56 protein-coding genes and 2 pseudogenes (2 of these 58 cut by a window edge) are annotated in these 55600 nt (G+C 71.5%); 24 read left to right on the forward strand and 34 right to left on the reverse strand.

Annotation, left to right across the window (positions count from 1 at the left end):
• Window positions 1-378, forward strand: partial view of a GntR family transcriptional regulator gene (locus tag AB0M93_RS09100; RefSeq protein ID WP_364270046.1) — the 3' portion only. Its footprint begins 351 nt before the window's first position; the window shows 378 of its 729 coding nt (coding positions 352-729); the start codon falls outside the window, past its left edge; the stop codon is at window positions 376-378.
• Window position 379: 1 nt separating this feature from the next.
• Here the strand turns inward: AB0M93_RS09100 and AB0M93_RS09105 are convergent, their stop codons facing one another.
• Genes AB0M93_RS09105 through AB0M93_RS09115 form a run of 3 tightly spaced genes read right to left on the reverse strand, consistent with a single transcriptional unit; the run spans window position 380 to window position 5129 of the window.
• Window positions 380-2434, reverse strand: a complete 2055-nt coding sequence (locus AB0M93_RS09105) for a hydantoinase/oxoprolinase family protein (RefSeq protein ID WP_364270048.1) — start codon at window positions 2432-2434, stop codon at window positions 380-382.
• Window positions 2431-4038 carry a hydantoinase B/oxoprolinase family protein gene (locus AB0M93_RS09110; protein ID WP_364270050.1) on the reverse strand — a complete coding sequence of 536 codons (1608 nt, stop codon included), beginning with the start codon at window positions 4036-4038 and terminating at the stop codon, window positions 2431-2433. Before AB0M93_RS09110 ends, AB0M93_RS09105 begins: the two co-directional genes overlap by 4 nt.
• Window positions 4035-5129, reverse strand: a complete 1095-nt coding sequence (locus AB0M93_RS09115; protein ID WP_364270052.1) for a tartrate dehydrogenase — start codon at window positions 5127-5129, stop codon at window positions 4035-4037. Before AB0M93_RS09115 ends, AB0M93_RS09110 begins: the two co-directional genes overlap by 4 nt.
• Before the next feature lie 95 nt (window positions 5130-5224).
• Between AB0M93_RS09115 and AB0M93_RS09120 the strand changes: the two genes are divergently transcribed.
• Window positions 5225-6169: a LysR family transcriptional regulator gene (locus tag AB0M93_RS09120; protein ID WP_364270054.1), complete on the forward strand. Its 945-nt coding sequence runs from the start codon at window positions 5225-5227 to the stop codon at window positions 6167-6169.
• 14 nt (window positions 6170-6183) lie between these two features.
• Here AB0M93_RS09120 and AB0M93_RS09125 read toward each other — a convergent pair whose 3' ends face one another.
• Both AB0M93_RS09125 and AB0M93_RS09130 read right to left on the reverse strand, forming a co-directional pair.
• Window positions 6184-8577 carry a tetratricopeptide repeat protein gene (locus AB0M93_RS09125; RefSeq protein ID WP_364270056.1) on the reverse strand — a complete coding sequence of 798 codons (2394 nt, stop codon included), beginning with the start codon at window positions 8575-8577 and terminating at the stop codon, window positions 6184-6186.
• 98 nt (window positions 8578-8675) lie between these two features.
• Entirely contained in the window at window positions 8676-10979 is a 2304-nt protein-coding gene (locus AB0M93_RS09130) for an Orn/Lys/Arg decarboxylase N-terminal domain-containing protein (protein ID WP_364270058.1), read from the reverse strand.
• 249 nt (window positions 10980-11228) lie between these two features.
• On the opposite strand from AB0M93_RS09130, the gene AB0M93_RS09135 reads away from it, so the two are divergent.
• Window positions 11229-12413, forward strand: a complete 1185-nt coding sequence (locus AB0M93_RS09135) for an oxygenase MpaB family protein (RefSeq protein WP_364270060.1) — start codon at window positions 11229-11231, stop codon at window positions 12411-12413.
• Window positions 12414-12606: 193 nt separating this feature from the next.
• Here the strand turns inward: AB0M93_RS09135 and AB0M93_RS09140 are convergent, their stop codons facing one another.
• From AB0M93_RS09140 to AB0M93_RS09170, 7 genes are all read right to left on the reverse strand, one after another.
• A complete protein-coding gene (locus tag AB0M93_RS09140) occupies window positions 12607-13098 on the reverse strand; it encodes a MarR family winged helix-turn-helix transcriptional regulator (RefSeq protein ID WP_364270062.1) in 492 nt (163 codons plus the stop codon).
• Window positions 13095-14270: an alpha/beta hydrolase fold domain-containing protein gene (locus AB0M93_RS09145; protein ID WP_364270064.1), complete on the reverse strand. Its 1176-nt coding sequence runs from the start codon at window positions 14268-14270 to the stop codon at window positions 13095-13097. Before AB0M93_RS09145 ends, AB0M93_RS09140 begins: the two co-directional genes overlap by 4 nt.
• 100 nt (window positions 14271-14370) lie before the next feature.
• Window positions 14371-15294, reverse strand: a complete 924-nt coding sequence (locus tag AB0M93_RS09150; protein ID WP_364270066.1) for an NADP-dependent oxidoreductase — start codon at window positions 15292-15294, stop codon at window positions 14371-14373.
• A 104-nt stretch (window positions 15295-15398) separates the two neighbouring features.
• Window positions 15399-15788, reverse strand: a complete 390-nt coding sequence (locus tag AB0M93_RS09155; protein WP_364270068.1) for a MerR family transcriptional regulator — start codon at window positions 15786-15788, stop codon at window positions 15399-15401.
• A gap of 53 nt (window positions 15789-15841) precedes the next feature.
• Complete coding sequence (locus AB0M93_RS09160; RefSeq protein ID WP_364270070.1) at window positions 15842-16660, reverse strand: STAS domain-containing protein; 819 nt, start codon at window positions 16658-16660, stop codon at window positions 15842-15844.
• 270 nt (window positions 16661-16930) lie between these two features.
• A complete protein-coding gene (locus AB0M93_RS09165) occupies window positions 16931-17659 on the reverse strand; it encodes an alpha/beta fold hydrolase (RefSeq protein WP_364270072.1) in 729 nt (242 codons plus the stop codon).
• Window positions 17659-17856 (reverse strand): hypothetical protein, encoded by a 198-nt coding sequence (locus AB0M93_RS09170; protein ID WP_364270074.1) that lies wholly within the window; start codon window positions 17854-17856, stop codon window positions 17659-17661. Before AB0M93_RS09170 ends, AB0M93_RS09165 begins: the two co-directional genes overlap by 1 nt.
• A gap of 79 nt (window positions 17857-17935) precedes the next feature.
• On the opposite strand from AB0M93_RS09170, the gene AB0M93_RS09175 reads away from it, so the two are divergent.
• The 3 genes from AB0M93_RS09175 to AB0M93_RS09185 all read left to right on the forward strand — a co-directional run bounded on the left by AB0M93_RS09175 (window position 17936) and on the right by AB0M93_RS09185 (window position 20002).
• On the forward strand, window positions 17936-18526 hold the full coding sequence (locus tag AB0M93_RS09175) for a TetR/AcrR family transcriptional regulator (protein ID WP_364270076.1): 591 nt from the start codon (window positions 17936-17938) through the stop codon (window positions 18524-18526).
• 182 nt (window positions 18527-18708) lie between these two features.
• The gene (locus tag AB0M93_RS09180) at window positions 18709-19068 is read left to right on the forward strand and encodes a peptidase inhibitor family I36 protein (protein WP_364270078.1); all 360 of its coding nucleotides are present in this window, start codon (window positions 18709-18711) and stop codon (window positions 19066-19068) included.
• An 85-nt stretch (window positions 19069-19153) separates the two neighbouring features.
• A complete protein-coding gene (locus AB0M93_RS09185; RefSeq protein WP_364270080.1) occupies window positions 19154-20002 on the forward strand; it encodes a hypothetical protein in 849 nt (282 codons plus the stop codon).
• A 151-nt stretch (window positions 20003-20153) separates the two neighbouring features.
• Here AB0M93_RS09185 and AB0M93_RS09190 read toward each other — a convergent pair whose 3' ends face one another.
• Window positions 20154-20891: an SDR family oxidoreductase gene (locus tag AB0M93_RS09190; RefSeq protein ID WP_364270082.1), complete on the reverse strand. Its 738-nt coding sequence runs from the start codon at window positions 20889-20891 to the stop codon at window positions 20154-20156.
• 82 nt (window positions 20892-20973) lie between these two features.
• On the opposite strand from AB0M93_RS09190, the gene AB0M93_RS09195 reads away from it, so the two are divergent.
• Window positions 20974-21531: a TetR/AcrR family transcriptional regulator gene (locus AB0M93_RS09195; RefSeq protein WP_364270084.1), complete on the forward strand. Its 558-nt coding sequence runs from the start codon at window positions 20974-20976 to the stop codon at window positions 21529-21531.
• 154 nt (window positions 21532-21685) lie between these two features.
• Here AB0M93_RS09195 and AB0M93_RS09200 read toward each other — a convergent pair whose 3' ends face one another.
• From AB0M93_RS09200 to AB0M93_RS09210, 3 genes are all read right to left on the reverse strand, one after another.
• The gene (locus AB0M93_RS09200) at window positions 21686-21997 is read right to left on the reverse strand and encodes an RGCVC family protein (protein WP_364270086.1); all 312 of its coding nucleotides are present in this window, start codon (window positions 21995-21997) and stop codon (window positions 21686-21688) included.
• On the reverse strand, window positions 21958-22161 hold the full coding sequence (locus AB0M93_RS09205; protein ID WP_364270088.1) for a hypothetical protein: 204 nt from the start codon (window positions 22159-22161) through the stop codon (window positions 21958-21960). The genes AB0M93_RS09200 and AB0M93_RS09205 overlap by 40 nt, the downstream gene beginning before the upstream one ends.
• Window positions 22162-22228: 67 nt before the next feature.
• Window positions 22229-22648 carry a DUF5994 family protein gene (locus AB0M93_RS09210; protein WP_364270090.1) on the reverse strand — a complete coding sequence of 140 codons (420 nt, stop codon included), beginning with the start codon at window positions 22646-22648 and terminating at the stop codon, window positions 22229-22231.
• Between the two features lie 246 nt (window positions 22649-22894).
• Here AB0M93_RS09210 and AB0M93_RS09215 point away from each other — a divergent pair, with 246 nt between their 5' ends.
• The 6 genes from AB0M93_RS09215 (at window position 22895) to AB0M93_RS09240 (ending at window position 28446) form a co-directional block, all read left to right on the forward strand.
• Window positions 22895-23317: a DUF6292 family protein gene (locus AB0M93_RS09215; RefSeq protein ID WP_364270092.1), complete on the forward strand. Its 423-nt coding sequence runs from the start codon at window positions 22895-22897 to the stop codon at window positions 23315-23317.
• A 470-nt stretch (window positions 23318-23787) separates the two neighbouring features.
• Entirely contained in the window at window positions 23788-24651 is an 864-nt protein-coding gene (locus AB0M93_RS09220) for a helix-turn-helix transcriptional regulator (RefSeq protein ID WP_364270094.1), read from the forward strand.
• Between the two features lie 110 nt (window positions 24652-24761).
• Window positions 24762-25478 carry a class I SAM-dependent methyltransferase gene (locus AB0M93_RS09225; protein ID WP_364270096.1) on the forward strand — a complete coding sequence of 239 codons (717 nt, stop codon included), beginning with the start codon at window positions 24762-24764 and terminating at the stop codon, window positions 25476-25478.
• 83 nt (window positions 25479-25561) lie between these two features.
• The gene (locus tag AB0M93_RS09230) at window positions 25562-25696 is read left to right on the forward strand and encodes a hypothetical protein (protein WP_364270098.1); all 135 of its coding nucleotides are present in this window, start codon (window positions 25562-25564) and stop codon (window positions 25694-25696) included.
• 106 nt (window positions 25697-25802) lie between these two features.
• Window positions 25803-26999 (forward strand): YcaO-like family protein, encoded by a 1197-nt coding sequence (locus AB0M93_RS09235; RefSeq protein ID WP_364270100.1) that lies wholly within the window; start codon window positions 25803-25805, stop codon window positions 26997-26999.
• A gap of 43 nt (window positions 27000-27042) precedes the next feature.
• Window positions 27043-28446: a TfuA-like protein gene (locus AB0M93_RS09240; RefSeq protein WP_364270102.1), complete on the forward strand. Its 1404-nt coding sequence runs from the start codon at window positions 27043-27045 to the stop codon at window positions 28444-28446.
• A gap of 14 nt (window positions 28447-28460) precedes the next feature.
• Here AB0M93_RS09240 and AB0M93_RS09245 read toward each other — a convergent pair whose 3' ends face one another.
• The 4 genes and pseudogenes from AB0M93_RS09245 to AB0M93_RS09260 form a co-directional block, all read right to left on the reverse strand.
• On the reverse strand, window positions 28461-30104 hold the full coding sequence (locus tag AB0M93_RS09245; RefSeq protein WP_364270104.1) for an MFS transporter: 1644 nt from the start codon (window positions 30102-30104) through the stop codon (window positions 28461-28463).
• Window positions 30105-30211: 107 nt separating this feature from the next.
• The gene (locus AB0M93_RS09250) at window positions 30212-30733 is read right to left on the reverse strand and encodes a MarR family winged helix-turn-helix transcriptional regulator (RefSeq protein WP_364270105.1); all 522 of its coding nucleotides are present in this window, start codon (window positions 30731-30733) and stop codon (window positions 30212-30214) included.
• The gene (locus AB0M93_RS09255) at window positions 30723-31688 is read right to left on the reverse strand and encodes an alpha/beta hydrolase (RefSeq protein WP_364270107.1); all 966 of its coding nucleotides are present in this window, start codon (window positions 31686-31688) and stop codon (window positions 30723-30725) included. Before AB0M93_RS09255 ends, AB0M93_RS09250 begins: the two co-directional genes overlap by 11 nt.
• A 96-nt stretch (window positions 31689-31784) precedes the next feature.
• A pseudogene (locus AB0M93_RS09260) lies at window positions 31785-32105 on the reverse strand (alpha/beta fold hydrolase); the annotation flags it as partial.
• 126 nt (window positions 32106-32231) lie between these two features.
• Here AB0M93_RS09260 and AB0M93_RS09265 point away from each other — a divergent pair.
• On the forward strand, window positions 32232-33149 hold the full coding sequence (locus AB0M93_RS09265) for an alpha/beta hydrolase (protein ID WP_364270109.1): 918 nt from the start codon (window positions 32232-32234) through the stop codon (window positions 33147-33149).
• A 25-nt stretch (window positions 33150-33174) separates the two neighbouring features.
• On the opposite strand, the gene AB0M93_RS09270 is transcribed toward AB0M93_RS09265, so the two are convergent.
• From AB0M93_RS09270 to AB0M93_RS09290, 5 genes are all read right to left on the reverse strand, one after another.
• The gene (locus AB0M93_RS09270) at window positions 33175-33579 is read right to left on the reverse strand and encodes a ribonuclease domain-containing protein (RefSeq protein ID WP_364270111.1); all 405 of its coding nucleotides are present in this window, start codon (window positions 33577-33579) and stop codon (window positions 33175-33177) included.
• Window positions 33580-33690: 111 nt separating this feature from the next.
• Window positions 33691-35085: an aspartate ammonia-lyase gene (locus tag AB0M93_RS09275; RefSeq protein ID WP_364270113.1), complete on the reverse strand. Its 1395-nt coding sequence runs from the start codon at window positions 35083-35085 to the stop codon at window positions 33691-33693.
• Window positions 35082-36677, reverse strand: coding sequence for an APC family permease (locus AB0M93_RS09280; RefSeq protein ID WP_364270115.1), 1596 nt, complete (start codon window positions 36675-36677; stop codon window positions 35082-35084). The genes AB0M93_RS09275 and AB0M93_RS09280 overlap by 4 nt, the downstream gene beginning before the upstream one ends.
• A gap of 20 nt (window positions 36678-36697) precedes the next feature.
• Window positions 36698-38155, reverse strand: coding sequence for an aldehyde dehydrogenase family protein (locus AB0M93_RS09285; RefSeq protein WP_364270117.1), 1458 nt, complete (start codon window positions 38153-38155; stop codon window positions 36698-36700).
• Window positions 38155-39327 (reverse strand): aminotransferase class I/II-fold pyridoxal phosphate-dependent enzyme, encoded by a 1173-nt coding sequence (locus tag AB0M93_RS09290; protein ID WP_364270119.1) that lies wholly within the window; start codon window positions 39325-39327, stop codon window positions 38155-38157. The genes AB0M93_RS09285 and AB0M93_RS09290 overlap by 1 nt, the downstream gene beginning before the upstream one ends.
• 125 nt (window positions 39328-39452) lie before the next feature.
• Between AB0M93_RS09290 and AB0M93_RS09295 the strand changes: the two genes are divergently transcribed.
• The 4 genes from AB0M93_RS09295 (at window position 39453) to AB0M93_RS09310 (ending at window position 41850) form a co-directional block, all read left to right on the forward strand.
• Window positions 39453-40862, forward strand: coding sequence for a PLP-dependent aminotransferase family protein (locus AB0M93_RS09295; protein ID WP_364270121.1), 1410 nt, complete (start codon window positions 39453-39455; stop codon window positions 40860-40862).
• Between the two features lie 3 nt (window positions 40863-40865).
• Window positions 40866-41234, forward strand: coding sequence for a DUF202 domain-containing protein (locus AB0M93_RS09300; RefSeq protein ID WP_364270123.1), 369 nt, complete (start codon window positions 40866-40868; stop codon window positions 41232-41234).
• Complete coding sequence (locus AB0M93_RS09305; protein ID WP_364270125.1) at window positions 41231-41509, forward strand: DUF202 domain-containing protein; 279 nt, start codon at window positions 41231-41233, stop codon at window positions 41507-41509. Before AB0M93_RS09300 ends, AB0M93_RS09305 begins: the two co-directional genes overlap by 4 nt.
• Window positions 41510-41586: 77 nt before the next feature.
• Window positions 41587-41850 carry a DUF1905 domain-containing protein gene (locus AB0M93_RS09310; protein WP_364270127.1) on the forward strand — a complete coding sequence of 88 codons (264 nt, stop codon included), beginning with the start codon at window positions 41587-41589 and terminating at the stop codon, window positions 41848-41850.
• A gap of 31 nt (window positions 41851-41881) precedes the next feature.
• On the opposite strand, the gene AB0M93_RS09315 is transcribed toward AB0M93_RS09310, so the two are convergent.
• Window positions 41882-42490, reverse strand: coding sequence for an Lrp/AsnC family transcriptional regulator (locus AB0M93_RS09315; RefSeq protein ID WP_364270129.1), 609 nt, complete (start codon window positions 42488-42490; stop codon window positions 41882-41884).
• Window positions 42415-42873: an AsnC family transcriptional regulator gene (locus tag AB0M93_RS09320; RefSeq protein WP_364270131.1), complete on the reverse strand. Its 459-nt coding sequence runs from the start codon at window positions 42871-42873 to the stop codon at window positions 42415-42417. The genes AB0M93_RS09315 and AB0M93_RS09320 overlap by 76 nt, the downstream gene beginning before the upstream one ends.
• A 122-nt stretch (window positions 42874-42995) precedes the next feature.
• On the opposite strand from AB0M93_RS09320, the pseudogene AB0M93_RS09325 reads away from it, so the two are divergent.
• Window positions 42996-44236, forward strand: a pseudogene (locus tag AB0M93_RS09325) (DUF6640 family protein).
• 20 nt (window positions 44237-44256) lie between these two features.
• On the opposite strand, the gene AB0M93_RS09330 reads toward AB0M93_RS09325, so the two are convergent.
• Window positions 44257-44883 (reverse strand): hypothetical protein, encoded by a 627-nt coding sequence (locus AB0M93_RS09330; protein WP_364270133.1) that lies wholly within the window; start codon window positions 44881-44883, stop codon window positions 44257-44259.
• A gap of 89 nt (window positions 44884-44972) precedes the next feature.
• The gene (locus AB0M93_RS09335) at window positions 44973-45374 is read right to left on the reverse strand and encodes a hypothetical protein (RefSeq protein WP_364270135.1); all 402 of its coding nucleotides are present in this window, start codon (window positions 45372-45374) and stop codon (window positions 44973-44975) included.
• 163 nt (window positions 45375-45537) lie between these two features.
• Here AB0M93_RS09335 and AB0M93_RS09340 point away from each other — a divergent pair, with 163 nt between their 5' ends.
• Together AB0M93_RS09340 and AB0M93_RS09345 are read left to right on the forward strand one after the other, a co-directional pair.
• On the forward strand, window positions 45538-46080 hold the full coding sequence (locus AB0M93_RS09340; protein ID WP_364270137.1) for an SRPBCC family protein: 543 nt from the start codon (window positions 45538-45540) through the stop codon (window positions 46078-46080).
• Window positions 46077-47252: a zinc-dependent alcohol dehydrogenase gene (locus tag AB0M93_RS09345; RefSeq protein WP_364270139.1), complete on the forward strand. Its 1176-nt coding sequence runs from the start codon at window positions 46077-46079 to the stop codon at window positions 47250-47252. The genes AB0M93_RS09340 and AB0M93_RS09345 overlap by 4 nt, the downstream gene beginning before the upstream one ends.
• A gap of 64 nt (window positions 47253-47316) precedes the next feature.
• Here the strand turns inward: AB0M93_RS09345 and AB0M93_RS09350 are convergent, their stop codons facing one another.
• The gene (locus AB0M93_RS09350; protein WP_364270141.1) at window positions 47317-48435 is read right to left on the reverse strand and encodes a hypothetical protein; all 1119 of its coding nucleotides are present in this window, start codon (window positions 48433-48435) and stop codon (window positions 47317-47319) included.
• A gap of 116 nt (window positions 48436-48551) precedes the next feature.
• On the opposite strand from AB0M93_RS09350, the gene AB0M93_RS09355 reads away from it, so the two are divergent.
• The 3 genes from AB0M93_RS09355 to AB0M93_RS09365 all read left to right on the forward strand — a co-directional run bounded on the left by AB0M93_RS09355 (window position 48552) and on the right by AB0M93_RS09365 (window position 51439).
• Window positions 48552-48839, forward strand: coding sequence for a hypothetical protein (locus AB0M93_RS09355; RefSeq protein WP_364270143.1), 288 nt, complete (start codon window positions 48552-48554; stop codon window positions 48837-48839).
• A gap of 93 nt (window positions 48840-48932) precedes the next feature.
• The gene (locus AB0M93_RS09360) at window positions 48933-50234 is read left to right on the forward strand and encodes a DUF1800 domain-containing protein (RefSeq protein ID WP_364270145.1); all 1302 of its coding nucleotides are present in this window, start codon (window positions 48933-48935) and stop codon (window positions 50232-50234) included.
• Window positions 50231-51439, forward strand: a complete 1209-nt coding sequence (locus AB0M93_RS09365) for a DUF1501 domain-containing protein (RefSeq protein WP_364270147.1) — start codon at window positions 50231-50233, stop codon at window positions 51437-51439. The genes AB0M93_RS09360 and AB0M93_RS09365 overlap by 4 nt, the downstream gene beginning before the upstream one ends.
• A gap of 3 nt (window positions 51440-51442) precedes the next feature.
• Here the strand turns inward: AB0M93_RS09365 and AB0M93_RS09370 are convergent, their stop codons facing one another.
• The 4 genes from AB0M93_RS09370 to AB0M93_RS09385 all read right to left on the reverse strand — a co-directional run.
• A complete protein-coding gene (locus AB0M93_RS09370) occupies window positions 51443-52747 on the reverse strand; it encodes a HAMP domain-containing sensor histidine kinase (protein ID WP_364270149.1) in 1305 nt (434 codons plus the stop codon).
• Window positions 52744-53424 (reverse strand): response regulator transcription factor, encoded by a 681-nt coding sequence (locus AB0M93_RS09375; RefSeq protein WP_364270151.1) that lies wholly within the window; start codon window positions 53422-53424, stop codon window positions 52744-52746. The genes AB0M93_RS09370 and AB0M93_RS09375 overlap by 4 nt, the downstream gene beginning before the upstream one ends.
• 34 nt (window positions 53425-53458) lie before the next feature.
• Complete coding sequence (locus AB0M93_RS09380; protein WP_364270153.1) at window positions 53459-54268, reverse strand: hypothetical protein; 810 nt, start codon at window positions 54266-54268, stop codon at window positions 53459-53461.
• A gap of 131 nt (window positions 54269-54399) precedes the next feature.
• Window positions 54400-55600, reverse strand: partial view of a hypothetical protein gene (locus AB0M93_RS09385; protein ID WP_364270155.1) — the 3' portion only. It continues 137 nt past the right edge of the window; 1201 of the gene's 1338 nt are visible here — the last part of the coding sequence; its start codon lies beyond the right edge, outside the window — the gene reads right to left on this strand; its stop codon occupies window positions 54400-54402.

Here is a 55600-nt window from a genome sequence, read left to right on the forward strand (position 1 = left end):
CTCGACGAAGCCGACGACCTGCTGATCGTCATCGAGCAACGGCAGCAGGCGGGGCAGGACATCTCCCGGCACCTGGACCGGCTGCTGGACGCCATGCAGCGCTTCAACGAGGGCGTCGAGTCGTGCGCCCACAACCCGGTCCTGGTGCGCCTGCTCGGCCAGACGCGGGTGTTCTCCTGGCCGGAACGGCGGGCCCGGCTGATCGAACGCATCGCCGAGAACGACCGGTTCGGCCTCGATCGCTACGGCAGCCACCGCGCGCTCGTCCGGGCGTTGCGGGCCGGCGACCCCGCGGTGGCCGAGGCGCTCGTCATCGAGGACGCCCGGGGCGGGCTGGGAGACCTGCTCGCCGCGCCGGCCGCCGTCGCCCCGGCTTGAGTCACGGCCCGACGTCGACGAGGAGCGTCAGGTCACGGTCGACGCGGATCCGGCACTCCGGTCCGAACGCGCACGAGGACTCGCGTTCTTCGAACACCGCCGGGCCCGTGAGCTCCGTTTCGGGTCGCAACCGGGAGCGGTCCCATACCGTGGCCTCGAGCCGGCCGTGGCCGGGGAACCGGACGTCGCGGACCCCGCGGCGCGGATCGCCGTCGGCGGGCTCGCACCCCAGCGGGATGTCGTGGCCGGGCAGGTGGGCCGAGAGCCGCCAGTTGACGACCTCCGCAGGTCCGTCGAGGGAGCGCCCGAACGTCACGCGGTACGCCTCTTCGAAGGCGCCCTGAAGCACGTCGGCGTCCGCCGCGTCGGGGAGTTCGACCTCGATCGCGGCGCCCTGGCCCTGGTAGCGCAGGTCGGCCGACTGTCGCATCCGCACCTCCTCCGTGCCAGCCGGAGCCAAGACCGCGGTGGCGCGTGCGGCCATCTCGTCGTAGAGGGCGGTGACGCGCTCCCAGTCGACCTCGGTGAGCGCCGACGGCAGGCTGCGCACCTGGTCCACCGTCGGCGGGGCGACGAGAAACCCGTATGCGGACAGGACACCGGCGCGCATCGGCACGATGATCCGGGTGATCTTCAGCTGCTTCGCCAGGCCGTAGGCGTGCACCGGGCCCGCGCCGCCGAACGCCACGAGCGCGAAGCCGGCGGGATCCCGGCCCTGCTCGGACAGGTGCATCCGAGCCGCGGCTGCCATGCCCGCCGTCGCGACCTCGACGATGCCCGCGGCTGCACCGTCCGGGTCGAGGCCGAGCGGCTCGGCCACCTCCCGGTTCAGCGCCTTGCGGGCCTCGGCCGTCCGCAGCCGCATCTCTCCGCCGAGGAAGCCGGCCGGGTCGAGGTGACCGAGCACGAGGTCCGCGTCCGTGACGGTCGGCCGCTCCCCGCCGCGGCCGTAGGCGACGGGCCCCGGGACGGAGCCGGCGCTGCGCGGGCCGACCTTGAGCAGTCCCAGCGAGTCCGGGGCGGCGATCGACCCGCCGCCGGAGCCGATCTCGATCATGTCGACGACCGTCAGCCGGACCGGCAGCCCCGAACCCGGCTTGAACTTGTCGACGCGGCCCGCCTCGAAGTCGTGCCGTCGACGCGGACCGCCCGCGCTCACCACGGCGATCTTGGCCGTGGTGCCGCCCATGTCGAACGAAAGGACGTCCGGTTCGCCCAGCCGCCGGGCCACGGCGGCCGCGGCGATCGTTCCCGCCGCCGGGCCCGATTCGAGCAGCCGGAAGGGAAACTCCTTCGCGTCGGCCGAGGTCGTGATCCCGCCCCCGGAGAGCATGACGTGCAGGGGCGCCTCGATGCCCATGGCGAGCAGGTCGTCGCGCAGGCTGTCGAGGTAGCGCGTCATCGACGGCTGCACGTAGGCGTTGAGGCAGGCCGTGCTCGCCCGCTCGTACTCGCCGACGACGGGCGCGACCTCGCTGGAGAGGGTGACCGGCAGCCCGGGGCAGGCCTGCGCGAGCAGCTCCCGCACCCGCCGTTCGTGCCGGTCGTCGCGGTAGGCGTGCAGCAGGGCCACCGCCACCGCCTCGACGCCCTGTTCCACCAGGTAGGCCGCCTGCGCGAGCACGCCGGTCTCGTCCAGCGGCGCCAGCTCGGTGCCGTCGGCGGCGATGCGGCCCCGCACGCCGCGGCACAGGTGCCGGGGAACCAGCGGGCGCGCCGGCCGGGCCAGCAGGTCGGTCGTGTCGAACCTGATCTCCCGCGCCATCTCCAGGACGTCGCGGAACCCCTCCGTGGTGAGCAGCCCCACCACCGCGCCGGTGCGCTCCAGCAGCGTGTTGGTCACCAGCGTCGTGCCGTGCACGACCCCGGCGACGTCACGGGCCGGGGTGGCGGTCTCCGCCAGCAGCCGCGCGATGCCCGCGGTGATGGCCTCGTGGGGGGCGTGCGGCGTGGTGGGCAGTTTGCCCGGCCGGGTCAGGCCGCGGACCGGGTCGTGGAGCAGCAGATCGGTGAACGTGCCGCCGACGTCCACGCCGATCCGGACGGTGCGGCTCATCGGACGTACCCGCCGAGTTCGTCGGCCAGGACCAGGTCCGGCTCACGGTCCTCCGGTGCGCCGAACCCGCCCCCGCCGGGGAACGAGATGACGATCGACGCACCGGGCGCCAGCTGCGAAACCGACTTCAGCGGCACGCTTTTCCCGGTGTCGAGCACCGCCCGCGCCGCGGCCCCCGGCTCCCCTCCGGCGAGCCCGAGCGCCGGGTGGCGTTCGCGGTCGCCGAGCACCACCAGCTGGACCGGGCGGCGGGTCGGGTTGTGCACCTCGACGTCCTGCCCCAGCCCGCCGCGGCGCCGGCCTCGGCCACCGGAGCCCGGCCGGAGTTCCTTGCGCACGAACCGGAGCGGGGACGCGACCTCGAAGGCCTCGATGCTGCCGCTGCCGGAGTTCGTCGGGAAAGCGGTCGTGGACAAGCCGTCCTTCTCCCGGGACGCGCCCATTCCGGCGTTGGCGAAGAGCATCTGCGCGAAGGGACGGCCGGCCTCGTCGACGCCGGCGAACCGGACCCGCAGCGCCGGCGCTCCCCCGCTGTCGGCGATGACCCGGCCGGGCAGCACCGGCGCGAGCGCCCGGTAGATCGCGCACGACAGCAGGTGCCCGGTCAGGTGCCGCGCGACTACGGGCGCGGGGAACACCGGGTTGACGATCGTGCCCTCCGGCGCCGTCACGCTGATCGCCCGGTAGGAACCCCAGTTCGTCCGCGTGGCCGGGTCGAGCAGGATCTTCAGCGGGTACATCGAGTAGGCGCGCGTGTAGTTCAGGGTGGAGTTGACCGGGAACGGCACCTGCGCCGAGGTTCCGCCGTAGTCGATCCCGATCCGGTCACCGCGGACCGTGACCGCGCACTCGATGTGGGTCGGGTGTCCCTCGACACCGTCGGCGTCGACGCCCGCCCGGTACACGCCGTCCGGCAGCTCGCGCACGGCCGTCCGCATCGCGGTCTCGGCCAGCGCGTGCACCTCGGCGGCGAACGCCTCGAAATCCGGCTCGCCGAAGTCGTCGAGGAACTCCTGCGCGCGCCGCCGGCACACCGCGTGCGCCGCGGCCTGCGCCTCCAGGTCACCCCACAACGGTTCGGGGAGGCGGACGTTGGCCAGCAGGAGATCCTTGACCCCCGGCTCGACCCGGCCGGCCCGGTACAGCCGCAGCGGCGGGATGAGGACGCCCTCGGAAATCAGGTCGGTGGCGCCCAGCGCCGGCGTCCCGCCGATGTCCGGCGAGTGGGCGGCAGTCCCGGCGAAGGCGACGAGGGTGCCCCGGTGGAAGACCGAAGTGATCATGGCGATGTCCGGCAGGTGCCCGGTGGCGATCCAGGGGTCGTTGGTGATCACGACGTCGCCGTCCTGCCAGTCGTCCGCCGGGAACCGCTCCAGGACCAGCCCGGTCAGCGAGCTCATCAGGGCCGCGAAGCCGGGGATGCCGGCCCGTGACTCCGCCATCGTGCGCCCGCGGCGGTCCATCAGGACGACGGTGTAGTCGTTGGATTCGCGGATGATGGTCGAGAAGGCCGTGCGCAGCATGGTCGACGCGGCCTCGTCGGTCGCGGACGCGAGCCGGTCCCACTGGACCTCGAGGCCGACCGGGTCGAACGCGGGCGTCATGACGCCACCACCTTCCGGTGCGCGATCTCGGCGGCGATCGCCGTGCCCAGGCCCTCGGTCGTGCCTGAGCCGCCGAGGTCGGGCGTGAGCACGTCCGGCTGTTCGGCGAGCACGTTCTCGATCGCGGCCAGGACGGCCGCGGCCGCGGCGGTCTCGCCCAGGTGGTCGAGCATCATGGCGCCGCTCCAGATCTGCCCGACGGGGTTGGCGATCCCGCGCCCGGCGATGTCCGGGGCCGAGCCGTGGACCGGCTCGAACAGGCTCGGCCACGTCCGGTCCGGGTTGATGTTGGCGCTCGGGGCGATCCCGATCGTCCCGGCGCAGGCCGGTCCGAGGTCGGAGAGGATGTCGCCGAAGAGGTTGCTGGCGACGACGACGTCGTACCGCTGCGGCTGGAGCACGAACTTGGCCGCGAGGATGTCGATGTGGTCCTTGTCCGCGGCCACTTCCGGGTACTGCTCGGCCATCAGTTCGGCGCGTTCGTCCCAGTACGGCATGGAGACGGCGATGCCGTTGCTCTTGGTCGCCCACGTCAGGTGCTTGCGAGGGCGGGCGGCGGCGAGCTCGAAGGCGTGGCGCAGCACCCGGTCCACGCCGATCCGGGTCAGCACGGTCTCCTGCAGCACCGTTTCGCGGTCGGTGCCCTCGAAGATCCGGCCGCCGATGCTCGAATACTCGCCTTCGGTGTTCTCGCGGACGACCAGGAAGTCGATGTCGCCGGGCTCGTGATCACGCAGCGGGCTGCGGACCCCGCGCAGCAGCCGGACCGGCCGCAAGTTGACGTACTGGTCGAAACCCCGCCGGACCTGCAGGAGGCTCCCCCACAGCGAAACGTGGTCGGGCACCACCTCGGGCCACCCGACCGCGCCGAAGAAGATCGCGTCGAAGCCGCCGAGCACCTCCTTCCAGTCCGGCGGCAGCATCTCGCCGTGCCGCACCCAGTACTCGGCGCAGGCGAATCCGTAGTGGACGGTCTCGAGTTCGAACCCGTGGGCTTCGGCGGCGGCCTGCAGGCACCGCAGCCCTTCCGGGACGACCTCGCGGCCGATGCCGTCGCCGGGGATGACGGCGATGCGGTAACGCTGGGACACGAGCTGCTCCTGTCGATCGGGTCGGCACGCGCTTCCACCCTGATCGGCGGTGCGCCCCACGACAAGAGCGGCCGAGGCAACCTATCCTTTCGCTCATGGAAAGGGTGACCACTTCGATCGACGACCTCCGCTTCTTCCACGTCGTCGCGGCCAGCGAGACGCTGACGGCAGCCGCGCGCGAGCTGCAGTGCTCGCTCCCGGTGGTCAGCAAGCGCCTCAGCGCACTGGAACGCCGGCTCGACGCCCGCCTGGTGCACCGCGGCACCCGGCGGCTCACGCTGACCTCCGAGGGCGAACTGTTCGCCGCCCGCCTGGAGACGATCCTCGACCAGGTGCACGAGCTGGAGGACCTGGTCACCCCCCGCTCCGGCGACCTGCGGGGATCGATCGTGGTCCAGGCCACGCTCGGCCTCGGCCGCGCGCACGTCGCCCCGCTGCTCGGGGAGTTCACCGCCGCGCATCCCCAGGTGAGCGTCCAGCTCCGCACGTCCGCGCTCCCCCTGCGGCCGCACCGGCGCGAGTTCGACCTGGCCGTCCACGTCGGAACGCCACCGGACTCCTCGCTGCGGATGCGCCGGCTGGCGAAGAACCGGCGGGTGCCGTGCGCCGCACCGTCCTATGTGGAGCAGCGAGGGCTGCCCGAGCGGATCGAGGACCTGGCCGGCCACGACTGCATCGTGCTCCGCGAAAACGACGGCGACTTCGCCCTGTGGCGCTTCGGAGACGCCCGCAACCCGCGTCAGGTGCGCGTGCGCGGCCGCCTGTCGAGCAACGACGGAGACGTGGTGACCGGCTGGGCGCTGCAGGGCTACGGGGTCATCATGCGCTCCGAATGGCAGATCCGCTCCCACCTCGAAAGCGGCGCCCTGGTGCGCGTCCTGCCCGACGTGCCGACGCCACCGGCCGACATCTACGCACTCCGTTCGGACGACGTCCACGTGCCCCGGCGGATCAGCGAGCTGATCAAGTACCTGGCCGCGCGGCTGCCCGGCCGGATCGCCGGGACCCCGGCTTCGCCACCTGGTTCACCCCGGCGTTGACCGTGATCGACAGGTCAACCCGACGACAACCGCTGCTCAACGCGGGCGCGCAGCCGGGCCGCCCGTGGATCGTCGACGTCCGTGAGCAGGGGCTGGGCCTCGCGCCAAGCCTGCCGTGCGTGGTCCGGTTTCCCGAGCAGACCGAGTGTCGTCGCGAGGCTGTCGAGCGTGACCGCCAGGTGCCATCGATCGCCGCACTCGCGGTGGACTTCCGCGGACCGCCGGAAAAAGCCGGCGGCGTCATCCAGGCGTCCCAGCTGCCGGTACGCCTCCCCCGTGACATGCCACGCCTCAGCTTCGTAGCCTTGGTAGCCGAACTGGTGCAGCAGGACCGCGGCGTGCTGGCTGGACGTCAGCGCGTCTTCCGGGGATCCCTCCGCCAGCTCCAGCCGGCCCTGCCGGAGGAGCGCGAGGCCCTCCACCAGCGCGTTGTCGTGCGCATGGGCCTGCGCCAAGGCACGGTCGAGCGAGTCACGGGCTTCGGCCGGCCGGCGCTGCTCGATCAGGACCTCGGCCAGTTCGGGCAGGCAGAACGACTCCTCGGTCTCCTCCCCGAGCTCCCGGTAGGTGGCTATCGCCTGCCGGAGCTCGCGTTCGGCCTCGTCGAGGTGACCGAGGTCGTCGTCGACGCATCCGAGGTTGCGCAGGAGGACAGCGACGAGGAAGCGGGCTTCCTGGTCTTGGGCGATGGTCAATGCCCGCTCGAATTCGCCCCGCGCCTCACGAAGCCGGCGATCCCGCATGGACGTGAGTCCGAGGCCGTTCAGCGCATAGGCGACACCCAGCGGGTCCCCCAAGCCGTCGAACAGCACCCGTGCGGCCTCGTAGTGGTCCTTGGCGTCCCGAAGGTGCTGGCCGAGCCGGTGTCGTACGCCAAGGCTCCAGTGGATGACCGCCTCACCCCGGCGATCGCCGGAGCGCCGGGCGGCGTCGAGGGCGATGCGGTCGGCCTCCAGCCAGCCGCCCAGCGGATCGCGGCTTCCGTTGATTTCCATCAGCACCGCGGGGATCTGCCACGCGATCCGGTCCAGGCCGGCCTCCGCGGCCGTTCGGGTGGCCGCCATGAGGTTCCCGCGTTCCCGCTCGTACCACTGCACCGCATCGCGGTGGTCGATGACGCCGGTTTGCGGGATGTCATCGCCGAACGGGCCCACCGAGAGCGGGAAAGCGCGTCCACCGAATCCGATGGCGTCGACGGCGGCGACCGAGGTGCGCAGGTACCACTCAAGCACGCGGCGCAGGGCGGCGCGTTGCTCGTCCGGTGATTCCTCCTGGTGCGCCTGGTCGGCGGCGTAGGCGCGCATCAGGTCGTGGAACTGGTACCGGCGCGATCCCATGTCCTCCAGCAGGTGCGCCCCGGCCAGCGTGTCCAGCAGACGCCGGGTGTCGCGTGGGGTGGAGTCGGTCAGCGCGGCCGCGGCGTCCAGGCTGAACTCGGCCCCGGGGTGCAGGCCCAGCAGGCGGAAGGCGCGTGCGGCATCCGGTGACAGGGCACGATAGGACCAGGCGAACACGGCGCGGACCGCATCGGCCTCGTCATCGTCCTCTGTGGACAATGCGTCCCACAGGGAGGACTCGTCGCGGAGGTCTTGGATCAGGTCGGCCAGCGGCATTCCCGGCCGGCCGGCGGCCCGCTCGGCGGCGACGCGCAGCGCCAGTGGCAGCCGCGCGCACAGCCTGGCCAGCTCGGCCAGCTCGCCGGGGTCGTCCGCGGTCCGGTAGTCGGCGGTGACCTCGCGCAACAGCGCGACGGACTCCGTGTCGGAAAGCATCTCCACGGCCACCCGTCGCGCGCCCTCGCGCGCCACCAGGCCCGGCAGGCGGCTGCGGCTGGTGACCAGGACGAGGCAGCCCGCCGCGCCCGGCAGCAGCGGCCGGACCTGCCCGACGGTCGCGGCGTTGTCCAGGACGACCAGTATCCGCTTGTCGGCGACCAGCGAGCGGTACAACCCGGCCCTGGCCTGGACGTCGGCCGGAATCCTGCTCGCGGGTACCTCGAGCGCCCGCAGGAAGTGGTCCAGCGCGTCGTCCGCGGTCAGCGGTGCGCCGGGGTCGTAGCCGCGCAGGTTCACGTACAACTGTCCATCAGGGAACCGGTCCCTGGCTCGGTGCGCCCAGCGGACCGCCAGCGCCGTCTTGCCCACCCCCGCCGTGCCGGCGATCACCGCGACCGTGCCCGCGTCCGCCTCGGCCTCGTCCGCCAGCCAGCGGTCCAGCCGCTCCAGCTCGACGACCCGGTTGACGAACCCCCGCACGTCCACCGGCAGCTGCCGTGGCACCTGGGCGCTGGGCCGCTCGGCCTGGTGGAAGTGCACCCCGCCACTGATGTCCCGCGCCTGCACGACATCGGCGGCCGATCCCGACAGACTCGACCAGGTGCCCGCGCCCGGCTCACCCACATCCGACATACGGCCCCCCACGACCCGGCGAATCCAGGGGGTCACCCTACCGTGATCCCCTCCGGAGGCGAGAAAACCGCAGGCTCGGGCGGGTCACGCGGAGGACGTCAGGCGCACCCGGCGCGGAGGCAGGTGATCCAGTAGTCGCCGCCGCCGTCTCTGGTGACGCCGTGGGTTTCGCTCGGGAAGCCGGGGAAGTGCCGGTCGAAATCTTCGAGGGCGCGCAGATAGCGCAAAGTGGGCTCCTCGTGGCCACCGGCGTTCTCGCCGGGCATGAGGACCGGGATGCCGGGAGGGGTGGTGACGACCTGGGTGGCGACCGTCCGGCCGGCGAGTTCGGCGAGGCGGACGGGTTCGGTGCCGCCGCGCAGCAACCGCTGGTAGGTCTGGGCCGGGGTCAGCTCGGGCCGCGGCGGGTGCGTGAACGCCGCGTCGAGCAGCGGGATGAGGTCACTCTTGCGGAGCTGTCCGTGCATCTGGTCGCACAGGTCCCGCAGTGAGAGACCGCCGTAGCGGCTGGGGTGTTCTTCGACCAGCGCGGGCAGGACGTCGGCGAGGCGCGCACCGGTGTCGTACAGCGTCTTGAAGTCCAGGAGCCCGTCGACGAGGGTGCCCCACTTGCCCTTGGTGATGCCCATGGAGAAGAGGATCAAGCAGGTGTAGGCGTCGGTCTTCTCGACGACGATGCGCCGCGTCTCGAGGTAGGCGGTGAGGAGCCGCGCCGGGATGCCCTGCTCCGCCGCGACGCCGCGGGCGTCGGTGCCCGGGCAGGTGACGCTGACCTTGACCGGGTCGAGCAGGCAGTACCCCTCCTCCAGATCGGGGAAACCGTGCCAGGCCGCACCGGGTTCGAGGCTCCAGCAGGCGGGTTCGCTGCGCAGCAGATCCAGCGGGGCGTCCGCGAACGGGTATCGCTGCCCGGTCGCCGGGTCACCGACCTCCTCGGGTTGCCAGGTGCCGAAGAACCAGGCGGGCCGGTCGCCGGCGGCGGCGATGCGGCGGCCGATGCGGGCCACGGCCTGCCGGAACCGGATGGCTTCGGTGACGGCCTCGTCGACCAGCCACCGCCCGCCCGGCCCGTCCATCATGCCGGCGGCGACGTCGAGCCCGGCGATCATCGGGTACAGCGGCGACGTGGTGGCGTGCATCATGAACGTCTCGTTGAACTGCCGGTGCTCGACCGGCGACCGCGGCGAGTTCTTGACGTGCAGCATCGCGCTCTGCGACATCGCCGCGAGCAGCTTGTGGGTCGACTGGGTGCTGAACACCGTGGGCCGGATCGCGTCAGGCACCGCGGCGGAGTCGACAGCCATCCCGTACCGGCGGGCGTAGATCGGGTGGAACCGGGCGTAGGCGAACCACGCTTCGTCCAGGTGCAGCCGCGGCACGCTGGCCCCCAGCAGCTCGGCGACGCGGACCGCGTCGTAGCACAGGCCGTCGTAGGTCGAGTTGGTGATCACCGCGTACACCGGGTCCGGTGCGGCGGCTCCGGCCGCGAGCGGGCTGCCCGGCACGAGCTCGGCAACCGCGTCACGGCCGAGCGCGGCGGGCGGGATCGGGCCCATCAGCCCGTAGCCGTTGCGCGTCGGCACGAGGTAGACCGGGCGGCCCCCGGTCAGCGTCAGCCCGTGGTAGATCGCCTTGTGGCAGTTGCGGTCGACGAGAACCAGTTCGTCGGTCGCGATACTGGCGTGCAGGGCGATCCGGTCACCGGTGGAATCGCCGTGCAGCACGAAATACGTCAGGTCGGCACCGAAAATGCGCGCGGCGTTGCGCTCCGCGTCGCCGATCGGGCCGCTGTGCTCGAACAGCGAACCCAGCTCGGCGACGGAAATCGAGAGGTCGGTGCGGAACAACCGCTCGCCGTAGTAGTCGAACAACGCCCGCCCGACCGGGGATTTCAGGAACGCCACGCCGCCCGCGTGGGCCGGGGTGTGCCAGGAGTATTCGTGGGTGTCGTCGAACCGCCGGAGCTCGCGGAAGAACGGCGGCAGGATTTCGTCGCGGTACCGGCGGGCCGCCACGCCGATCCGGCCGGCGATGAACCCCGGCGTGTCCTCCATCAGCCACACGTAGCCGCAGATCACTTCCGAAATCCACAACGGCAGGTCGTCCACCGAAGCCGAAGTGGTCACCAGGAAGACCGGGAGCCGGGTGAACCGGCCCACCAGCGCTTTCAGCACGGCTTCGGCCGACGCGTCCCGGTCGCCGTCGCGGGCGTCCCAGCTCACCAGTGCGGCGGTGAGATCCGCCCGGCTCTGCACCAGGGCGAGCGCGTCGGCATCGGTACCGGCCCGCAGGACGTCGTGCCCGTCCGCGGCCAGGTGCTCGCAGATCCGCGCCAGCTGGGAGTCGAGCACCGACCCCGCCGGGACGTCGTCCAACGCCAGCAGAACCGTCGAACCGGCCACGGTGAAGTCCCTTCTGCGGAGTGCGCTCACCAGATATAACGCGCGTCGAGCTGCGTCGTCGATCGACCGAACGCTTTCTCTCGCGTACCTCGTTCGAGGAGAACCCGGGGGGAAAGTGCCACCGGGTGACCGAATTCCGCCACGTCCGGGTTAATCGACGCAAGGTGACCGCGGCCGTCACTGGTTCGTGGTCCGGAAGCCCCCGGATGGCGCTAGCCGTGGCCTTTTCTCCCGGCCGAAGATCACCGGGTGCCGGAAACCCGAAATGCCCCGACGGCCGGATTGCCCGCCTTCGAAGAGCTCAAGTTCCGCGGTGATCCGCTCGCCGACGCCGTGATCGCGGATCTGGTGCGCAGCGGGAAGACCGGCGTGGTCAACGAAGTCCTGGCGCATTTCCGCGACAACGACCAGCCCGTCCCCGCGGATCTCCCGGAGTCGGTGCGGCGCTACCTCGTCGTCACGGACGTCCCGCCGGAGTGGGCGGACCTCGACCGGGTCGCGGGCGCGTACGAGTTCTTCGTCGACGACGGTGTGCACGTCGCGTCGGTGCTGTCGTTCGGGGCCATGGTCAACTGCTACGCCCAGCCGCGGCCGTCGCGGGTGCTGTCGCTCACGCACCGGCTGAACCAGCCCCACCGCCGGCTGTCCGAGACGTCGCAGTTCGTGCTGAACATGATGGGCCCCGCGCCGTTCGGTGCCGGCGGCGCCTTCGTGCCCACGATCCAGAAGACGCGTCTCATCCACGCCGCCGTCCGGTACTTCATCACCCGCTCCGGCGAGTGGGATCCGGCCGCGGACGGCGTTCCGCTGTGCCAGCAGGACATGCTGGGTGCCCTGCTCATCTTCTCGGTCCAGGTCCTCGACGGCATGCGCCGCATCGGCATCACGGTGACCGAGCGCGAAGCGGAGGACTACTACTACGTCTGGCGCGTGACAGGCGCGATGCTCGGCATTCCGGCCGACGCCATGCCGGAAACCCTGGCCGAGGCGCGGGAACTGAACGCGAACGTCGTCGAAGCGACCTACGGGCCGTCGCCCGAAGGCATCGAACTCACCCGCAACCTGCTGCGGCTGTACGAGACCATGATCCCCGGCAAGGCATTCGACGGGGTGGCCGCCGCGATGGTCCGCCAGGTCGTCACGCCGGAGGTCGCGGACTGGCTCGAGGTGCCGCGCTCACGCAGCTGGAGCCGCGTGGTCGGGGCCGGCACGCGCTTGATGCGGCTGCTGGAACGTTCGGAGGACCGCAGCCGGACGGCCACGGCGGTGCTCGACAAGGCGGGCAGCCTCCTGCTCGGCGGAAGCGTCCGCACCCTCACCAACGGACAGCCGACCGCCCTGACCATCCCCGCCGGTCTGCGGGAGAAGTGGCTCGCCACCGGCGTCTGCCCCGCCCAGCGCGCGCCCTCACGCGCCGAGCCGGAAACACGGTAAGCGCGAGGTTCCCGCAATCCGACGCCCCGGCCGGGCGACCGCCGAAGTCGATCTCGACCGAAGCGCGGCGGATCCCGACCCGTCGCCGCCGCCGGCCGGCGTGACCGGCCGAGAACCGGATCGGCACCGGTCGCGTGAACTCGGCGTCTCCCCTCGGCCCTGCAGGACCACCGGCACCCGGCCAGATCGATGCTCAGTCGTCGCCGCGGGAATCGGTGTGGGCGCGCTGGTGCTCGGTGATGTCGATGAGCTGGCGCTTGAACCGCCCGTAGTCGTCGCCGCCGAGGCGTTCGATGTGCCGCTGCTGGATGGCCGCCATGATCGCGTCCGCCGTTCGCATCTGAGCGATCCCGCGTTCGGTGGGACAGATGAGCTTCGCCCGGCGGTCGCTCGGATCGGGGCGCCGCTCGACGTACCCGAGTGACTCCAGCTCGTCGATGAGGATGCCGATGTTCTGCTTGTGCTGACCGGACAGCCGCGACAGGTCGGTGGCTCGCACCCCGTCCTCGTCGAGGTAGGCCAGCACTGCGCCGTGGCGGGGTTTCAGGTCGTCGAAGCCCCGCTCGGCGAGTGTCGAGAACAGCTCCCGCTGCACGGCGAACAACAGCCGTCCCGCGAGGACGCCCAGGTCGGGATCCGTCGCGTTGCGTTCCGCCCGGCTGATGGCCCGCACCTCCTCGTTCACGCCTGCTCCGGCCCCCTGATGATGTCATGGATCCAGCCGGTGATCTCCGTCCACACCGGGTGACCCGGCTGGACGACGTCGAAGTGGGTACCGCCCTCGACCTCGACGTAGCGGGCGATACCACCCTCGGCGACGACCTTCTCGACGTAGCGCCGGCTCCACTCGGCGGGCACGGCTTCGTCGGCGGTGCCGTGCACCGCGAGGACCGGGACACCGGCGCCCGACAGCTCCAACGGCGACGTCCACGCGTAGCGCTCGGGCACGTCGGCGGCGTGCCCGCCCAGCAGCAACGGCAGGATCCCGTCGCCGACGACCTCCGCGACGGCGGCCCACGCGTCGGGCCGGGCGGGCTCGGGCGCGTCCTTCGGCGGTTCGGCGTCCGGGTCGGCGAGGACCTTCCCGAAGCCCTCGACGTCGGCCGTTCGCAAGTCAAGCGCGCCGGCCAGCGTGATGAGACCGATCGGCGTGACCTTCGGCCGCGCACCGGGCGCCTCGGGCGGCAGGACATCGCGGTGGGCGGCCCACGTGGCCAGGTGCCCGCCGGCGGAGTGGCCGAGGAGCACGACCCGGCGGAGGTCGAGCGCGGGATCCAGACCGTCGAGGGCGTCGACGGCGGCGGCGACGTCGAGGAAGGTGCCGGGCCAGCCGCCACCCGGCTCGCCGATCCGGCGGTACTCGACGTTCCACACCGCGTACCCGCGGGCGACGAGGTCGTCGGCGACATCGGTGATCTGGCGGCGGTCCCACATGGCCGTCCAGTAGCCGCCGTGGACAAGCGCGACGACGGGGAACGGGCCGTCGCCCTCGGGCAGGTACAGCTCCCCCACCTGCGACGGCTCGGGACCGTAGGCGACGGTGCGAACCCGCCTGCCGCCGTCCTCGGCGTCGTCGTACCGCACGCCGCGCTCGGCGCCGACCAGAGAGCCGATCGTCGCGAAAAAGGCCGCAATTTCCGGCAGGTTCGCACCCTTCACCTTCGACTCGTCCCACGCTGCGTCGTCGGTCCACTCGACGAAGTCCAGCCAGGTCTGCTCGTCGAGACGGACCAGCCGGGCGGCGAGGAAGCCGCGCCGGTCCCTCCGGAACGCGGCCACCATGCCCGGGCGCGCCGCCAGCATGGCCTCGGTGTTCTCGGGGGGCACGGTGAAGGTGGTCAGCTCGATGACCGACATCGTCAGCTCCTCAGTCCGCCAGTTGGTACAAAGTCATGATAGTCATAAGTCATGACTAAGTGCTAGGAGGCGGTACTGCGTGCATCCGACCGGACAGTCCTCAGGTCACCTTGATGACCACCTTGCCCGAGGTGTGACCGTGCTCGACGGCCGCGACGGCGGCCGGGGCGTCGGAAAGCGGGTGGATCGCCGTGATCACCGGCGCCAGGACACCGGCCAAGGCCAGCCGGGCCGACCGCTCCAGGTTCTCCCGGTCGAGGCGACGCTCGACGAAACGCCCGCCGAGGTCGGTCACCGACATATCCCCCACGGCGATGACGTTGCCGGACTCCCGGGCCAGCGGGGCGACCGTCCGCAGGGAGGTGCCGCCGACCAGGTCGACGATCCCGTCGAAGCCGTCCGGTACCAGCTCGCGCGCCGCGGTGACGACGTCCCCGGCGCGGTAGTCGATGAACCGCGCCCCGGCGGCCTCGGCGTGTTCGCGCTTGGCGGTGCTCCCGATGCCGATCACCCGCAGGCCGCGCCCGGCAGCCAGCTGGGCGACGGCCAGGCCGACGCCGCCGCCGACGCCGTTGACCAGGACCGTGGCGCCTGCGGGGAGGCCGAGCTGGTCGAGCACGTCCACCGCGGTCGTCCCCGCGATCGGCAGCGTCGCCGCCACGGTGGCGGACAGGCCCGCCGGGACCCGGGCGGTGTTCGGTGCGGACAGCACCGTCGTCTCGGCGTAGGTACCGCCGCCGGTGAGGGCGAAGCCGAAGACGGCGTCACCCACCTCGAGGCCGTCGACGTCCTCGCCCAGGGCGAGCACCGTTCCGGCCGCCTCCATGCCCAGCACGCGGGGAAACGGACGCCCGCCGTCGAACCCGGGGACCAGACCCGACCGCAGCAGGTAGTCGAGGGGATTCACCCCGGCGACGTCGACCCGGATCAGCACCTCGCCGCGACCGGGGGCGGGATCGGGACGATCGAAGAACTTCTGCACCTCGGGGCCGCCGTGCCCGTCGAAACCCCACGCCTGTCCCATTTTCCGCTGCCTTCCGCCCGCGGCCCGGTCGTTCCGGGCCCTGCCGCCATCCTCATCTCTGACACCGATGTGAGGGGCAAGCGGCCGAGGCGCAGGTCACACGGTCAAGCCGAGCGCGTCACCGGGGCCGTGGACAGCTCCGCCCGGTACCGGCTGTTGGCCTTGATCAGCACGTCGAGTGCGTCCCGGGTCGCGACCAGGTGCGCGATGTCGGCGTCGAGCCGGTCGCGTTCGCGCGTCATCGCCGCGAACGTCTCCTCGGCGATGCCGAGGTCACCGGGCACGTCCACGCACGGCAGCACGGTGGCGATCACCCGGCTGGACAAACCCGCGTCGAACAGCCGCCGGATGAGCGAAACCCGCTGGACGTCGACCTCCGAGTAGTGACGCTGCCCGGCCTCGGAGCGCACGCTGGCCAGCAGCCCTTGTTCCTCGTAGTACCGCAACGAGCGCGGGCTCACGCCCGTGCGCCTGGACAGTTCGCCGATTCGCACGCTTCGAACTTTACGCCCGCGGTTCAGGGCTTTCCCGTTGCGCCGGGCCGGCTTCAGCCGCCGAAGGCCGTCAACGCCTGGGCGGGGGTGTCGAAGACGCGCAGGAGGGTGTCGGCCAGCCCGAGCAGCTCGAAGGTCCGGCGGTTGTGCTCCCCCGCCGCGACGTGCAGCGTCATCGCGTCGTCGGCGGCGACGTGGGCCAGCCGGACGATCTCGTTCACGCCGATCGAAGCCAGGAAGCTGACGCCCACCACGTCGAGCACCAGCCGCAGGGGCCGGGCAGCCAAGATGACCGCGATGTCGTCGCGCATCCGCGGCGTCGTCACCAGGTCGAGTTCGCCGGCGACGGCGATCACCAGCGTGGCCCGGTCGATCCACGTCGGGACGACTGCAAGATCCGGTTCAGTGGCGGCCGTCGAATCCGACAGGCGCAAGAACGGCGCCAGCTCGGTGCTGCCCAGCTGAGGCAGCAGAGCGGGGGAAACGTCGATGCGCAGGGGGACGTTCTCCCGCGCGCAAGTGGCCGCGAGCTCGTGAAGCTCCTCCGGCAGCACCCCGTCACACGAGGTCACCGCCGTCAGCAGGACACTCAGCGAACTCGGTTCCGGAGACAGGGCCGTCAGCAGGGCCACCCGCAAGGTGTCGCGCATGCGCGTGTGGGCCGCCGGGCCGAGGGCGCCGGACATCACCACCTGCACCCCGGAGGTGGTGCCCGCAGGCGGCATCGTGATCCCCCAGGCCGGCTGCTCGACGCGGTCGCCCATGCCGGTCAGTCTGCCAGCGCGAGCCCGGATCGGCAGGCCGCGCCGTCGCCACGGCTCGCTGGGCAGGAACTCGGCGAGCCCGGTGAGGACGATCTTCCGCCAGGCCACCGGCGGCACGACGCACAGCCGGGTGACTCTGCAGCGACGGCGTCACCGACCAGGTCCCCTGTCCGCATTCGCGGAGTGCCGGTTTGGTCCGCCACTCCGGCCGAGCAAACCCGCCCATCGCTCGCCGGCGCCGAAAGAGCAGGCAGCCGGGACAACGCCGCCGCGGCGATCGTGTTTCCCCCGGAACGACGGCTCGGCAGGCATCGCCGACCAGCTGAGCGGGAAGTGGGCACGATCTGCGCGCGTACGGCCGTCCGGCGGCAGCGGCGTTCATCCGTGCCCGATGAACGCGGTCAACGCCTCGGCGACCGCGCCGGGCCGCTCGTCGGGAATGAAGTGCCCGGCACCGGGAATGACGGCACCGCGCGTGTCGGCCGCCCACGGGCTCAAGGACGCGGCCATGTCCGGGATCGAGCCGTGGGAACTCGAAATCCCGAGGACCGGAAGGGTCAGGAGCCGCCGGCTGAGCACATCGTGATTCTTGCGGCCCGATTCCGCCGCGTCGCGGTAGTAGGCCAGAGACGCGCGCAACCCGCCGTCGGCCGCGATGGCGGCGGCGTAGTGGTCGATCTCAGCCGGTTCGAACGTGTCCGGAGACAGTGCTTTGGCCTTCAGGAACCACTCCACGTAGGCACGCTCGCGGCCGGTGAGCAGGACCTCGGGGAGGCCGGGCACGGTGTGGAACGCGAAGTGCCAGGTTTTCCACGCCCGGGCGGGGTCCGTGGGGACGGAGTCCGGAAGGGTGATCCCGGGGATGCCGGCGTCCAGCAGCGCGACACCGTGCAGCCGCTGTTCGTGGTTCAGGGCCAGCGAGAAGGCCACCCAGGCGCCGACGTCGTGGGCGACGAGCCAGTACTTCGCCACGTCGAGCCCGGTCACCGCGGCCTGGGCGCGGGCCGCGACGGTGTGCGTGTCGTAGCTGCCGTGCGGACGGTCGGAGTGACCTTGCCCGGGCAGGTCGAGCGCGATGACCCGGGCTCGCTGGGCCAGGAGCGGCATCACCTTGCGCCACGCCCACCAGGTCTGCGGAAGCCGGCGAGCAGGACGACAACGGGCCCAGCCGCCCGCCCACCCTCCACGGCGTGCAGCCGGACGCCGTCCCCCTCGATCCAGCGGTGGGTGAAGCCTGCCAGGTCGGGCAGCGGCACCCGGGAGATCGGCAGCCGGCTGGTCGCTGAGGTGGCGGTGTCGTCCATGGCCCGAGGCTAGCTCATCTTGGACTGTTCGGTTCAAGATAGGATGACCAAGGTCACCGGAAGAACGAAGGAGCTGCGAATGGCCGGCCGGAAGCAGTTCGACATGGAGGTCGCGCTCGACGCGGCGATGGTCCGGTTCTGGCGGGCCGGCTACGCCGCCACGTCGGTGGACGACCTGTCCCGGGCAACCGGGCTGAACCGCAGCTCGATCTACTCCTCGCTCGGCGACAAGGACTCGCTGTACCTGCGTTGCCTGGACCGCTACGCCACGCGGTACGGCGACCGGTACGACCAGGCCCTCTCGGACGCGTCGGCCGAGCCGCTGAGGGCCGTGCGCGCCTTCTTCGACGTCACCTTGCAGCGCATCGCCGACCCGGCCCTGCCCGACGGATGCCTCATCGCCCAGACGGCGATGGCGATCCCGGTCCTGAGCCCCGCCATCGCCGCGCGCGCGGTCCAAGCGCTCGACGCCCAGCAGGCACGGCTGCGGACCGCCCTGACCGCGGCGAACCTGCGGGGTACCGACGTCGACGACTTCGCCGTCCACCTCGCCGCGGTGAACCAGTCAGTGGCAGTGATGAGCCGCGCCGGCGCCAGCCGGCAGCAGCTCCGCACGATCATCGACGTCAGCCTGGGCGCGCTTTCCCACGCTGTGCGTTCCCGGGACTGACCGGCTGCGCTCGATTTCCGCACAAGTGCCACTATCGGGCGTTACCAAATTCGTCGCCTCATTTTGCCGCGATATCACGGTCGAAGATTCCTCAGCCATCCGGGTGACGCCGGTAACAAGACCATTCCCGGCGGCGACCCAGTGTGGGCGCACCATCCGGTATCGCACAGATGGAGGACGGAATGAGACGGAAAATCGTCGCGGCCGCGTTGATCGTGGGCATCCAGCCGGTGCTCGTCGGCCTGGCCACCGCGGGCCCCGCGTTCGCCGACTGCCCCGCCAACACGTTCTGCCTGTACCAGACCCACGACTACCAGGACGGCGAGTACCGCTACGCGCCGACCACGACCTGCACCAACCTCGGTGCCGGCATCGACAACAACGCCAATTCCATGCGCAACTACCGCAGTTACCGGGTCCGGCTGTGGGATCTTCCCGGCTGCGGTGGCTCCCTCATCTACACCGCGCTGGCCTTCTCGTACGATTCGGACTTCGGCAACAACGGCTTCTCGAACAAGGCCAGTTCGCTCAAACGCATCTGACCGTCACGGAAAACGCGGATGGCCGGTCGTTCGCCCGGCCGGCCATCCCGCCGCCGATCCCGAAACGCCAGAAGAGGAAGCCCCGATGCCGCGGTTGACGTCTCTCGCCTGCTTCGCCTTGCTCGTCACCGGCTGCGGCGCGCCCGCCCCGCCCAGCCCCGCGCGAACCACCGAGCCGTTCCCGCCCACCGAGCAGGTCAAGGCCCTCCGGTTGCCGCTCGACGCCTACTCCTTCTCCGATGCCGAGCTCTACACGATCTCGAACGCCGAGGACGTGCTGATCGCCCGGTGCATGCGCGCCAAGGGGTACACGTGGCAGCGCATCAACCGGCCCGCTGATGCCCCGGACCTGCGCAACCGCCGGCGCTACGGCGTCGCGGAGGCGAAGATCGCCGAGTTCGGCTACCACGTCCCGGCCGGGCTGCTGACCCCCATCAGCCTCGAACGCGCTTACGACGAACAGGAGCGGACCCTCAGCGACGAGGCGAAGGAAGTGGCGTTCGGCGCCGACGGGTGCGGGCGGGCGGCGGCCAAGGAACTGGGGGCGGACAACAACGCCGACCAGGCCGTGCTGGCGCAGACCAGCCGCTCCTCGCTGTACGACTCGCTGAAACAGCCCCTGGTGTCGGCAGCGCTGAGCTCATGGCGCGCCTGCATGCACCGAGCCGGCTTCGACTACCCGGACCCGCTCGCGGCGATGGCCGACCCGCGGTGGTCGTCGAACGACTCCGCCGGCCCGTCGAAGCCGGAGATCGCGACGGCGACCGCGGACGTCACCTGCAAGGACAACAGCGGCCTCGTCGACGTGTGGCACGCCGCTGAAGTCCAGTACCAAACCCAGGCGGTGGAGCAGCATTCGAGCTATTTCAGCGGGCTGCGCACGACGATGACCAAGCAACTCGCCGCCGCTCGGGCCGTGCTCACGCACCCGTAGTCCACCGGCGCTGCAGCGCACTCGGGCATGACGTCACGATCGTCGAAGCGGCGCTCCGGATCCTGGCCCGCGGCGTGCGGGTGCCGTGCGGGCGCGGCGTGACCGCGACCCGCGGCGGTGCCGGAACCGAGCGGCGGATCGGCTGAGAGCCTCAACCCTGCCGGGTGGGCCGGATGGTCAGGTCGCCGATCTCGACGTCGTCCGGCTGCTCGATGGCGAACGCGATCGCCCGCGCGACGGCATCCGGGCTGATGCCGAGTGTCGCCATCGCCTGCTGGGCCTGCTCGCGCTGCGCCGGGTCCTCGACGTAGTCGACGAGTTCGGTGCGCACGAACCCCGGCGAGATCGACGTCGTGCGCAGCACACCGTCGGTGGACTCCTGGCGCAGCGCCTCCAGCAGGGTACGCACGGCGTTCTTGGTTCCCGCGTAGACGGCTTGGGTCGGCACGATCTTCAGTCCCGACGTCGAGACGGTCGTGACGAAGTGACCGCGGCCCTGCGCGCGGAACACCGGGAGCGCCGCGGCGATGCCGTGGAGGACGCCGCGGAGGTTGACGTCGATCATCGCGTCCCACGCGTCGACGTCCAGGGCGGCCACCGGCGCGATCCGGGCGACGCCGGCGTTGCCGACCAGGACGTCGAGGCGGCCGAAGCGGTCGACGGCGAGCGCCACGAGCCGCTCGAGGTCGGCGCGCCGCGTCACGTCGACGTCCAGCACTTCCGCGCGGCCGCCGTCGCCGCGGATCTTGTGCGCGAGCGCTTCCAGCCGGTCGGTGCGCCGGGCGCCGAGCACGACCGCCGCGCCGCGACCGGCGAGTTCCCGCGCGGTCGCTTCGCCGATCCCGCTGCTCGCGCCGGTGATCGCGACGACCTTGTCCAGTCCGTTCATCGTGCTGCCTCCGCTAAGCTGACAAGTGTCCGGTTAGCTCCGACTGTACCGGACACTTGTCCACTTAAGCGAGGAGAGTGCCGTGCCCGGACGTGAGCGCCGTTCGGACGCCGTCGCCAACCGCGACCGGATCGTCGAGGTCGCGCGGGCGGAACTGAGCGAATCCAACGGCGCGACCGACGACCTGAAGCTGCACCGCGTCGCCAAGGCCGCCGGCGTCGGGCAGGGCACCCTGTACCGGCACTTCCCGACGCGCGAGCACCTGCTGGCGGAGGTGTACCGGGCCGAGCTGACCCAGCTCGTCGACACCGTGGCGCCCCTGCTGGCGGAGCACTCGCCGCTCGACGCACTGGCCCGCTGGCTGGACCGGCTGGTCGAGTACGCCCGCGTCAAACGCGGCGTCATGGCGGCGATCGAGGTCCCGGCGTGGCAAGACCTGTACTCCGGCCAGCACCACCGGCTCGACGAAGCACTCGAAACCCTGCTGGAGCAGGGAAAGGCGGCCGGGGAGATCCGGGAAGGCGTCGACGCCGCCGACGTCATCCTGCTGCTCGGGGCCCTGTCGCGGATCCCCGAAGCCGAGTGGGACGAGCGGGCGCCCAGGATCGTGGCCGTGATCGTCGACGGCCTGCGCGCCTGACCCTGCGCCACCGAGCCGGGCCGGCTTCGTCAACGGCCAGGACAGCCTCGCCGCAGGACTTTCTTCCCGACCTCACGCTTTCCCGGCGTTCACTGTTCCGCGCCGGTGCCGCCGCCGCGCTCGGCAGCGGGGCGCTGCTCGCCGGGGCCGACGGTCAAGGGCGCGGCGGGCCGCCGACGCATACGCACTGGCGGTTGAACCCACCCGCCACGGTGGCCGTGCAGTAACGGCGGGCGATCGAATCGTGCGAGTCCTGGGCGTGCGGGCACGTCACGCACGCAACTGCGGGCCCCGTCGCGGCACCGCCGGCTTCTTCGATGGCCGGCGCGGAGGACCGCGCCTGGATTCCCGACCTCGACTTCGCGCTCACCTTGGCTGCGATGACGGCGGAAAACCACGCCCAGCCTGCCGGTAGGAGGCCCTGTGTCACCGGCGGGCGCGGCGTCCGGACGGGTCGTGAGCCCACGTGCTCCCCGCGCCGGGCCGTTGCGCGGCGGGTTCGGTCCCGCCGTCGGTGGGCGGTGCCGGGGTGTACACCGGCTGGCGGAACAGGCTGCCGTACCGGTAGTCCGGGGACGTGGTGAGCGTTCCGGGCCGGGGCTGCGCGGCGATGGGGTGACTGAACAGCAAACTGTCTACTGTGGACGTAGTGATCGGAAGGTTCCTCTCGTGGGGTACCGCGGGTGGGCGGCGTGGTTCATGACAGCACTGGTATGCCGCCGGGGGTCTGCTCGCGTCCGGTGGGGGCGGCTGCGAGCAACTGTGCGTTGTCGTCGGTGTTGCCCGGATCCGCGGCGGTCGTGAGAACGCGCTCCGCGACATCGGGGCTGGTGGCCGGCGGAACAACCGACAGGGTCGTGCGGTGCCGGTTCCAGCCGATCACCGTCACACTGCCGGACGGCTGCGACCGGAATCCCTCGAGCCGGACGACGCCTTCGTCGAAGGTGACGCGCCGGGGAGAAGCCGGCCAGTCGCCGAGGGAGTAGGTGACCCGATCGATGCGTCCCAGCCGGCCGACCAGCGCTGTGAACAGCGCGGGCAGCTCGGCGGTCAGGTCGCTGGTCCGGGGCCACCAGGCGCCGTCGACGTGTCCGGCGGCGGCCGCTGCCGGCTTCAACCGTACACGTGGCCGGGTGGCCGGTTGCGAGGAGGAGGAGTTCGGGCCCGACGGCATGTCGGTGCTCCCGTCTCCGGCCGTTCGAACCGGCCGGACTGGGGTCCGAGGACGGCGTGGGCTCGATCACTCACGCACGAAATGCTCGCGGACACCACCGACAGTACACGACGGCTGCACTGAGTGCGCGAAGGTGTGTGCCGGACGGCCGGACGGCACGCCGAGCGGAGGCCCTCTAGCGTGGCGGGCATGGAGCACCCCGAAACCGACGCCCGGACCCTCGAACGCGGCCTGGGCGAGTACGTGCGTGCGGTCGCCGCCGCGGTCGGTGTCCCGGACGAAAGCACCACAGTGGAGATCAGCGACACTGCCACGGCCTACCTCGGCCTGCCCCGGCGGTGGCCGGACCGGCCCGACCACGACGTCATGCTGGTGTGGAGCGAACGACGCGGGTGGTCACTCGCGGTGGAAACCGACCCCGCCGACGCCCCGGTCGTCATCGCGCGCCACGGCGGCGACGACCTCGTGCCGCCCCCGGGCGCGGTCGCGCGATTCGTCGCCGACACGGTCGCCGGGCGCCACACCGGCCAGGAGAGTCCCGGCCCGGCGACCGCCGCGACCCGCCGGTCGCTGGCCGAGCGGCTGAAGCCCTACGTCCACCACCCACGGTGACCCCGGGCTGAGCGGTCAAACTCCGCCCGGCCGCGCGGTTGTGGTTGCCGGACAACGCTTTCGACCTGCAACACGCCGCCGACAAGGCTCAGCACGCAGCCGTTCGTCGCCCGCGAACCCGTCGTCACCGGCGTCACGGCCGCGGTGAACTGCGGCGTCCGTCCGGTCTTGTCCCCCACGAGAGCCACATCCAGGTGCCCGCTCAGGAGTGACGTTTCCGGCTCTCCGGATCACTAGCGTCCGACGCATCCGCGGCGAGCCGGCCGCGGTGGCACACGGGGAGTGGTCATGCGATCGGTTCACCCTGGTCCTGGGCATCGCCATCGCGGCGCTCACACCGACGGCGAAAGCTCGGGCGATGCGGCGGAACGCCGGGGGACGGTGATCGGCGTCGGGAAGTGATTCATCGCCACGGTCATGCCTCGGCCAGGGCCGGCTTCTCCCGGCCGGCGAGCGGGGTGGTGTAGACCATGCCGGAGAACGGCGAGTTGACCATGCGGGAGACGCTGGCCGACTTCCTGCGTCGCCGGCGTGACGCGTTGTCGCCGCAGACGGTGGGGTTGCAGGCCGGTCCACGGCGCCGCACACCGGGACTCCGCCGAGACGAGGTCGCGCGGCTGGCGAACATGTCCGCCACCTACTACGAGCGGCTGGAGCAGGGCCGTGGCCCGCAGCCCTCCACCGCCATCCTCGCCGGGCTTGCGCGCGCGTTGCGGCTGGACCCGGACGAACGCGCCTACCTGCACCTGCTGGCCGGGCACACCGCACCCGCGGTGGTGGCGCCGGACGGGGTCGTCGACAGCCGGCTGCTGTCGGTCATGCGGGCGCTGGAAGAGACGTCGCCGGCGTTCGCCGCCGACGACCTGGCCACCGTCCTGGCGCAGAACGAATTGCACACCGCGCTGTTCGGCTCGGTCGCGGGCCTGCCCGGCTGGGAGGGGAACCTGTTCTGGTGCTGGTTCGTCTCCCACCGCTGGCGGCGGACCATGCTCAACCCGCCGGACCAGCAGGAGGCCATCGGCCGCGCCTACGTCGCGAGCCTGCGTGTCGTCGTGGCGGAGCGTGGCTGCGACGCGGCCGCGACCGCACTGGTCGGCCGGCTTCAAGCGGCCAGCACGGAGTTCGCGCGGATGTGGAACGAGCATCGAGTGTCCAAGCCTCCGTCCTCGCCGCTGGTGACCGTCATGGACGAACGTGTCGGCCGGCTGGACTTCGACCACGCGCTGCTGGTGGGTCCACGGTCCCGTCAGCGTCTGTACTCGCTGCACGCCGCCGCCGGGACAGCCACCCGGCAGCGGGTGAGCAGGCTCATCGAACTCGTCCGGCGGCACTGATGTCCACGCATCGATAGTGCGTGGCTCAACCCACCGGCCGGACGTAGCGTTCGAGGAGGAAGCCCACGGTCCGTTCGGAGTACGGCAACTGATGCTTTGGGGTGTCGAGTTTGGATGACGATCTCCTCGATCGGGCGTTGCGCTGCGCACATCGGCCGGGGGTGCTGTCCATCGAAATCGAACACAGCACGCTGCCGGCCATGCCGCAGCCGCTGGACTGGTGGAGACGAACCCCTGGCGTGCGCGAACCCATCGACACCGAAGCCCTCGACTGGGTGCAGGGCGGGTACGTCATCGATGCCGGGTGCGGGACGGGTCGTCATCTGGAGATGCTCGCGCGCCGAGGCGTGCGCGGACACGGAGTCGAGGTGAGCCCGGCCGCGGTGTCACTGGCGACGGCGGCCGGTGTGCCGTGCGTCCAAGCGGACGTGTTCTCCTATCACCCGCCGCACCCGGTCGACGCCGTGATCGCCATCGGCGGCAACGCCGGGCTGGCGGGCACCCTCGAGGCGTTTCCCGGGTTCCTGCTCCGGCTGTCATCCTGGCTGAACGAAAGCGGCCGCATCGTCCTCACCTGTTCGGACTGGAGCAAGTTGCCGCCGGAAAGCCTGAACGGGCACGACTCGCCGGCTCGCGGCTACCCGGGAGACGTGCGGATGAGGTTCCGGCTCGGCGACGAAGCCGGTGCGTGGTTCCCCTGGTTGCTCGTCGACACCGGAACTCTCGAGCAGGCCTGCACCTCCGCCGGACTGCGGATCGCCGAGCGCAAGGAGTGGCTGGGTGGCGTGGTCCACGGCGCCCTGATCGAACGAGCTCCCTCCGCCTGACTGCCCGCGAAGAGCCGGCTCCCAAGTTTCCCTGCACCGCCAGGGAAAACCGTGAAAATGCGGCAACGGAAAGGAAACATGCCATGAACTCGCTTGTGCTTCCCACGGCTGTCGAACTGGAAGAGGACATCGCGGACACGCGTCCCGAACAGTTCTCGGCCTACATTTCCGTCTTCACCGAGGCGGCGTACGAGAACAGCGAACTCTGCGGCTCCTGAGTCGCGCAGGGCTGGTGGCACCGCGCATCACGGCGGGGCCGCCAGCCCGTTCCGCAGGTGCCGGACGAAGCAAGAACATTCGCCCGCACGACCGAATGGGAGGGAAATGACGCGACAGATGGCTCGTGCCGAGGGAGCGACGGCCGGCCGGGAAGCCCCCGGCTCGGTCAAAGTGGTGTTCGACGGAACGCATCGGAGCCGCCTCCCCGAACAGACGTGGCAGTGGATCGAGCCGAAGCTGCCCCGGCTCGGAATCACCCGTGTCGCGGACGTCACCTGGCTCGACGAGATCGGCATCCCGGTTTTCCAGGCGGTCCGGCCCAACGCCCTCACCCTGTCGGTTTCGCAGGGCAAGGGGATGAGCAAGACGCTCGCCCGGGTTTCCGCGGCCATGGAGGCGGTCGAGCTGTGGCACGCGGAGCACCCCCTCGCCGCCCCGGTCCAGGTGGGCACGGTCGAGGAGATGGAGCGCGTTGTCGGCTATCGCGTGCAGGACCTCCCCCTGACCGCGCGGCATCATCTCAATCCGGACTTGCGGTTGTCATGGCGGACGGCGCACCAGGTCGACGGCAACGACACGTCCCTGGTGCCCGCGGATCTGCTCCGGCTGGACTACCGGTTCGACCGGCGATGGCTCCCGCCGCTGTTCCGAGCCAGCAGCAACGGGCTGGCCAGCGGGAACACCCTGGCCGAGGCGCTGTTGCACGGAATGTACGAGACCGTCGAGCGCGATGCCATGGCACGCGCGGCGTCAGGCGGTCAGCCGCGGGCCGTGAATCCGGAGACCGTCGGCAACGCCGGCCTCGCAGCACTTCTGGAGCGATATCGGGCAGCACGCGTGCACGTCCAAATGCGCTTTCTGGACAACCCGTTCCGCATTCCGGTGTTCGACACCCGGATCTGGAGCGACGCGTTCCCGGCAACGTTCGCCGGCGCCGGCGCTCACCTCGACGCTGCGGTCGCCCTGTCACGCGCGCTCACCGAAGCAGCACAGTCTCGCGCCACGGCCATCGCGGGGGCGCGGGACGACATCGGCAAGGCGCCGTACCGGGAAGCCCGTGTCTTCGGAGTCCGGCGCTCGTCGGAGTCCCCGCCCTTCGCCGGCCAGGGCGATGCGGATCTTCCTTTCGACACGATCGAGTCTTCGCCGCTGCCCACCTTGGACGCGGAGGTGAAGCATGTGGCGAACAGAATCCGGGAAGTGACCGGTCACGCCCCCTTGTACGTCGACCTGACGCAACCGGACATCGCCATACCGGTGGTGCACGTCGTGTGCCCGGGAACCGCGTTGCAGGACCATTGACCACCACGCCGACCTGAATTTCCTCCAGCAGAGCGGACAATTCATGCCCCGATGTGTTCTCTTCGCCGGCCCGAGCCTGCCGGACGCCGCCGATCTCGTGCGCAACTCGGCCGTCGAGGTGTTGCCACCCGTGTCCGCGGGCGACCTCCCGCGGCTGTCCTTGACCGCCGGTGACGTGGTCGGCATCGTCGACGGCTACTTCCACCAGATCGGCGCAGTCCGGCACAAGGAAATCCTGGCGTTGCTGAGCGAAGGGGTCCGCGTTCTCGGCGCCGCCAGCATGGGCGCGCTTCGCGCGGCCGAACTGGACTCCTTCGGCATGGAAGGAATCGGCCGGATCTACGCGGACTACCGCGACGGACGATTGGAGGCGGACGACGAAGTCACGCTGCTGCACAGCACTCCGGAAGAGGGTCACCGGCCGCTTTCGGAACCGCTGGTGTGCATGCGGGCCACCCTTTCCCGGGCGGTGGAAGACGGTGTCTGCGACAGCGCGACCGCGGACCGGCTGGTCACCACACTGGCCGGCTGGCCCTTCGGACGTCGCTCCTACGGCAGCCTCGGCGCGGCCGGCAAGGAAGCGGGAATCGACACCGGGACTGTTCGCCGCGTCCGCGAGTACTGCGTGACCCACCGCCTCGACCCCAAACGCGACGACGCGCTCCTGTTGCTCGACGCCCTGGACCGGGCCGGCCGCGGCGAGCGCTCCACACCACCCACGGTTCCGGCAGTCAACCGCACCTCCTTCCTCTACCTGTGGCAGACAGCCGCGTCAGGCCTCGACATCGGCGACTCCCCGCACCACGGTCACCTCGGCGCGCTGCGCGCCTGCCAGCTGTTCGCGGACGACTACCCCCGGTTCCACCGGAAGGTCGTTCTCCAAGCACTCGCGGCGGCCTGCGCCGAGGAATGCGGGCCGATTCCACCCGCCGCCGACGACGCAGCGCTGGCGCACATCGCCCTCCGGCACGGCGAGCACCGTGGTCTCTACCGGTTCCCGGCCGATCCGGCCCGGCTCGGGTTCCTCGCGCACTGGCTGACCGGCACCGAGCGTGCCACCCTGACCCTCGCCGAGCAGCTGATCACGTTCCTGGTACGCAGTTTCCGGGTGAATCCCGGTTTGACCTGGGAGGAACTGTCGATTGAGCAGCTGCGGGACCGGCCTTGCTGGAAGGACGCGCGACACATCGTCCAGCTCGCCTGGGAGGTCAACGATCGCGTGTTCACCGAGCACCAGGAGCGCCACGTGAACGACCTGTCCTCGGAGAAGATCCTCGGCTTGATCGCGCAGCGATGGGGCGTCGCCCGCGCCGACCTCGAGCCGGCCGCGATGGACCGCGGCCTCGAATCGTCGGACAGCTTGACCATGGCGGCTCGCGCCTTCCACCTCCTGGCGCGCTACAACCCGGAGCTCGTCCGGCTCGAGATCGAGGCAGGAGCCGGCTGACGGGCCGGCTGCGCTCAGGGGCGATCGTCTGCGTCGAATTCGGTGAACACGTCCCGGTTTCGCCGTCGGCCCAGCATCGTCAACGCGATGAGGGCGGCCGCCGCGGCGGCTATGCCGCACACCAGGTAGCCGATGGCGTAGGCGTGGGAGAGGGCGTGGAACGCGACGTCCTTGAGGGGGTTGAACGGGATCGGTGTGCCGTTGGGCCCCGGCACCTGCGCCGGGACGCCGTTCTGCCCGAGCGGGCCGGACTTCACCGCGTGGACGGCGGCTTCCACCGCCGGGCGCTGTGCGGCGGGGACGTGCTCCGGTGCGGCGTAGAAACTGTCCAATGCGGACTTGAGGGAAGGGGACGAGGCGATTTGGGCGTTGATCGCGTTCGCGGCGTTCGTCAGCGCGATCGCGCCCACGATGGCGGGCCCGAGCGTCAGGCCGCCGTCGCGCAACATGCTCGTCGCCCCGCTCGCCATGCCGGCTTTGGACGTCGGGACGCTGTTGACCGCGACGACGGTGATGGAAGTGACGGCCAGCTTGAACCCGGCGCCGACGACCAGCAGCGGAGCCGCGACTGCTCCGATGGAGAGGTTCGTGGCCGGAATGGCGGCGAGCACGAAGTCGCCGATCCCGATCAGCGCCATCCCGGTCCCGAGCACGACGCCCGGGCTGAAGCGCTCGACCACCCGGGTGCTGACCGGGAACAGCACCACGCCCATCACGTTCAGGCAGAAGAAGCCGAGGGACGTGGCGAGCGGGGTGTACTCCTGGATGGCCGACAGCCGGATGCTCGTCGCGTACGCGGTGCCCAGGTAGGCGAACATGCCGACGACGGTCACCACCGCGGAGACCGTGAACATCCGGTTGCCGAACAGGTCCAGGCGGATCAGCGGCCGGTCCACCCGGCGCTCGATCACCACGAACAGCACCATGAACACGACGGCCACGACGAACCCGCCGATCACCGGAAGGCTGCCCCAGCCGTCGTCGGCGCCCTGGATCACCGCGTACAGCAACGCGAACAGGGACACCGCGATGGTGATCTGGCCCGGCCAGTCGAGCGACCGGCCCACCGGCGCGGCGGAGTTCTGCGCCCCCACCAGGGTGATCGCACAGCTGACCACGGCCAGGACCGCCATGGCGAGGAAGGCGTAGCGCCAGCTCGCGTACTCACCGCCGGAATGGGGGATGCGGGCCAGCAGGCCGGCCAGCACCGGAGAGATGAAACCGGCGCCGGTGAGGGCGGCGGCCCAGATCGAGATGGAGTGCGCGCGCTGCCGGACGCCCTGCGTCCCCGCGGCGAGCATCGCTATCGACGTCGGGAAGATCGCCGCGGCCCCGATGCCGGAGATCACCTGGCCGGTGATGAGCACCCCGGTGCCGCCGCTGGGCGTGAAGAAGCCGAGGAGGCCGCCCACGGCCATCAGCGCGGCGCCGGCGGCCAGCAGCCGCTTGCGTCCGAAGAGGTCGCCGACCACGCCGAAGGACAGCTCGAGCAGCGTCACCGGAACCAGGAAGGCGTCGGAGATCCAGGTCAGCGTCGTCGACGTGGTGTGCAGGTCCTGGTTGATGAAGCCGTTGATGACGGCCGGGATGGACAGGCCGATCTGGGCGATGGCGACGGCGGCGGCCGCGGCCACCAAGGTGCCCCGTCGGAGCTCCACTGGTGCAGCCGGGCCGGAAGGGGCGACGGTCTCACTCACGATTGTGAAGCAAACCACACCGAAAACCAGATGTACAGGTTTCCTTACTATCGCCGGAAGGCCGGCTTCTACCGGGACTTTTCGTCCACCGGGCGTGGTGATGGGTCACTTTCCACCCCGCGCTCGAGCAGGGCACGGCGACACAGTTCCAGCGAACGTTGCAGTTCACCGGCCTGACCGTCGGAAAGCAGCGAGAGCATCCGGTCCTGCAACGCGGCCACCTGCGGCCGGAGCCGGTCGAGCAGCCGCTGGCCGGAGGGCGTCAGGGCGATGACGAGGCGGCGGCGGTCGGCGGGGTCGCGATGGCGCTCGATCAGTCCCCGGTTCAGCAGCGTCGTCACCATGTCGGCCATGCTCTGGTCGGTGACGAACGAGTGCCGGGCCAGGCGCGCGGCGGTGAGGTCGGGGTGGCGTTCGAGAACGGTCAGCGCGGTGTACTGCAGCGTCGTGATGTCCGCCGGCCGGACGAGCGCGTCGAGTCCGGCGCGCACGGACAGTTCGACCTGCTTCACCAGGTACAGCAAAGTCGACGACGTCGCCGCCGGATCGCCCGAACCGGCCCGGTGCACCTGAGTGTCACTAGTGTCCATAGTCAGCCAGGACCTCCCTGGACAACCATCGTAGGCGCCCCGCCCGGCGCACGAACGAGTCGCCGAGCCACGTGTGGATGTCCTCGAGTGCCGCCTGTGCCATCGGGGTGGGATGGCCGGTGAACCCGTGGGGTGAGTCGGGGTAGACGCGGACGTCGACGTCCGCCCCGGAGGCCGACAGCCGGGCGGCCATGGCCAGGTTGTCGTGGAGCAGGATGTCGTTCTCTCCGACGACCATGAGGATCGGCGGCAGGTCGGACAGGTCGGCGTAGATCGGCGAGAGGTCCGGGTCCGTGCGGTCCGGTGCTGTCCCGGCGTAGGCATCGAGGAAGTACTCGTCGGCGATCAGACGTCCAGCCGGTGTCCGGGCGCTCAGGTCGTAGGTTCCGCACTGCAGCACGGCACCGGTGCATGCGGAGACTCCCCGATCGCGCAGGCGCAGCAGCGTCGTCATCGCCAGTGTTGCACCGGCCGAGAAGCCGCCGACAGCGAGCTTCGCGGTGCCGAAGCGGCGCTGGGCGTGCTCGACGAGCCAGAGCGCGGCGGTTTCGCAATCGTCCGGAGCGGCCGGCCACGGATGCTCCGGCGCGAGCCGATAGTCCACGCTCGCCACGACGACGCCGAGTTCGTCGGCGAGCCGGCGGTTCCGGATGTCGCTGCGGGCGGCCGATCCCATGAAGAAACCGCCCCCGTGGATCTCGAGGAACACGCCGTTCACCGCCGTGTCCACGGGAGTGTGGATCCGCAGCGGGACGCTGCGGCCGCCGGCGGTGACGAGTTCTTCGACAGCGGGCGGGTTCGCGGGGGCAGGCTTGGCGGCACCGGCTCGGACCGCGCGCAGCTCCTCCACGCTGCTCGGACCTCGTCCGGCCGCGCGGTTTTCGTAGAAGGCGCGTGACTCCTCGACGAGAAGCCGCAGGCGAGGGTCGATCAGCTGGGCCAGTCCGAGGCGCATGGATACTCACCGTACAGAGTGCCCTTCACGGCCTGCTGAGCGGCGACGTGCGTCGGGACGTCCACCGCACGCGTGATGTTCCGGATCCGGGGCGCCGCTCAAGGTGCGGTAGGTGGCGGCGTCGATCGCGGGGCCCGGCAGCGGCAGGTCGAGGTAGGCGAGGCGGGTGGTGTCGCCGGGGAACTGGGCGGCGTACTGGAAGGCCACCGCGGCGCCGAAGTCGTGCCCCACGACGGCGGCGTGGCGGAGGTGGAGCCGGCCGGCGATCAGGGTGTGCACGTACCGCGCCAGGGTGGCTTTGTCGTAGCCGGCCGGAGAGCGGCTGCTGTCCCCCAAGCCGGGGAGGTCGACCGCGGAGACGGTGTGGTGCCGGGCGAGCGCGGGCATGACCGGCCACCAGCCGTACCAGGTCTGCGGCTTTGCCGGGCGCACGCCGGTCCGGCACGGAATCTTGCCGGTTCGGCAAGACGACGAGAGCGGCCGATCGGGTTGTGTCAAGATCAACCGCACGGGACGCGACGGCCGGACGGACGGGAGCAGGACGTGAAGACAGTGGACGCGGGAGTCCTCTCGGTGGCCTACCTGGAGGACGGTCCCGGCGACGGGTGGCCGGTCGTTCTGGCGCACGGGTTCCCGTACGACGTGCACGCCTACGACGAGGTCGTCCCGCTGCTGGCCGCCGAGGGCGCCCGGGTCATCCGGCCGTGGCTGCGCGGCTTCGGCCCGACGCGCTTCCTGACCGACGCCACGCCGCGCAGCGGGCAGCAGGCGGCGCTCGGCTCCGATCTCGTCGCGCTGCTGGACGCCGTGGGTGTGGACACCGCCATCCTCGCCGGGTACGACTGGGGCGGCCTGGCCTCCTGTGTCGCCACGGCCTTGTGGCCCGGACGCGTCGCCGGGCTGGTGAGCCTGGCGAGCTACGACGTCATCGACATCGACCGGCAGAAGCGTGCCTTCGAACCCGCTGTCGAGCACGTCGTCTGGTACCAGCATCTGTTCCAGACCGAGCGGGGGCGGCAAAGCCTGGCCGCGCACCGCCGGGAGCTGTGCCGCATGCTCTGGCAGCAGTGGTCCCCGCACTGGCGGTTCGACGAGGCGACCTTCGACCGGACCGCCGAGGCGTTCGCCAACCCGGACTTCGTCGACGTGGTGATCCACGCCTACCGCCACAGCTTCGGCCTGGCCGACGGCGACCCGGCCCACGCCGAGCAGGAAGAGCGGCTCACCCGCCGTCCGAAGATCACCGTGCCGGCGGTGACCCTCGACGGGGCGAGCGATCCGCTCAAGCCCGGCGGCACGGCGGACCAGGCGGGGATGTTCACCGCCCGCCACGAGCACCGGGTCATCGACGCGGGCCACAACCTTCCCCAGGAGGCGCCCGCCGCCTTCGCCGACGCCGTCCTGACCGTCCGGAAATGGCTGCGCGAGGAGGATCACGGGCAGCAGGCGCCCTCATCCTGAAGGCGGCTGCGCCCGCCGCACGGCCTCAGATCTCGTAGAAGTCCGTGTAGTGGTTGGGCGAGAACCACACCACGCCGGTGGTCAGGTCGACGATGATCCGGTAGGCGTCGCGCGCCGCGCCGCACGTCCGCGGATAGACGTCGAACTCGCGGTACGAGTGGCCGGCCGGCAGCTCGCCTTCGCGGTTGGAGTAGGTGCCGCCCGCGTAGTTGCACTTGCCGCCGGGCCAGTCGTACCAGCCGCGCGTGCCGGGGTAGCCCATGCTCTGCCAGGTCGTGTCGGCCGAGCGGGCGTCCGAGCAGCGGGTCTGCGTGCAGGAGCTGTACACGGCGGCGTCGGCGACCGTGGTGCTGGCACCGAGCGTGGCAGCGACCGCGGTGATGGTCACGGCGAGCCGCTGCGCGGTCCGGGAAAGCAGGGAAGCGGGCACGGAACCTCCTCGTCTCGTACGGGCACCGGAATGGTGGCTGCCGCAGCTCGCCGGAAGGCGACCGGGACCGTGCCGATCCGGTGAACTTCCGGCAACGGGCGCGGGCCGAGCTCACCCGAGCGGAGCGGACACCAGCGCTTCGGGCGCGAGCAACGCGTCCAGCTGCTGCCCGCTGAGCAGCCCCCGCTCGATGACGATGTCCGTGACGCGGCGCCCGGTCTTCAGTGCCTCCGTGGCGACGTCGCTCGCCGCCGCGTACCCGATGTGCGGCGTGAGTGCGGTGACGACGCCGATCGACCGTTCCACGGTGGCGCGCAGGTGCCCGGCGTTCGCGGTGATCCCCGCGACGCAGTTGCCGGCGAGGGCCCGGCATACCTCGGTCAGGTGGGTCACGGACTCGAACAGGCTGTGCACGATGATCGGTCCGAAGGCGTTGAGCTGCAGCTGGCCGCCTTCGGCGGCGAGGCTGACGGTGACGTCGTTGCCGACCACCTCGAACGCGACCTGGTTCACGACCTCCGGGATGACCGGGTTGACCTTGCCGGGCATGATCGACGACCCCGCCTGGACCGGCGGCAGGCCGATCTCCGCGAACCCGGCGACCGGCCCGGAAGCCAGCAGCCGCAGGTCGTTGCAGATCTTCGACAGCTTGAGGGCGGTGCGCTTGAGCACGCCCGACAGCTGGACGAACGCCCCGACGTCCTGCGTGGCCTCGATCGGATCGGCCGCGCGGGTCACCGGCAGTCCGGTGATCTCGCGCAACCGGGCGCAGGCGAGCCCGGCGTACCCGGGCGGCGCGTTGAGGCCCGTCCCCACGGCCGTGCCGCCCAGGTTGACCTCGGCGAGCAGGGCACACGCCTCCCCCAGCCGCTCGACGTCCTCGCCGGCCATGGTCGCGTAGGTGCCGAACTCCTGGCCCAGCGTCATCGGGACGGCGTCCTGCAGCTGGGTGCGCCCCATCTTCAGCACGCGAGCGAACTCGCGGGCCTTCCCGGAGAACGCCGACGCCAGCCCGGTCATGGCTTCCTGCAGCCGGGGTACCGCGAACAGGAGGGCGACCTTCACCGCCGTCGGGTAGACGTCGTTGGTCGACTGGCTCAGGTTGACGTGGTCGAGCGGGTGCACGGTGGCGTAGTCCCCGCGCGGCCGGCCGAGGATCTCCAGCGCCCGGTTGGCGATGACCTCGTTGGCGTTCATGTTGGTCGAGGTGCCCGCCCCGCCTTGGATGACGTCGACGACGAACTCCGCGTGCAGTGCCCCGCCCCGGATTTCGGCGCAGGCGGCGTCGATCGCAGTGGCGATGCCCGGGGCCAGCACCCCGGTCTCCGCGTTCGCCCGGGCCGCGGCCTGCTTGACGCACGCCAGCGCGACCACCAGGTCGGGGTAGGCGCTGATCGGGATGCCGGTGATCGGGAAGTTCTCGACCGCCCGCGCGGTGTGCACGCCGTAGTAGGCAGAAGCGTCGACTTCCCGGTCCCCCAGCAGGTCGTGCTCGCGGCGGTTCACGCGGTCACGCCCGCTTCCGCGACCACGGGCACCTGCGAGCGGATGTGCGCGGCCGACCTCGCCCGCCCCCACCGGTAGCACAGCACGGCGACGACCGCGACCAGCACCGAACCCCACGGCTCCCTGATCCAGCCGAGCCCGCCGTAGGTGCCGAGCAGGGAGATCAGGACATCCGCGGCGAGGAACACGCCGAACCAGGCGCCGTCGCGGATTTCCCGCCACGGCCGGCGGTGGGAGCCGAGGTGGTTGGCGGCGAGGTACACCAGGAACAGCACCGCGAGGATGATGAAGCCGTCGCGCCCGTTGCGCCAGCCGGCCCAGAAGATGAGCAACGCCGACACGATGAACGAAAGCCCGGAGAACACCGGGGCGTACCGCAGCCACGGTCGCTCGTCGGTGCGGCCCGGGTGCAGGTCGATCGTGCCGGCCGCCACGGAAGCACCGGCGTAGACGACCGCCAGGAAGAATCCCGCGACCTTCACCAGCTCGTGCCACGACTGGAAGACCAGGAGGAAGAAGATGGCCACGGCGAGGTTGACCAGCAGGGCCCGCCGGGGAATTCCGGATCCACTGTGGACACCGCTCACCCGTGACGGCAGCATGCGGTCTTCCGCCAGGCCGTAGGTGACGCGCGCTTTCCACCCCGTGCTGGTGAACAACGTGCCGGCGGGGGCGACGACCGAGTCCACCACCAGCAGGGTGCCTAGCCAGTGCAGGGAAAGCAGGACGGCGATCTGCGCGAACGGCGACCGGAAGTCCACCCCCGACCACCCGGTGGCGGCCACGAGACCCGGCGGCACGCCGACGAGGTAGGCCACCTGGAGTCCGATGTAGAGGGTCAGGACCGCGGCGATGGCGGCGAACATGCCCAGCGGCACGTCCCGGCGCGGGTTCCGCGCTTCACCCGACATCACCGCGGGGGTCATCACCCCGGCGAAGGAGAAGAGCAGGCCGGCGCTGGTGATGGCGGTCAGCGTGGCGCCCATGCCGTACGGCGCCCAGCCGCCCCCGGCGTCGATGCTGTGCGAGCCGAAACCGCTGGCGAGGAACAGCACCACCGTCACCAGGGGTACCAGGACCTTGAACACCACCAGGACGTTGTTCACCCGGGCCAGCAGCACCACGCCGAAGTAGTTCAGCACCACGAACACGACGAGGAGCACGACCGCGAGGAGCAGCCCGAGCGGGGTGAGCCGCCCGCCGGCGAACAGGCCGGGCCAGTAGCTCGAGACGTACTGGATGATGGCCGTCGTCTCCCCCGGTGTCGCCACCGAGATCTGGACGAACGCGGCCCAGCCGACGATGGCGCCGACCAGCGGGCCCGACGTCAGCCGCGGCCACCGGACGTTGCCCCCGGCCAGCGGCCAGGCCACGCCCAGGTGCGAGTAGACGAGCCCGACGAGCGCCGTCGCCGCGCCGGCGACGAGCCACGAGACGAGCGCGAGCGGGCCCGCGGTCTGCGCCGCGTAGTGGGACGCCAGCAGCCATCCCGAACCCATCATGGTCGTGAACGCCATGGAAGCGAGGGAAAACCACCCCAGCTTCTTCTTGAGCCTGGCGTCGTTGATCCCCCGTGCAGCCGGTGCCTTCATCGTCACGCCTTCCTGGGCGGTCAAGGCCGACCGGTCCCGTGGTTGTGGTGGATCGTCTGGACGGAGGACAGTTCGGTGATCGCGAAGGCGGGTCCTTCCCGCCCGAGCCCCGCGTTGCCGTCTCCGCCGAAGGGCATGCCGTCGAAGCGCAGGTCGGTGTCGTTCACCACCACGCTGGGGTGCGGCAGGACCGCGGTGGCCGCCGACACGGTGTCCAGCCGGCTGGTGAACACCGAAGCCTGCAGCCCGTCGGTCCCACCCGCGATCTGCAGCGCCTGGGCGAGGTCGGCGACCGGCCGGATCGCGGTGACGGGGCCGAAGACCTCCTCCCGCCAGATGCGGGCCGACTCGGGCACGTCGCGCAGGACGAGCAGCGGGCGATGGCGGGGCGAAAGGGGCGACGGACCGTCGAAAAGCCGCTTGGCGCCCCGGTCGAGCGCGTCCGCGGCCAGCCGGTCCACCCGGGCGACGGCGTGCTCGTCGATCATCGGCCCCAGGTTCGTGGCCGGATCGGCCTTCCGGCCGGCCACGGTTTCGGCGAGCCGCTCCTCGAGCCGGGCGAGGAACGCCTCGTGGACCGGCTGCTCGACGAGCACGGCCTGCGGGTGGAGGCAGTTCTGGCCGGCCGCTCCGCGGGAAGCGTCCGCGAGCCGGGCGGCCGCGAGGTCGAGGTCGGCGTCCCGGGTGACGATCGCCGGGCAGACGCCGCCCAGTTCCAGGACCACGCGGCGGGTGCCGGCCACCGCCTCGACCGTCCGCCGCAGCCGCGGGCCGCCGGTCCCGGTGATCGCCCGCACCCGCGGGTCCGACACCAGCGCCGGCACGACGACCTCGCCCCGGCCGAGGACCACCTGCAGGCCGGCCACCGGTGCGCCCGCCCGCCAGAACGCGTGGCAGAGCAGGAGCGCGGACACCGGGGTCCGCTCGTCCGGGCGCAGCACGGTGCGGTTGCCCGCCGCGAAGGACGGGCCGATCTTGTGCGCGACCAGGTTCAGGGGGTCGTTGTACGGCGTCAGCGCGGCCACGACACCGAGCGGGCGGTAGCGGAAGAGACCCGAGTGCGTCGCGAGGCGGCTCGTCGAGTCCACCGGGATCACCTGCCCGGCCACGGTCCGCGCCGCCACGACGCTCAGCTTGAGCGTCTCGAGGCACCGGTTCACCTCGGCCCGGGCTTCCCGGACCGTCTTGACTCCCTCCGAGGTGATCGCGTGCGCGAACACGTCGAACTCGTCGCCGACGATGCCGATCACGTCTTCGAGCACGCGGATGCGTTCGTGCAGCGGCATTTCCGCGGCGCCGGCCGCCGCGGCGACGGCCGCGTCCACCGCGCGCGCGTCGTGCCGCGGGAGGCGGGCCACGGTGGATCCGTCGTCCGGATCGAGCACCACCAGCTCGTCCTCGCCGGTGACGTCCATCGTCTTCACCGCGGCCTCGACGTGCCGCAGCAGCTCGGCGCGCACGTCGGCCGCCCCGGTCATCAGCGCGATCCGCTCTTGTCGAGCGCGGCGTACACGTCTTCGATGACGTCTTCCTCGTCCTCGATGCCGACGGAGAAGCGGATGAGCCCCGGATCGACGCCCGCGGCCCGCAGTTCCTCGGTCGTCATGGCGGCTCCCCACATGGCGGCCGGGTGGATGACGAGGGAGCCGACGTGGCCGAGGCTCGAGGCGTGGCGGGCGTACTGCAAGCTGGTGACGAAGGCCGACGCCGCCTCGTACCCGCCTTCGAGGGTGAACGACAGCATGCCGCCGAAGGCCGACATCTGGCGCGCGGCGATCTCGTGGCCCGGGTGCTTTTCCAGGCCGGGGTAGTTCACCGCCGTCACGGCCGAGTGCTCTTCCAGCGCCTTCGCCAGCGCCAGGCCGTTGGAGTTGTGCCGCGCCATGCGCACCGACAGCGTCCGCAGCCCGCGCAGCAGCAGCCACGCGTTGAAGGGGGCGAGCACCCCGCCGAGCACTTCGTGGGTGTGCCAGACCCGGTCGATCAGCTCACCGGTCCCGACGACGGCTCCGGCCAGCAGGTCGGAGTGCCCGCCGAGGTACTTGGTGCAGCTGTGCCAGGAGAAGTCGCTGCCCAGGTCCAGGGGCTGCTGGTTCAGCGGGGTGGCGAAGGTGTTGTCGGTCGCGACGTACGCGCCGGCGGCGTGCGCGATCTCCGCCACCGCGCGGATGTCCGTGATCTCCAGCAGCGGGTTGCTGGGCGTCTCGAGCAGGACCAGCCGCGTGGTGTCCCGCATGGCGGCTTCGAACGCGGCCGTCGAGGTCTGGTCGACGAAGGTGCACTCGACGCCGAGCCGCGGAAGCACGTTGTAGCAGAGGTTGCTGACTCCGGCGTAGATGCTCTTCTGCACCACGACGTGGTCGCCGGCCTTGAGCAGGGCGAGCGCCAGCGTCGACACGGCCGACATCCCCGAAGCGGTCATCAGGGCCCGCTCCCCGCCCTCCAGGCGGGCGATGATTGCGGCGGCCTGCTCGTGGTTGGGGTTGCCCTTGCGGTTGTACATGTAGGGGTACAGCGGCTCGGTGGCCACCTCGGCGAGCACCGCCGCGCTGGGCAGCTCCCAGTTCGAGCCTTGGGCGATGGACGGCGTCACCGCGGCGTCCCAGTGCAGGGAGTCGTCCCCGTGGATGAGTGTTGTCGTGGTCTTCACGGCGATGACGCTACGACGCAACTGGCCTGTATCAGGAGAGGTCAGTTGGCATCTTCTGGTATGTTTTTTCCATGGTCGCTCCCGCCGAGCCGCGCGCACTGACCTCCATCAGCCGGTTAAAGGAGGTGATCGGTCCATGGCAGAACAGGCCAGGCCCGCTGTATCGGCGGCTGTCGCTGGCCCTCACGGACGCCATCCTCGACGGCCGGCTGGTCCCGGGTGACCGCCTGCCCTCGCACCGCCTGCTCGCCGACGGGCTCGGCCTGAGCCGGAGCACCGCGGTGCGCGCCTGCGAGGAGCTGCAGGAGTCCGGTCTGCTCAGTGCGCACGCCCGGTCCGGCAACTACGTGCAGCTGCCGGAAGGCAGCCGGACCAAACCCGGGCCCTGGCTGCCCGCCGCCGGACCGCTCAGCCGGCCCATCGACCTGTCGAAGGCGACGACCCGCGCCGACGACGACGTGGTCGCCGTCCTCGGCCGGGCCGCGGGCGACGTCGCCGCGCTCAAGGACCGGGACGGCTACGACGTCCTCGGCATCGCGGAGCTGCGGGAGGCCGTCGCCCGCCGGTTCACGCGCCGCGGCCTGCCGACGAGCGCGGAGCAGGTGCTCATCACCTCCGGTGCCCAGCACGGGATCGACCTCGTGACGCGGCTGCTCGTGCACGCGGGTGAACCCGTCCTGGTGGAGTCGCCCGCCTACGCGGGCTTGCTCGACCGGCTCCGCCAGGCGCGCGCCGACCTGACCGGTCTCGACATCAGCGAAACGGCGTGGGACGTCGAGCGGTTCGCGGACACGGCGCGGCGCACCCGCGCGCGGATCGCGTTCCTGACCCCGGACTTCCACAACCCCACCGGCCGGCTCATGGCGCAGCCGCTGCGCGAGGAGTTCGCGGAAGCCGCCGCGCGGGAACGGATCACCCTGGTCGTCGACGAGACCAACGCCGAACTCGCCCTGGACGACGACTTCGCGATGCCGGCCCCGCTGGCCGCGGTTTCTTCGGCGCAGGGCGCGATCACGGTGGGTTCGCTGAGCAAGTGCGTCTGGGCCGGGCTCCGGATCGGCTGGGTGCGCGCCGAACCGACCACGATCCAGCTCCTCGCGAACCTGAAGGTCACCTCGACCCTCAGCACGCCGCTGCTGGAGCAGCTGGCGGCGACCCGCCTCCTCGAAGACGACGCACTGGACCGCTTCCTGCGCGGCCGGCGGCCCCACCTCGCGCGTCGGCGCGAACTGGTGCTGCGGACCGCGCTCGACCTCGGGTTCACCCCCACCCGCCCCGTGGGCGGGCTGTCCAGCTGGGCCATGCTCCCGGCCGGGTCCAGCAGCGAGTTCGCGCGGACCGCGTTGCAGCGCCAGCTGTTGCTGCTGCCCGGAACGAGGCTGTCGCCGCACGGGGTGCTGGACCGGTTCATCCGGCTTCCGTACTCGCTCCCGGACGAGGAACTCCGCACGGCCTGCGCCACCCTCGAACTCGCCTGGCGAAGCTATGCCGGCTCCCGGCACGGCCCGGCCGGCTACCCCGATCCCGTGGTCTGACCGATGGGCGTCGTCCGACAGCCGCGGTGGTACGAAGAGGGCGAAGAGCCCGACTACCGGTTCACCCTCGCCAACGAGCGCACCTTCTTGGCCTGGCTGCGCACGGCGCTGGCCTTGACCGCCGGGGCGGTCGGCCTGACCCAGCTGGTGCCGGCCTTCCCGAGCGCCGGTCTGCGCACCGGCCTGGCCGCTCTGCTCGCCGTGACGGGCACCCTGCTGGCCACGTTCGCCTACCGCCGCTGGGCCCGGGTGCAGCGAGCCATGCGGAACAGCCGCCCGCTGCCGGCGGACCGGCTGCCCGCGCTCGCCGGCGGGGTCGCCGCCCTGGTCGGGGCCGTGGTGCTGATCGTCGTCCTCGTGAGCGCCCGGTGACCGACCCCGGGCTGCAGCCGGAGCGCACCGCGCTCGCCTGGCAGCGCACCGGCCTGACCGCCGCGGTCGCCGGCGTCCTGCTCCTGCGCACCGGCGTGCAGACCGGATCGGTGGTGGCCACGGTCGCGGGCTGCAGCGCCACCGGCGTGCTGCTCCTCGCGTGGCACGCCGCCCGCCGGCGGGATCGGCTACGGACGCGCCGGATCCTGGCCGCGACGGCGTTGACCACCGGCCTGGCCGGGGCCCTCACCGCCGCCCACGTGTTGTGGACGTGACGCGGGTCACTCTCCGATCGTGTCGAGGTGGCGGACCCGGCCGCTACGTATCAGGCACCTGAGAGGAAGTGGCCACCATGCACAAGGAGTTCACCGAGACGCTGCGGAAGAGCCCCGAGAAAGGCGGCTGGACCTACGTGGTCTGGCCGGGATCAGCCGAATTCTTCGGAACCCGTGGCCTGGTCAAGATCCGCGGCACCATCGACGGGCACCCGTTCCGGGCGTCCTTCATGCCGCTCGGCGACGGCACGCACAAGCTCGGCATCAAGGCGGAAACCCGCAAAGCCATCGGCAAAGAAGCCGGCGACACCGTCCACGTCGTCCTGCTCGAGCGGTTGTGATCCCGGGCCGGCCGGCATCGCGCCGTGACGGTCAGCCGCCGACGGCCGTCACCAGCCGGCCGGTGGCCACCAGGGAACCGGCCTGCTTCACCGGCCGGACCCGGACGCTGACCTCGTAACCGTCGATGGCCCGGATCGACGCGATGCGCGTCGTCAGATAGCGGTAGAGCGCCTCGGGGTCCCGGCAGATCACCACCGCCATCAGGTTGTCCGGTCCGCCGACCGCCACGGCCACGGCGACCTCGTCGTGCCGCGCGAGCTCCTCGCCGACCTCTTCCAAGTGCCGCGGGGCGACCCGGATCCAGATGGTCGCGTGCGAGCGGTAACCGAGCCGCTCGGGTAACAGGTCCACGTCGTAGTACAACGCGCCGGAACCTTCCAGGACGGCCAGCCGGCGCGCGACCCGCGCCTTCGTCGAACCGGTCTCGCGCGCAAGCCGGGCGTGCGTGGCGCGGCCGTCCCCCGCCAGCACAGCCAGGAGCGCGGCGTCCTCGGCGGACGGTTCGGCCGGCGGCCCGGCGACCTGCGGCAGTTCGCCGCGCAGCTCCTGTTCCTGCTCGGGGCTCAGGCGGCCGTCGTAGCCCGTCCAGTCCGACTGACCGCGCGGCCCGAACCGGTGCAGCAGCATTTCGATGCGCACCCCCAGCACCGAACGGACTTCGGCAGCTGCTGCAGCAGCACGTCGTTCCCACCCGCCGCGCCCCCGGCACGCAGCAGGCACATGACTTCCGCGCCCCCCGAAGTGATGTGGGCGAACGAAACCTCAGGACGCCGGGCGAGCGCGTCGGCGACGGCGTCGACGCGGTCGGGCCGGCACCGGATCCGGGCCACCCACTCGTCGTGGCGGTGCGCGGCGGGCGCGCTGCGCGCCAGCACCCGGACCACCCCGTCGCCGCGCATCGCGCCATAGCGGCGGGCCACCGTCTGCTCGGACACCCCGATCAGCTGCCCGACACGGCGGAAGGCGGCCCGCGGGGAGCACTGGAGCGCGTGGAGGATTTGCGTGTCAATGAGGTCGAACACGACTGAACTGTCGCAGATATCCCCGCTCGATGGCAGTAGATGACGGATACCGGCCTTTGTTTGGTGGGTCGGCGTGGTCGGCGGGCAGGCTGGTGATCACCGCCGGACAAGGAGAAGACACCATGACCACTCTCGTGATCGGGGCTCGGGGAAGCGTCGGCCGCCACGTCGTGACCGGGCTGCGGGCCGCGGGCGAGACCGTCCGCGCCTCCGTGCGCGCCCCGGCGCCGACCGGGCTGCCGCCGGACGTTCCGGTGGTCGTCGCGGATCTCGCCGCCCCCGAGACCCTGCGGACGGCGTTGGCCGGAGTCCAGCGGGTTTTCCTGTACGCCACGGCGACGGGCACCGCGGAGTTCGGCCAGGCCGCGCGGGAGGCCGGCGTCGAGCACGTCGTGCTCCTGTCCTCGGGCAGTGTGCTGCTGCCGGGCGCCCGGGGAAACCCGACGACCGAGCACCACCGGGCCGTGGAACGGACACTCGCGGACGCCGGAGTGCCGTGGACACCGATCCGTCCGCTGGTGCTGGCCGGCAACGCACTCGGCTGGGCGCCCTCCATCCGCGCGGAGGGCGTGGTCCGGTTGCTGCACCCGGACGCGTTGACCGCGCCGATCCACGAGCGGGACATCGCGGCGGTCGCGGTCGCGGCGCTGCTCGACCCCGGCTTGCCGGGTGTGTCCGAGATGCTGACCGGCGGCGAGCGGATCTCCCAACGGCACCAGGTGGCCGTGCTGGCCGAGGCCGCGGGCCGGCCCATCCGGATCGAGGAGCTCACGGCTTCCCAAGCGCAGCGGCACTTCGAGCGCTTCGAACCCCGGAGGTCGCGGCCTCGATCGTCGGCTTCATCACCTCCGCGGCGCGCGGTGGGTCACCGGCGACCCGCACCGCGCACCGGGTCCTCGGCCGCGAACCGCTGCCGTTCGCCCGGTGGGCCGCCGAGCACGCGGCTTCGTTCGCCTGAAACCCCTTGGGAGGAAACAACCATGGACGTCAGCATCGGCAAGGTCCTGCTCACGCTCACCTCGGTCTGGTCGGCGTGCGGGTCCTACCGCTTCGACTGGAACGAAACCCACATCCACAACCCCGATTGGCCCCCGCACGCGAAGTTCCACAACGCGCAGTCGATGAGCACCGGCGCCGTGCTGGGCAACGCCTGGAGGTGGCCACGGCGGCCGCGTCGATCTACTGGGTGACGCAGCTTTCCGCCACCCTGTACCCGGGAACCGCGCTGTTCGACCAGGCGCGACCGGGAACCGGGCAGACCACACCGCCGCGGTGGCGCGGCCCGCAGACGGTCGTGGCCGGCACCGCCTTGCTCGTCAACGCGCTCTCCTACGCGCTGGAACGCCGCCGGGTCGGCCCCTGACCGGCAACACCGAGGTCAGTTCACAGGCCGCCCATCTTCACGGGGAACTTCCGGATGGTCGCGGTGGTGGTGTCCGGGTCGTCCGGCAGCACCAGGTCGACCGGGTTCTGCAGCTGGTGCAGGTCGCCTCGCGGGGGGTACTGCGTGAGCCGGCCGACCAGCAGGGCCGGGGTCTTGGTGACCAGCACCAGCGGCTCGCGTCGGGAATCGGGCTGGTCGATGGTCATAGTGAACGGCAGGCTCAGGATGTGCTCGTACCGCGGCGGGTAATTCTGGGTGAGCTTGAGCATGCTCGCCGCGTCGGCATCAACGTCGTTCTGTTCCAGAGTGATCGTGCCGCCATCGTCGCCGGGCAGTTCGGCGCTCATCCTGAACCCGACGATCCGCAGCCGCCTGCTGTTGATCGGATCGTCCGGGTTCTGCTCGACCCGCACCTTCATGCCGCCTCGGAAATCCACGCTGACCAGCGCGGTCCTGATCTGCAGCGGCGTGTTGATCGCGAGCATGCTCATCGGGATCTCCGCCCCGACCGGCGGCAGGCCGGTCTGCCGGGGAGTGACAGCCTGAGCAGCGGACGCCCCGCCCACCAGCAGCACGGCGGCCATCCCGGCCGCCGCCACCGACCACGACCGCGCAAAGCGCTTCACCTGGCCAAACACCACGTCTCACCCTTCTCTGGAACTGGCCTTCCGACCCCTCCACCCTCGGGCACCCCACACCCGCACACCAACCGGATTCACCCCGCTGTGGAATGACCGCCGCCGCCCTCGGACGTCGGCTCGGTGGGGTAACCGACGAAGCGGAGGCCGGCCGGGTGGTCGCCGTCGGCCAACCGCACGACCTCGTAGACGGCACCCGGTCCGCCGGGGCGGAATGGCGGCAGCAAGGAGGTACCACGGCTTCCCAGCTCGTTGACGGCGTATCCGCGCTCTCCGGCAAGCGGACCGTCCAGGTGAACTGCCGAGCAGAAGGCGACATCCGGCATGCGGACCACCCGGTCCACGCCATGCAGGCGGGCGATCTCTTCGGCGGGCATGCCGGGATCGACCAGTACCCGGCGTCCGTCGGAGATCGTCATGCTCACCCGCCCGTCAGCGGTGCAGGGCCGGCTGCCGAGCACGCCTACGAGGTCGTCCATATCCGGTCACTCTTCCATCCGCCGCCCCGGAGCCGGCCTCGGCCACCGGCCCGGGCCGATCGGTGGGTTAGCCGGAGGGCCGAGGGGTAGCCGCCCCGGATCGGATGCGTCCCCGGGGCATGGCACACCTGGCCGGCGACAGGGCGCAGGCAAAGGAGATGCCGTGGAACTGACAGCAGCGACCACCATTCGCAAACCCGCGCCGGACGTTTTCGCGTTCTGGCGCGACCTGGAGAACCTCCCGGCGTTCATGGCGCACCTGGAGCAGGTCCGCACCACCGGAGACCGGACAAGCCACTGGTCCGCCAGTGCCCCCTTCGGCAAGGACGTCGAGTGGGACGCGGAAATCACCGAGGAAACCCCGGGCGAACGGATCGCCTGGCGCTCGACCGGAAAAGCCACCGTGCCCAACGCCGGCACCGTCTGGTTCACCCCCGCCCCCGACGGGGAGAGCACCGAAGTCAACGTCGTCCTGGTCTACGAGATCCCCGGCGGCGCGGCGGGCAAAGCGGTCGCCAAGTACTTCGGTGAGGAGCCGCACCAGCAGCTCGACGACGACCTGCGCCGGCTCAAGCAGGTCCTGGAGACCGGCGAGGTCGTCCGGTCCGACGGCGCTCCGTGGGGCAAGCGTGCACGCGAGGAATTCCCGCAGCGTCCCGCGCAACCGCTGTCGGACGCCGAGCTCGAGAAGGGACCGGACGCATGAGGGCGAACACCTGGGCGGGCCGCAACAAGGTCGAGGTCCGCGACGTCCCGGACCCGAAGATCCTCAACCACCGCGACGCGATCGTCCGGATCACCTCCACCGCGATCTGCGGCTCGGACCTGCACCTGGTCGACGGGTACGTCCCGACCATGCAGGACGGCGACGTCCTGGGCCACGAGTTCATGGGCGAAGTGCTCGAGGTCGGCCCGGGCGTCGATCCGGGCCGGCTGCGTGCCGGGGACCGGGTCGTCGTGCCCTTCCCGATCGCCTGCGGCGCGTGCGCCGCCTGCGCCGCGGACCTGTACTCCTGCTGCGAGAACTCCAACCCCAACGCCGGGATCGCCGAGAAGATGTTCGGTCACCCGGTCGCCGGGATCTTCGGCTACTCGCACCTGACCGGCGGCTTCGCGGGTGGGCAGGCGCAGTACGCGCGCGTGCCGTTCGCCGACGTCGGCCCGATCAAGATCGAGTCGGACCTGAGCGACGAACAGGTGCTGTTCCTCTCCGACATCCTGCCCACCGGCTACATGGGCGCCGAGATGTGCGACATCCGGTCCAGCGACGTGGTCGCGGTCTGGGGCGCCGGCCCGGTCGGCCAGTTCGCCATGGACAGCGCCCGGCTCCTGGGCGCCGCGAAGGTCATCGCCATCGACAAGGAGCCGTACCGGCTGGAGCTGGCGGAACGGGCGGGCCATATCCCGGTGAACTTCGAGGAGGTCGACGTCCGGTCCCGGCTGCTGGAGCTGACCGGTGGCCGCGGACCCGACAAGTGCATCGACGCCGTCGGGCTCGAAGCCACCCACGGCAGCGCGCACATCGCCGCCTACGACCGGATCAAGCAGGCCGTGCGATCGGAGACCGACCGCCCGCACGCGTTGCGCCAGGCGATCCTCTCCTGCCGCAGCGGCGGCGTGGTTTCGGTGATCGGGGTGTACGGCGGTCTGCTGGACAAGTTCCCGGCCGGTGCGTGGATGAACCGGTCCCTGACCCTGCGGACCGGGCAGTGCCACGTGCAGCGCTACATGAAGCCGCTGCTGCAGCGCATCGAACGCGGCGAGCTCGACCCGACCCGGATCATCACCCACACACTGCCGCTGGAGGAGGCCGGCCGCGGCTTCGAATTGTTCAAGAACAAGCAGGACAACTGCGAGAAGGTCGTCCTGAAGCCCTGACAGCACCCGGGTCCGGCCACCGCCGAGCCGGTGACCGGACCCGGGGGACGACCCCGGTGACCGCTCAGTCGTCTTCGGCTTCCTCGGCGCGTTCGCGGTTGCGCTGCTGCCGCTCCCGCTCACGCCGACTGTAGGTCGCCCGGCGGACGCGGTCCTCGTCTTCGACGCTCGAACCCAGCGCCCCGGCGACGATGCCCACGGAGGTCGCGAGCCACACCAGCTTGAGGTACGAAGCCGGTCCGGCCGGATGGCCGAGGATCTGGCCGAAGTAGGAGCCTTCGATCAGCACGATCGACGCCAGCAGCGCCAGCACGAAGAGGATGGCGTACATGCAGGCGACGCCGATCGACAGCGTCAGCGCGGTCGAGACGTTGTACAGCACGGCTTTCTGCCGTTCGAGGTGCCCGGACGGGGAATCCCAGAGGCGGTTGTGCACCATCAGCCAGCCCGACATGACCACGATCGCCAGTACCGTGATCCCGGCCAGCCGCAGCTCGGGCAGGGCTTCGGCGAGCTTCCAGAACGAGGTGGTGATGATGCCGTACGCGGCGGTGCCCGCCGCGGCCGCGGTGGCTCCGGCGAGGTTGGGCACCAGCCGCCACGGGCGGTTGTCCCGGATCATCCCGGCGAGCAGCCGCAGGCGGCCGCGCACCCCCACCAGGGCCAGGTGCTCGTCGGCGGCGCCGCGGCCGCGGATGTGCCGCGTCGGCGCCACCAGCTCCCGCAGCCGGTCGAGGAACCCCCGCGGCGGATCGGCCTCCTTCGCCGAGCGGCGCGCCACCGGGTGCCGGACCAGGTGGACGACCAGGCGGGACGCCCGGCCGCGCAGCCGCAGCGCACCCAGCGCGGGCAGGGACACCATCGCCACGCCGTGGTCGCCGTTGTAGTCCGACGCGATCGGCACCGTCCCGGCTCGCCGCGGCAGGTCGGTGATCAGCACCAGCAGGTCCCAGCCGTGTTCGGCCCGGCGCTCCTCCGCCAGGTCCAGTATGGGGATGTCGCCCTCCTCGTTCAGCGGGAGGGACTGCGTCTCGTGCTCGACGCGCCAGTCCGTCTCCTCGCCGAGGTCGCGGGCCAGGCGGGCGGGCAGGTCGTCCGCGATTCTCCCGGCGAGCTGCCCGGGCAACCCGTCATCGGTCAGCAGCCCCACCACCAGGGCCTCCGGCGCACGCTGAGCAGTCATGCTCGAGCCTTTCCTCGGGTCTCGAAGCGAACACTCCGGGTTCCCGGCCCGGCCCCCGGCAACCGGCCTCCTCCGCCCGGACGTTTGCCGCCCGGAACACCGGGTACGGCCGTTCCATGACCGAAAAGGACGACACGACGACCGACGACGACCTGCGCGCCGAAGAATTCGACCGCGCCACCGTGCGGACGGTGCTGGCGGCCGGCGACTGGGCGGGCTGGGACGACCTGCTCGACTGGCTGCGCACCGAAGGCCCGGGCGTCCCGGAGCTGTCCCCCGGCGCGCTGCGCGGCATCCGGCAGGACGCCGAACGGGCCTGCGCCAAGGGATTCCCCTTCACCCACGACCCCGACCACCTCTACGCCGTCCTTCGCGGCCAGCACGAGGCGCGGGCTCGTGACTGAGTTCGCCCTCGGCGCACAGCATGCCTGTGGATCGGCTTAAGAAACCCCTGACAGCCTCGCCGCCGGGCCGTTCCGGGCGGCAGCATCGACGGCATGGTGGTGCTCTCCGAACGAGCCGCCGTCCGGCGGCTGCACGACCGGCTCGGCTTCGGGCCGCGGGCCGGTGATCTCGATCGCGGGTTCGCCGAGACCCGCGACCGGCTGCTGGGCGGCGGACCGGACCTCGGGGCGGCCGCGACGCCGATGCCCGATCCCGGGCCGCCGCCGGACAAGCCCGGCAAGAGCGCCGACCAGGCCGCCAAGCAGCAGGCGCGCAAGGCCGTTCAGGCGCAGGCCACGCAGGCCGCCGGGTGGTGGCTCGACCGGATGGTGGCCGCCGACCTCGCGTCCGTGGAACGGCTGACCTGGTTCTGGCACGGACACTTCGCCACCGGTGAGCAGAAGGTGCGCAGCCCGCGGCTGATGCTCGCGCAGAACCAGACCCAGCGCGACCACGCGCTCGGCAGCTTCACCGACCTGGCCCGCGCGATGGTCGTCGACCCGGCGATGTTGCTGTGGCTCGACGGCAACAGCAACAAGGCCGGCAAGCCGAACGAGAACCTCTCGCGGGAATTCATGGAATTGTTCACCCTCGGTATCGGGCACTACACCGAGGACGACGTCCGCGAGGCCGCCCGCGCGCTCACCGGCTGGACCGCCAAGCGCGACGCCACCAGCGCGCAGCTGGTCGCCAAGCGGCACGACAACGGCGTCAAGCGGATCCTGGGGGCCAGCGCCGATTTCGACGCCGAGTCCTTCGTGGACCTCGTCCTCGGCCGGCCGGATTCGGCCCCGTTCGTGATCGGGCGGATCTGGGCCCGGCTGGTGTCCACGACCCCGCCACCGGCGGACACGCTCAACCGGCTCGTGGCCGCCTACGGCAGCCGGCGTGACATCAACGCCTTGCTGCGCGCCATCACCGGCGAGGCGGCGTTCCACGACAGCGGGACCTCGCTGGTCAAGCAACCGGTCGAATGGCTGGCCGGGCTGCTGCGCGCGCTCGGCGTCCGGCCGGGGAAGCTCGACGAAAAGGCCCGTGGCCGGCTGCTGGCGGCGTTGCGCGGGATGGGCCAGGTGCCGTTCCAGCCGCCGAGCGTCGGGGGCTGGGCCGCGGGCGGGGCGTGGCTGACGACGTCGGCGGGCGTGGCGCGGCTGCACGCCGCGCAGCTGGTCGCCGCGCACGCGGATCTCGGCTCGGTGGCGAAGGCGCGGGACAAGGTCGCCGCGATCGGTGACCTGCTCGGCGTCGACGCCTGGTCCGACCGCACGCGGGGCGCGCTGGCCGGGGTGGCCGGCAACGTCCGCCAACTGTCCACTGTGGCCGCTTGTGCCCCCGAATACGTAGTGAGCGGGTGACGATCGTGCAGCAGGTGAACCGTCGCAGGTTCCTCACCGCGACCGGCGTGACGGCCGCCGCGGCCCTGGCCGCCGGCGCCACGCAGGTCGACTGGGGCCGGCTGATGTCGGCCGCGCAGGACGACCCCCTCGACCCCGGCGCCGGCGTGCTGGTGGTCGTCACCCTCTACGGCGGCAACGACGGGCTCAACACCGTCGTCCCGGCGAGCGATCCCGCCTACCAGAAGGCGCGGCCGGAACTCGCGTACCGGCCGGAAGAAGTCCTCGACCTGGGCGAGGGGCTGGGACTGAACCCCGGCATGAAGGGGTTCAAGTCCCTTTGGGACGGCGGGGAGCTCGCCGTGCTGCGCGGAGTCGGCTACCCGAAACCGGACCACAGCCACTTCCGCTCGATGGCGATCTGGCAGACGGCTTCCCCGGAGACGTCGGTGCCGACCGGCTGGCTCGGCCGCTGGCTCGACGCCACCGGTGACGACCCGCTGCGCGCGGTCTCGGTCGACCCGGTGCTGCCGCCGCTGCTCGCCGGTGAGCGCACCGCCGCCGCGTCGCTGCCGGTCGGCGGGCTGAAGCTGCCGGAGGGCGCGCTCGGCAAGGCGTTCGCCGGCCTCGGCGCGGCGCAGCCCGGCGAGGGTTTCTGGCAGGCGCGCGCCGCTCGATCGGTCACCGACCTGCACCGGGCCGTGCAAACGCTCGGCAAGCCGGCGAAGGACGGGCAGAAGGCCAAGGGCGAGCTGGCCGCTCAGCTCGACGTCGTCGCCGGGCTGCTCGAAGCGGGCGTGCCGACCCGGGCGTACTCGGTGTCGCTGGGCGGCTTCGACACCCACGCCGACGAACGCGGCACCCAGCAGCGGCTGCTGACCGAGCTGGACGGCGCGCTCACGCCGTTCGTGCAGCGGCTGGCCAAGACCGACCGCGGCAAGCAGGCGACGGTGCTGGTGTACTCGGAATTCGGCCGCCGCGTGACGGCGAACGCCAGCCAAGGCACCGACCACGGCACGGCGGGCCCGGTCTTCGTCCTCGGCTCGAAGGTCAAGGGCGGCTTCCACGGCGCCGAGCCCAGCCTGACCGACCTCGACGACGGCGATCTGAAGCTCACCACGGACTTCCGCGACGTCTACGCCTCGCTCGTCGAGAACGTCCTCGGCACGGACGCGGGCCAGGTCCTGCCCGGGCACAGCGGCCGCCTGGACGGCCTGTTCGCCTGAGCGTCACGGCACGGCGGGCAGGCCGGCCAGCCGGAACCGCGCTCCCCCGCCCGGCGCGGCCTCGCACCACAGGTCACCGCCGTGCGCCCGGGCGAAACCCCGGGCGATCGGCAGGCCCAGCCCCGAACCGGCCTGGCTGCGGGCGGCGTCGAGGCGGACGAGACGGTCGAAGATCCGTTCGCGTTCCGTGCCCGGGACGCCCGGGCCGGTGTCGGTCACCGTGACCCCGTCCGCGGTGATCTCGAGCGTGATGGTGCCCCGGCCGTCCATGGCGCGGACGGCGTTGCCGGTCAGGTTGGCGAGGATCTGGGTCAGCCGGGCCCGGTCGCCGAGCACGGTCGTGTCCGGCCCGGTCACCTCGACGGCGACGTCCGGCGCGGTCAGCCGCACCTGCTCGGCCTGCGCCTCGGCCAGCTCCCGCAGCGGCACCGGGGCCCGCTCGAGCTCGGCGCCCGCGTCGAGCCGGGCCAGGTCCAGCAGGTCGGCGACGAGCCTGCCGGCCCGCTGCGACTCGCGGACCACCAGCAGCTGCAGCCGTTCCCGGTCCTCGTGGGGCGTGTCCGGTGACTGCTGCAGCAACGCCTCGGCCGCCGCCTGGACACCCGCCAACGGCGTCCGCAGCTCGTGGGCCGCGTCGGCGACGAACCGCCGCGTCCGCTCTTCGGAAGCCCGCGCCGCGCCCTCCGCGCCTTCGAGCGCGTCCAGTGCGGAGTCGAACGCGACCGCCGCGCGCCCCAGCTCGGTTCCCGTCCGCTCGGGAGCGAGCCGGCCGCCGCGCTCACCGGACACGATCGACCGCGCCAGCCGGGTCATCACGTCCAGCGGGGCGAGCGCGAACCGGACGGCCAGCAGCAGCGCACCGGCGGCGACGGCCAGCGCAGCCAGCCCGGTGGCGAGCAGCACCCACCGCAGGCTCCGCTCGGCGGCCGCGATCAGCGACTCGTCGGCGGTGAGCGTCAGCTTGGCGCCGTTGATCCGCGGCGGCCCGGACAGCGTCGCGCGCACCAGCCGGATCCGCGCGTCGGCCGGCGGCGTCGGCGTGCCGAACAACGCGCCACCGGGCAGGGACAACGAGCCCGTCACGCCCCTGGTTTCGACGCGCCGCACCAGCGTCTGCGGCGACACGTTCTGCTTGGCCAGCTGCTGCGCGAGCTGGACCCGGGTGGTGAGCACCGTGTTCACGTCCCGCTCGGCCTGCGCGCGGAAGACCGCGTCCACCACCAGGCCGACGGCGACCAGCACCACCGCCAGCACCACCAGCACGGTGACGGTGACCCGGCGGCGCAGCGACGCCGTCCGCAGACTCACGGCTCGCCGCGCAGGACGTACCCCTGACCGCGCACGGTGTGCAGCACGCGCGGGCCGTGCGCTTCGAGCTTGCGGCGCAGCGTGCTGACGTTGACCTCGACGAGGTTCGGCGCGGAGTCGCCGTAACCCCACACCGCGGTGAGGACCTGGGTCTTGGACACCACCCGGCCGCGGTGCTGGGCGAAGTACATCAGCACCTTCCACTCGGTCGAGGTCAGCTCGACGTCAGCGTCGCCGTAGCGGGCGCGGCCGCCTTCGACGTCGATCACGAGGTCCCCGACCTCGACGGCCGGCCGGGTCCGCCCGGTCCGGCGCAGCACCGCGGTCACCCGGGCGACGAGTTCGGCGAGCACGAACGGCTTCACGATGTAGTCGTCGGCCCCTTCGCCGAGCCCGCGCAGCCTGTCCTCGACGCCGTCCCGCGCCGTCAGCATCACCACCCCGGCGGCCGAGGTCCGCCGGATCACCCGCAGCAGCTCGAACCCGTCCCGCCCGGGCAGCATGACGTCCAGCACCACCAGATCCGGCCGGGTCCGGACCAGCTCCCCTTCCAGCTCCGCACCGTCGGGCCGCGAACGCACCGAAAAGCCCGCATCGGCCAAAGCGGACTCGACCGGCACCCGGATCGCTTCGGCGTCCTCGATCACCAGCACGCGCGGCGGCGTCAGCTCATCCACCCCGCCAGCTTAAGGCCGGCGTCACCGGATGTTGTCAGGCCGCCTGCGTGGTCACGGCGGTGACGCTGTTGCCCGGCAGGCAGGTGCCGGTCGAGGTGTCCGGCGCCGTCACGACCGGTGCGTACACCACGTAGTCCTGGCCCGTCTGGACGTTGTGGCAGGCGAGGCGGGCCTGGTACCGGCCGCTGTCGCACTGGGCGCTGCCGCGGCCGTAGTACATCGTGCTGCCCTGGACGATCCAGGCGCTCCACGTCATGCAGCCGGCCAGTCCCGCGGCCGCCGGATCGGCGACCGCCTGCACGATTTGGGCCGTGTTGCCCGTGTTGCAGGTGATCGAGACGGCGTTCGGCGCGGTCACCGCCTGAGTGCCGTACACGATGTAGTAGTCCCCGGTCTGCTCGTTCTTGCACAACGATTTGACGCGGTACTGCCCGGTGTCGCACTGCGCCTGCCCGCGGCCGTGGAACAGGTTGCTGCCCTGGCTGACCCACTCGGTCCAGGAGACGCAGCCGGTGAGGCCGGCATCCGGCGGATCGGTCACGGCGAACACCGACAGCGCGGAGTTCCCGGTGCGACACAGCACCGTGGCCGTCGCGGGCGCGCTCACGACCTGGGTGCCGTAGATGACGTAACCGGCCCCGGTCTGGTTGTCGAGGCAGACTTCTTTCGCCTTGTACCGCCCGCTCGTGCACTGCACGCTGCCGAGCCCGTCGAAGTAGTCGCTCCCCTGCTGCACCCACTGGATGGAGGTCGTGCACCCGCTGGGCGCGACCGCCACGGCCACCGGAGCAAACCCGGCCAGCCCGAGTGCCACCACTACGAAGACGACAAGCCACTGCTTCACCACGAACGCCCCCAGAGCCGGATTCCCCCACCGACCGTGGACGCTATCACCGGAACGAACGGCGATCGACGCTCTCACCGGGCATTCAGCCCTCCAGCGCAACCGCTGCGCCACCCAGGTGACGGCAAACGTCAGTGCGCCCGGCGTATTGCCCGGTTGAGCCGGACCCGCTCGAAGAACACCTTCCGCCGCCGCAGATCGGCGATGGACGACGCCTTGCGGTCCACTTCGTTCCGGGCCAGCTCAAGCCACCTGCGCGCTTCGCTCATCTCCCCCGCCGCGACCAGCACGTCATGTCGCGCCAAATAGACTTCCTCTTTGCGCAGGGCCGGCATCGTGCCGCTGACCTCCAGCCGGCGTACGGCGCGCTCGCTCAGTCCCAGCGCCGTTGGCACGTCGTCGCGGGCGGCCGCGACCCGTGCGCCCAAAGCCAAGGCGGCTATCTCACTGCGCTGGAAGCCGGTTCGAGTACATTCGGCCACCGTCTCGTCCAGCAGTGCCGCGGCACGGGACAGGTCCCGTCCCGGGAATTCCTCGTCCATCAGCAGTTCGGCCAGGAAGTTCCGCACCAGAGGCAGCAGCGAGACGTTCCCGGATGCGCGTACTTGCCGCCACCCCTCGACCAACGGGCCTTCCGCGTCCGCCGGCCGTCCTGCTTCGAGGTACAGCTTGCCGAGCTGGGCGAAGTTGTACCCTTGGTGCCCGCTTTCGCGCGAATCGGGGCCGAGCAGTGCCAGTGCGGCCCGCAGCACCTCCTCGGCTTCCTCGAACCGGCCTTCGGCGGTGAGCAGCTGACCGAGGTAGTTCGACATCATCGCGCGTGCGTCGACAGCGACCAGCTTGTCCAGAGACTCGCGCAAGTGCAATTCGGCTGCGCCGAACGAGCCTTTGTCGAACTCGGCCACGCCGATGTACCCGACGAGCCGGGTCCGGATGCCCTCCGACAGCATGATGTCTTCCGGGTGACGGAAAGACCCGGGCAGTTTCGCAAGTGCGTGTGCCTCGTGCAGGAGCTTGAGACCACGAGCAAGGTTCCGCCCCACGGTGTGGTGTCCCAGCCGGGCGAGTGCCGCCAGCTCGGTGAACCGATCCCCCGCCCGCCGGGCGAGTTCCACGGCCGCGTCCAAGGTCGCCACCGACTGCGTCAGGCTTTCGGCGGTGACCTGCGCCGTGCCCCTCAGGTAGTGGACCACCGCCAGGTCTGCCGGATCGCCAGTGCGTGCGGCGGCCTCGTCCGCGCGCTCGATCAGTTGTCGCACTGGGACGTAGCGATCCGAGACGACGGCGTCCCGCCACCACATTTCCGAAGCGCTCAGCAGCAGGCGAATGACG

Source organism: Amycolatopsis sp. NPDC051102, from assembly GCF_040682815.1.
Classification (GTDB): Bacteria; Actinomycetota; Actinomycetes; order Mycobacteriales; family Pseudonocardiaceae; genus Amycolatopsis.

What these genes read in the sequence shown, in the direction of transcription:
- AB0M93_RS09110 (WP_364270050.1), bottom strand. Translation starts at nt 4,038, where the DNA reads ATGACGCCCGCGTTCGACCCGGTCGGCCTCGAGGTCCAGTGGGACCGG.
- AB0M93_RS09150 (WP_364270066.1), bottom strand. Translation starts at nt 15,294, where the DNA reads ATGGGACAGGCGTGGGGTTTCGACGGGCACGGCGGCCCCGAGGTGCAG.
- AB0M93_RS09350 (WP_364270141.1), bottom strand. Translation starts at nt 48,435, where the DNA reads ATGACTGCTCAGCGTGCGCCGGAGGCCCTGGTGGTGGGGCTGCTGACC.
- AB0M93_RS09145 (WP_364270064.1), bottom strand. Translation starts at nt 14,270, where the DNA reads ATGTCGGTCATCGAGCTGACCACCTTCACCGTGCCCCCCGAGAACACC.
- AB0M93_RS09355 (WP_364270143.1), top strand. Translation starts at nt 48,552, where the DNA reads ATGACCGAAAAGGACGACACGACGACCGACGACGACCTGCGCGCCGAA.
- AB0M93_RS09250 (WP_364270105.1), bottom strand. Translation starts at nt 30,733, where the DNA reads ATGGACACTAGTGACACTCAGGTGCACCGGGCCGGTTCGGGCGATCCG.
- AB0M93_RS09175 (WP_364270076.1), top strand. Translation starts at nt 17,936, where the DNA reads ATGGCCGGCCGGAAGCAGTTCGACATGGAGGTCGCGCTCGACGCGGCG.
- AB0M93_RS09310 (WP_364270127.1), top strand. Translation starts at nt 41,587, where the DNA reads ATGCACAAGGAGTTCACCGAGACGCTGCGGAAGAGCCCCGAGAAAGGC.
- AB0M93_RS09235 (WP_364270100.1), top strand. Translation starts at nt 25,803, where the DNA reads ATGACGCGACAGATGGCTCGTGCCGAGGGAGCGACGGCCGGCCGGGAA.
- AB0M93_RS09105 (WP_364270048.1), bottom strand. Translation starts at nt 2,434, where the DNA reads ATGAGCCGCACCGTCCGGATCGGCGTGGACGTCGGCGGCACGTTCACC.
- AB0M93_RS09345 (WP_364270139.1), top strand. Translation starts at nt 46,077, where the DNA reads ATGAGGGCGAACACCTGGGCGGGCCGCAACAAGGTCGAGGTCCGCGAC.
- AB0M93_RS09215 (WP_364270092.1), top strand. Translation starts at nt 22,895, where the DNA reads ATGGAGCACCCCGAAACCGACGCCCGGACCCTCGAACGCGGCCTGGGC.
- AB0M93_RS09170 (WP_364270074.1), bottom strand. Translation starts at nt 17,856, where the DNA reads ATGGACGACACCGCCACCTCAGCGACCAGCCGGCTGCCGATCTCCCGG.
- AB0M93_RS09335 (WP_364270135.1), bottom strand. Translation starts at nt 45,374, where the DNA reads ATGGACGACCTCGTAGGCGTGCTCGGCAGCCGGCCCTGCACCGCTGAC.
- AB0M93_RS09165 (WP_364270072.1), bottom strand. Translation starts at nt 17,659, where the DNA reads ATGCCGCTCCTGGCCCAGCGAGCCCGGGTCATCGCGCTCGACCTGCCC.
- AB0M93_RS09285 (WP_364270117.1), bottom strand. Translation starts at nt 38,155, where the DNA reads ATGACCGGGGCGGCCGACGTGCGCGCCGAGCTGCTGCGGCACGTCGAG.
- AB0M93_RS09190 (WP_364270082.1), bottom strand. Translation starts at nt 20,891, where the DNA reads ATGAACGGACTGGACAAGGTCGTCGCGATCACCGGCGCGAGCAGCGGG.
- AB0M93_RS09180 (WP_364270078.1), top strand. Translation starts at nt 18,709, where the DNA reads ATGAGACGGAAAATCGTCGCGGCCGCGTTGATCGTGGGCATCCAGCCG.
- AB0M93_RS09120 (WP_364270054.1), top strand. Translation starts at nt 5,225, where the DNA reads ATGGAAAGGGTGACCACTTCGATCGACGACCTCCGCTTCTTCCACGTC.
- AB0M93_RS09360 (WP_364270145.1), top strand. Translation starts at nt 48,933, where the DNA reads ATGGTGGTGCTCTCCGAACGAGCCGCCGTCCGGCGGCTGCACGACCGG.
- AB0M93_RS09185 (WP_364270080.1), top strand. Translation starts at nt 19,154, where the DNA reads ATGCCGCGGTTGACGTCTCTCGCCTGCTTCGCCTTGCTCGTCACCGGC.
- AB0M93_RS09240 (WP_364270102.1), top strand. Translation starts at nt 27,043, where the DNA reads ATGCCCCGATGTGTTCTCTTCGCCGGCCCGAGCCTGCCGGACGCCGCC.
- AB0M93_RS09280 (WP_364270115.1), bottom strand. Translation starts at nt 36,677, where the DNA reads ATGAAGGCACCGGCTGCACGGGGGATCAACGACGCCAGGCTCAAGAAG.
- AB0M93_RS09300 (WP_364270123.1), top strand. Translation starts at nt 40,866, where the DNA reads ATGGGCGTCGTCCGACAGCCGCGGTGGTACGAAGAGGGCGAAGAGCCC.
- AB0M93_RS09220 (WP_364270094.1), top strand. Translation starts at nt 23,788, where the DNA reads ATGCCGGAGAACGGCGAGTTGACCATGCGGGAGACGCTGGCCGACTTC.
- AB0M93_RS09125 (WP_364270056.1), bottom strand. Translation starts at nt 8,577, where the DNA reads ATGTCGGATGTGGGTGAGCCGGGCGCGGGCACCTGGTCGAGTCTGTCG.
- AB0M93_RS09230 (WP_364270098.1), top strand. Translation starts at nt 25,562, where the DNA reads ATGAACTCGCTTGTGCTTCCCACGGCTGTCGAACTGGAAGAGGACATC.
- AB0M93_RS09255 (WP_364270107.1), bottom strand. Translation starts at nt 31,688, where the DNA reads ATGCGCCTCGGACTGGCCCAGCTGATCGACCCTCGCCTGCGGCTTCTC.